Annotated in this window: 51 protein-coding genes, 1 tRNA gene, 2 rRNA genes and 1 pseudogene (2 of these 55 only partly in view); 32 read left to right on the top strand and 23 right to left on the bottom strand. The window is 63.2% G+C overall.

The window, feature by feature from the left end:
* From FJ970_RS08460 to phnE (FJ970_RS08440), 5 genes are all read left to right on the top strand, one after another.
* Positions 1–75, top strand: partial view of a DUF1868 domain-containing protein gene (locus FJ970_RS08460; protein ID WP_140756392.1) — the 3' portion only. It extends 636 nt beyond the left edge of the window; only the last 75 of its 711 coding nucleotides appear in the window; its start codon lies beyond the left edge, outside the window; the stop codon is at positions 73–75.
* A gap of 130 nt (positions 76–205) precedes the next feature.
* A complete protein-coding gene (gene phnC / locus FJ970_RS08455; RefSeq protein ID WP_140756394.1) occupies positions 206–1,063 on the top strand; it encodes a phosphonate ABC transporter ATP-binding protein in 858 nt (285 codons plus the stop codon).
* A 109-nt stretch (positions 1,064–1,172) separates the two neighbouring features.
* Positions 1,173–2,081, top strand: a complete 909-nt coding sequence (gene phnD, locus FJ970_RS08450; protein ID WP_140756396.1) for a phosphonate ABC transporter substrate-binding protein — start codon at positions 1,173–1,175, stop codon at positions 2,079–2,081.
* Positions 2,082–2,139: 58 nt separating this feature from the next.
* Positions 2,140–3,096, top strand: a complete 957-nt coding sequence (phnE, locus tag FJ970_RS08445; protein ID WP_140756398.1) for a phosphonate ABC transporter, permease protein PhnE — start codon at positions 2,140–2,142, stop codon at positions 3,094–3,096.
* Positions 3,097–3,099: 3 nt separating this feature from the next.
* A complete protein-coding gene (gene phnE / locus FJ970_RS08440; protein ID WP_140756400.1) occupies positions 3,100–4,467 on the top strand; it encodes a phosphonate ABC transporter, permease protein PhnE in 1,368 nt (455 codons plus the stop codon).
* 227 nt (positions 4,468–4,694) lie between these two features.
* On the opposite strand, the gene FJ970_RS08435 is transcribed toward phnE (FJ970_RS08440), so the two are convergent.
* The 3 genes from FJ970_RS08435 to FJ970_RS08425 are packed head-to-tail and all read right to left on the bottom strand — an operon-like array spanning position 4,695 to position 7,877.
* A complete protein-coding gene (locus FJ970_RS08435) occupies positions 4,695–5,546 on the bottom strand; it encodes a sugar phosphate isomerase/epimerase family protein (RefSeq protein WP_140756418.1) in 852 nt (283 codons plus the stop codon).
* Positions 5,547–5,580: 34 nt separating this feature from the next.
* Positions 5,581–6,768 (bottom strand): Gfo/Idh/MocA family protein, encoded by a 1,188-nt coding sequence (locus FJ970_RS08430; RefSeq protein WP_140756420.1) that lies wholly within the window; start codon positions 6,766–6,768, stop codon positions 5,581–5,583.
* A gap of 53 nt (positions 6,769–6,821) precedes the next feature.
* Entirely contained in the window at positions 6,822–7,877 is a 1,056-nt protein-coding gene (locus tag FJ970_RS08425) for a sugar phosphate isomerase/epimerase family protein (protein ID WP_140756422.1), read from the bottom strand.
* 400 nt (positions 7,878–8,277) lie between these two features.
* Here FJ970_RS08425 and FJ970_RS08420 point away from each other — a divergent pair, with 400 nt between their 5' ends.
* The 5 genes from FJ970_RS08420 to FJ970_RS08400 all read left to right on the top strand — a co-directional run bounded on the left by FJ970_RS08420 (position 8,278) and on the right by FJ970_RS08400 (position 12,540).
* Entirely contained in the window at positions 8,278–9,165 is an 888-nt protein-coding gene (locus FJ970_RS08420; RefSeq protein ID WP_140756423.1) for a sugar phosphate isomerase/epimerase family protein, read from the top strand.
* A 59-nt stretch (positions 9,166–9,224) separates the two neighbouring features.
* On the top strand, positions 9,225–10,394 hold the full coding sequence (locus tag FJ970_RS08415) for a mandelate racemase/muconate lactonizing enzyme family protein (protein WP_140756425.1): 1,170 nt from the start codon (positions 9,225–9,227) through the stop codon (positions 10,392–10,394).
* 2 nt (positions 10,395–10,396) lie between these two features.
* On the top strand, positions 10,397–11,116 hold the full coding sequence (locus FJ970_RS08410) for a FadR/GntR family transcriptional regulator (protein ID WP_140756427.1): 720 nt from the start codon (positions 10,397–10,399) through the stop codon (positions 11,114–11,116).
* Between the two features lie 14 nt (positions 11,117–11,130).
* Positions 11,131–12,111 (top strand): hydroxyacid dehydrogenase, encoded by a 981-nt coding sequence (locus FJ970_RS08405; protein ID WP_140756498.1) that lies wholly within the window; start codon positions 11,131–11,133, stop codon positions 12,109–12,111.
* A gap of 144 nt (positions 12,112–12,255) precedes the next feature.
* Positions 12,256–12,540: a hypothetical protein gene (locus FJ970_RS08400; RefSeq protein ID WP_227792053.1), complete on the top strand. Its 285-nt coding sequence runs from the start codon at positions 12,256–12,258 to the stop codon at positions 12,538–12,540.
* Between the two features lie 23 nt (positions 12,541–12,563).
* Here FJ970_RS08400 and FJ970_RS08395 read toward each other — a convergent pair whose 3' ends face one another.
* The gene (locus FJ970_RS08395) at positions 12,564–13,859 is read right to left on the bottom strand and encodes an amidase (protein ID WP_140756430.1); all 1,296 of its coding nucleotides are present in this window, start codon (positions 13,857–13,859) and stop codon (positions 12,564–12,566) included.
* Between the two features lie 115 nt (positions 13,860–13,974).
* Between FJ970_RS08395 and FJ970_RS08390 the strand changes: the two genes are divergently transcribed.
* Positions 13,975–14,322: a GFA family protein gene (locus FJ970_RS08390; RefSeq protein ID WP_140756432.1), complete on the top strand. Its 348-nt coding sequence runs from the start codon at positions 13,975–13,977 to the stop codon at positions 14,320–14,322.
* A 106-nt stretch (positions 14,323–14,428) separates the two neighbouring features.
* Here FJ970_RS08390 and FJ970_RS08385 read toward each other — a convergent pair whose 3' ends face one another.
* Positions 14,429–15,643, bottom strand: coding sequence for an MFS transporter (locus tag FJ970_RS08385; protein WP_140756434.1), 1,215 nt, complete (start codon positions 15,641–15,643; stop codon positions 14,429–14,431).
* Between the two features lie 181 nt (positions 15,644–15,824).
* On the opposite strand from FJ970_RS08385, the gene FJ970_RS08380 reads away from it, so the two are divergent.
* Both FJ970_RS08380 and FJ970_RS08375 read left to right on the top strand, forming a co-directional pair.
* Positions 15,825–16,796, top strand: coding sequence for an AraC family transcriptional regulator (locus tag FJ970_RS08380; protein WP_140756435.1), 972 nt, complete (start codon positions 15,825–15,827; stop codon positions 16,794–16,796).
* Positions 16,797–16,912: 116 nt separating this feature from the next.
* The gene (locus FJ970_RS08375; RefSeq protein ID WP_140756437.1) at positions 16,913–17,344 is read left to right on the top strand and encodes a DUF4437 domain-containing protein; all 432 of its coding nucleotides are present in this window, start codon (positions 16,913–16,915) and stop codon (positions 17,342–17,344) included.
* A gap of 7 nt (positions 17,345–17,351) precedes the next feature.
* Here FJ970_RS08375 and FJ970_RS08370 read toward each other — a convergent pair whose 3' ends face one another.
* From FJ970_RS08370 to FJ970_RS08340, 7 genes are all read right to left on the bottom strand, one after another.
* Positions 17,352–18,455, bottom strand: a complete 1,104-nt coding sequence (locus tag FJ970_RS08370) for an ABC transporter ATP-binding protein (RefSeq protein WP_140756439.1) — start codon at positions 18,453–18,455, stop codon at positions 17,352–17,354.
* On the bottom strand, positions 18,455–19,558 hold the full coding sequence (locus FJ970_RS08365) for an ABC transporter ATP-binding protein (RefSeq protein ID WP_140756441.1): 1,104 nt from the start codon (positions 19,556–19,558) through the stop codon (positions 18,455–18,457). The genes FJ970_RS08370 and FJ970_RS08365 overlap by 1 nt, the downstream gene beginning before the upstream one ends.
* The gene (locus FJ970_RS08360; RefSeq protein ID WP_140756443.1) at positions 19,555–19,776 is read right to left on the bottom strand and encodes a hypothetical protein; all 222 of its coding nucleotides are present in this window, start codon (positions 19,774–19,776) and stop codon (positions 19,555–19,557) included. Before FJ970_RS08360 ends, FJ970_RS08365 begins: the two co-directional genes overlap by 4 nt.
* Positions 19,773–20,729 (bottom strand): carbohydrate ABC transporter permease, encoded by a 957-nt coding sequence (locus FJ970_RS08355; protein ID WP_140756445.1) that lies wholly within the window; start codon positions 20,727–20,729, stop codon positions 19,773–19,775. The genes FJ970_RS08360 and FJ970_RS08355 overlap by 4 nt, the downstream gene beginning before the upstream one ends.
* A gap of 1 nt (position 20,730) precedes the next feature.
* The gene (locus tag FJ970_RS08350) at positions 20,731–21,636 is read right to left on the bottom strand and encodes a carbohydrate ABC transporter permease (RefSeq protein ID WP_140756447.1); all 906 of its coding nucleotides are present in this window, start codon (positions 21,634–21,636) and stop codon (positions 20,731–20,733) included.
* 65 nt (positions 21,637–21,701) lie between these two features.
* The gene (locus FJ970_RS08345; protein WP_140756449.1) at positions 21,702–23,018 is read right to left on the bottom strand and encodes an ABC transporter substrate-binding protein; all 1,317 of its coding nucleotides are present in this window, start codon (positions 23,016–23,018) and stop codon (positions 21,702–21,704) included.
* A gap of 365 nt (positions 23,019–23,383) precedes the next feature.
* Entirely contained in the window at positions 23,384–24,061 is a 678-nt protein-coding gene (locus FJ970_RS08340) for a TetR/AcrR family transcriptional regulator (RefSeq protein ID WP_140756451.1), read from the bottom strand.
* Between the two features lie 98 nt (positions 24,062–24,159).
* Between FJ970_RS08340 and FJ970_RS08335 the strand changes: the two genes are divergently transcribed.
* Genes FJ970_RS08335 through FJ970_RS08325 form a run of 3 tightly spaced genes read left to right on the top strand, consistent with a single transcriptional unit; the run spans position 24,160 to position 26,649 of the window.
* Entirely contained in the window at positions 24,160–25,356 is a 1,197-nt protein-coding gene (locus FJ970_RS08335) for a Tm-1-like ATP-binding domain-containing protein (protein ID WP_140756453.1), read from the top strand.
* A 9-nt stretch (positions 25,357–25,365) separates the two neighbouring features.
* Positions 25,366–26,229, top strand: coding sequence for a phosphoenolpyruvate hydrolase family protein (locus FJ970_RS08330; RefSeq protein ID WP_140756455.1), 864 nt, complete (start codon positions 25,366–25,368; stop codon positions 26,227–26,229).
* Between the two features lie 3 nt (positions 26,230–26,232).
* Positions 26,233–26,649 (top strand): cupin domain-containing protein, encoded by a 417-nt coding sequence (locus tag FJ970_RS08325; protein ID WP_140756457.1) that lies wholly within the window; start codon positions 26,233–26,235, stop codon positions 26,647–26,649.
* Positions 26,650–26,859: 210 nt separating this feature from the next.
* On the opposite strand, the gene FJ970_RS08320 is transcribed toward FJ970_RS08325, so the two are convergent.
* Complete coding sequence (locus FJ970_RS08320) at positions 26,860–28,050, bottom strand: M24 family metallopeptidase (RefSeq protein WP_227792052.1); 1,191 nt, start codon at positions 28,048–28,050, stop codon at positions 26,860–26,862.
* 363 nt (positions 28,051–28,413) lie between these two features.
* Between FJ970_RS08320 and FJ970_RS08315 the strand changes: the two genes are divergently transcribed.
* From FJ970_RS08315 to FJ970_RS08295, 5 genes are all read left to right on the top strand, one after another.
* Entirely contained in the window at positions 28,414–30,024 is a 1,611-nt protein-coding gene (locus tag FJ970_RS08315) for an ABC transporter substrate-binding protein (protein WP_140765344.1), read from the top strand.
* 273 nt (positions 30,025–30,297) lie between these two features.
* Positions 30,298–31,284, top strand: a complete 987-nt coding sequence (locus tag FJ970_RS08310) for an ABC transporter permease (RefSeq protein WP_140765346.1) — start codon at positions 30,298–30,300, stop codon at positions 31,282–31,284.
* The gene (locus FJ970_RS08305) at positions 31,281–32,111 is read left to right on the top strand and encodes an ABC transporter permease (RefSeq protein WP_140765348.1); all 831 of its coding nucleotides are present in this window, start codon (positions 31,281–31,283) and stop codon (positions 32,109–32,111) included. Before FJ970_RS08310 ends, FJ970_RS08305 begins: the two co-directional genes overlap by 4 nt.
* Positions 32,108–32,983 (top strand): ABC transporter ATP-binding protein, encoded by an 876-nt coding sequence (locus tag FJ970_RS08300; protein ID WP_140765350.1) that lies wholly within the window; start codon positions 32,108–32,110, stop codon positions 32,981–32,983. The genes FJ970_RS08305 and FJ970_RS08300 overlap by 4 nt, the downstream gene beginning before the upstream one ends.
* Positions 32,980–33,753 carry an ABC transporter ATP-binding protein gene (locus tag FJ970_RS08295; RefSeq protein WP_140765352.1) on the top strand — a complete coding sequence of 258 codons (774 nt, stop codon included), beginning with the start codon at positions 32,980–32,982 and terminating at the stop codon, positions 33,751–33,753. The genes FJ970_RS08300 and FJ970_RS08295 overlap by 4 nt, the downstream gene beginning before the upstream one ends.
* Before the next feature lie 37 nt (positions 33,754–33,790).
* On the opposite strand, the gene FJ970_RS08290 is transcribed toward FJ970_RS08295, so the two are convergent.
* From FJ970_RS08290 to FJ970_RS08275, 4 genes are all read right to left on the bottom strand, one after another.
* Positions 33,791–34,546 carry an ATP-binding cassette domain-containing protein gene (locus FJ970_RS08290; protein WP_140765354.1) on the bottom strand — a complete coding sequence of 252 codons (756 nt, stop codon included), beginning with the start codon at positions 34,544–34,546 and terminating at the stop codon, positions 33,791–33,793.
* Entirely contained in the window at positions 34,539–35,600 is a 1,062-nt protein-coding gene (locus FJ970_RS08285) for an ABC transporter permease subunit (protein ID WP_140765356.1), read from the bottom strand. Before FJ970_RS08285 ends, FJ970_RS08290 begins: the two co-directional genes overlap by 8 nt.
* A gap of 101 nt (positions 35,601–35,701) precedes the next feature.
* Positions 35,702–36,679 carry an ABC transporter substrate-binding protein gene (locus FJ970_RS08280; protein ID WP_140765358.1) on the bottom strand — a complete coding sequence of 326 codons (978 nt, stop codon included), beginning with the start codon at positions 36,677–36,679 and terminating at the stop codon, positions 35,702–35,704.
* Positions 36,680–37,115: 436 nt separating this feature from the next.
* Positions 37,116–38,021 carry a sugar-binding transcriptional regulator gene (locus tag FJ970_RS08275; protein WP_140765360.1) on the bottom strand — a complete coding sequence of 302 codons (906 nt, stop codon included), beginning with the start codon at positions 38,019–38,021 and terminating at the stop codon, positions 37,116–37,118.
* Positions 38,022–38,287: 266 nt separating this feature from the next.
* On the opposite strand from FJ970_RS08275, the gene FJ970_RS08270 reads away from it, so the two are divergent.
* Positions 38,288–39,196 (top strand): tagatose-bisphosphate aldolase, encoded by a 909-nt coding sequence (locus tag FJ970_RS08270; protein WP_140765362.1) that lies wholly within the window; start codon positions 38,288–38,290, stop codon positions 39,194–39,196.
* A 34-nt stretch (positions 39,197–39,230) separates the two neighbouring features.
* Positions 39,231–40,670, top strand: coding sequence for an ROK family protein (locus FJ970_RS08265; RefSeq protein ID WP_140765364.1), 1,440 nt, complete (start codon positions 39,231–39,233; stop codon positions 40,668–40,670).
* A gap of 11 nt (positions 40,671–40,681) precedes the next feature.
* Here FJ970_RS08265 and FJ970_RS08260 read toward each other — a convergent pair whose 3' ends face one another.
* The gene (locus tag FJ970_RS08260; protein WP_140765366.1) at positions 40,682–41,359 is read right to left on the bottom strand and encodes a GntR family transcriptional regulator; all 678 of its coding nucleotides are present in this window, start codon (positions 41,357–41,359) and stop codon (positions 40,682–40,684) included.
* Between the two features lie 113 nt (positions 41,360–41,472).
* Between FJ970_RS08260 and FJ970_RS08255 the strand changes: the two genes are divergently transcribed.
* The 8 genes from FJ970_RS08255 to FJ970_RS08220 are packed head-to-tail and all read left to right on the top strand — an operon-like array spanning position 41,473 to position 50,226.
* Positions 41,473–42,060, top strand: a complete 588-nt coding sequence (locus tag FJ970_RS08255) for an amino acid synthesis family protein (protein WP_140765368.1) — start codon at positions 41,473–41,475, stop codon at positions 42,058–42,060.
* Positions 42,053–43,849 carry an alpha/beta fold hydrolase gene (locus FJ970_RS08250; protein ID WP_140765370.1) on the top strand — a complete coding sequence of 599 codons (1,797 nt, stop codon included), beginning with the start codon at positions 42,053–42,055 and terminating at the stop codon, positions 43,847–43,849. Before FJ970_RS08255 ends, FJ970_RS08250 begins: the two co-directional genes overlap by 8 nt.
* A complete protein-coding gene (locus FJ970_RS08245; RefSeq protein ID WP_140765372.1) occupies positions 43,846–44,883 on the top strand; it encodes an LLM class flavin-dependent oxidoreductase in 1,038 nt (345 codons plus the stop codon). The genes FJ970_RS08250 and FJ970_RS08245 overlap by 4 nt, the downstream gene beginning before the upstream one ends.
* A 10-nt stretch (positions 44,884–44,893) precedes the next feature.
* On the top strand, positions 44,894–46,363 hold the full coding sequence (locus FJ970_RS08240; protein WP_140765374.1) for an aldehyde dehydrogenase: 1,470 nt from the start codon (positions 44,894–44,896) through the stop codon (positions 46,361–46,363).
* Positions 46,364–46,422: 59 nt separating this feature from the next.
* A complete protein-coding gene (locus FJ970_RS08235) occupies positions 46,423–47,427 on the top strand; it encodes an ABC transporter substrate-binding protein (RefSeq protein WP_140765376.1) in 1,005 nt (334 codons plus the stop codon).
* A gap of 60 nt (positions 47,428–47,487) precedes the next feature.
* Positions 47,488–48,348 carry an ABC transporter permease gene (locus FJ970_RS08230; protein WP_140765378.1) on the top strand — a complete coding sequence of 287 codons (861 nt, stop codon included), beginning with the start codon at positions 47,488–47,490 and terminating at the stop codon, positions 48,346–48,348.
* A gap of 1 nt (position 48,349) precedes the next feature.
* Positions 48,350–49,150, top strand: coding sequence for an ABC transporter permease (locus FJ970_RS08225; RefSeq protein WP_140765380.1), 801 nt, complete (start codon positions 48,350–48,352; stop codon positions 49,148–49,150).
* Complete coding sequence (locus FJ970_RS08220) at positions 49,147–50,226, top strand: ABC transporter ATP-binding protein (protein ID WP_140765382.1); 1,080 nt, start codon at positions 49,147–49,149, stop codon at positions 50,224–50,226. The genes FJ970_RS08225 and FJ970_RS08220 overlap by 4 nt, the downstream gene beginning before the upstream one ends.
* Before the next feature lie 110 nt (positions 50,227–50,336).
* On the opposite strand, the pseudogene FJ970_RS33785 reads toward FJ970_RS08220, so the two are convergent.
* Positions 50,337–50,420 (bottom strand): annotated as a pseudogene (locus tag FJ970_RS33785) (NAD(P)-dependent oxidoreductase); the annotation flags it as partial.
* A gap of 436 nt (positions 50,421–50,856) precedes the next feature.
* On the bottom strand, positions 50,857–51,222 hold the full coding sequence (locus FJ970_RS08210) for a winged helix-turn-helix transcriptional regulator (RefSeq protein ID WP_140765386.1): 366 nt from the start codon (positions 51,220–51,222) through the stop codon (positions 50,857–50,859).
* 113 nt (positions 51,223–51,335) lie between these two features.
* Between FJ970_RS08210 and FJ970_RS08205 the strand changes: the two genes are divergently transcribed.
* Positions 51,336–52,082 (top strand): SDR family NAD(P)-dependent oxidoreductase, encoded by a 747-nt coding sequence (locus tag FJ970_RS08205; protein ID WP_140765388.1) that lies wholly within the window; start codon positions 51,336–51,338, stop codon positions 52,080–52,082.
* Between the two features lie 460 nt (positions 52,083–52,542).
* Here the strand turns inward: FJ970_RS08205 and FJ970_RS08200 are convergent.
* From FJ970_RS08200 to FJ970_RS08190, 3 genes are all read right to left on the bottom strand, one after another.
* Positions 52,543–52,619: transfer RNA gene (locus tag FJ970_RS08200), tRNA-Met, on the bottom strand.
* 156 nt (positions 52,620–52,775) lie between these two features.
* A 5S ribosomal RNA gene (gene rrf, locus FJ970_RS08195) occupies positions 52,776–52,890 on the bottom strand.
* 223 nt (positions 52,891–53,113) lie between these two features.
* Positions 53,114–55,953, bottom strand: a 23S ribosomal RNA gene (locus FJ970_RS08190) (it continues 23 nt past the right edge of the window).

The raw sequence follows: 55,953 nt of genomic DNA, 5'->3' as shown, positions 1-55,953 counted from the left end.
ATCGAGATCAAGGCCCCCGCCTTCTGCGCATTCCGCGACATGAAACATTTCGAGGAATTGCTGGTGCTTGGCTGATCGCCAGCAGGACGCCGACCGTCGTATCTGTGGAGCGTAACAAAACTGACATGCCGGCGACACGGCAGGTTCATGTGGCTGCGTTAGGCGAGAGCCTGACGATCAATATGGACCGGACTGGAACCAGCCCATGTCAGCAAGCTCTGCCACGCTCGAAATCCGCGGCGTCAGCCGACGATTTGGCAAGAACACCGCCGTCAGTGACGTCAACATCTCGATCCCGCAGGGGCAGATGGTTGGCGTCATTGGCCGTTCGGGCGCCGGCAAGTCGACTCTTCTTCGCATGATCAACCGTCTTGTCGATCCCAGCCAGGGGTCGATTTTTTTTGACGGCGCGGAGGTTTCCCAGTTGCGCGGCTCGCCCTTGCGGCGCTGGCAGCGCGATTGCGCCATGATCTTCCAGCAGTTCAACCTGGTGCCGCGCCTCGACGTGCTGACCAACGTGCTGCTCGGCAAACTGAACCACCGCTCGACCCTGTCCAACCTTCTCGGCATGTTCTCGCGCGCCGAGTGCGCAGAGGCGGTCGCCGCGCTCGAGCGGCTCGACATCGCCCGTACGGCACTTCAGCCGGCCGGCACCTTGTCTGGCGGCCAGCAGCAGCGCGTCGCCATCGCCCGCGCCATGATGCAGCAGCCCAGGGTGATCCTCGCCGACGAGCCGATCGCCTCGCTCGACCCGCTCAACGCCAAGGTGGTGATGGATTCGCTGCAGGACATCAATCTGCGCGAAGGCATCACCGTCGTCACCAACCTGCATACGCTCGATACCGCTCGTACCTATTGCAACCGCGTCATCGGCATGGCCGCCGGCAAGGTCGTCTTCGACGGGCCGCCCGAAGAGCTCGACCGCGACGCCGTGCGTCTTGTCTACGGCGCCGACAGCAATGGCGGCGAGATATCGGAGGTCATCACCTCCACCAGCGTAGCCTTCAAGCAGAAGATCGCCGCATCCGCCGGACCGCTCGAACCCGCATTTCCGGGATACTGAGCCCATTACGGGCATAGCGAGCAGCCTGGATCGTCCGCCCGCGTCAAGGGCACTTGTCAAGATCAAGAACGCTGCCGGCGCGGGGCCGGAACTTACAGGAGAGATATCAATGTTCAGGAAGATGGTTTTCGGTGCCGTTTCGGTGCTCGCCATGGCCACCAGCATGGCCCACGCCGCCGACATGAAGGAATTTCGCGTCGGCATTCTCGGTGGCGAAAACGAAACCGACCGGCTGCGCAACTACCAGTGCCTGGCCGATCACCTGAAGACGGAATTCGGCTTCGAGAAGGTTTCGCTGTTCCCCGCCGCCGACTATGACGGCGTCATCCAGGGCCTGCTCGGCGGCACGCTCGACTTCGCCGAACTCGGCGCTTCCGGCTATGCCAGCGTCTATCTCAAGGATCCGAAGGCGGTTACCCCGATCCTCACCACCAAGCAGACCGACGGCGCCACCGGCTATTATTCTATCGGCCTGGCGCTGAAGACCTCCGGGATCACCGACATCAAGTCGGCCAAGGGCAAGAAGCTCGGCTATGCCGATCCGGATTCGACCTCCGGTTACCTGATCCCGCTGACCCAGATTCCGAAGACCACCGGCGCCTCGAACGAAGCCTTCTTCGCTTCGACCCAGTTCAACGGCGGCCACGAAAACAACGTTCTGGCCGTGCGTGATGGCAAGGTCGACGTCGCGGTCGACGATTCCTCGGGCATCGGCGACTTCAAGAACGGCTACACCTCCGGCACCTTCCACAAGGAAGTCGCCAAGGGCGCCGTCGACCCCAACGACTTCGTCGAAGTCTGGCGCTCGGGCCTGATCCCGAACGGCCCGCTCGTCGTGCGCACCGCGATAGGCGACGACATGACCGCCAAGCTGGCCGCCTTCTTCACCGATCTGCCCAAGAAGGACAAGGCTTGCTTCGAAGGCGTCGAAGGCGGCGACTTCACCGGCTACGTTCCGGTGAAGCCGGACTTCTACAAGGTCATCGTCGAAGCCCGTAAGGCAGCCATCGGCGGCTAACGGCGAAATTGCAAAGGGGCGGTACTTCGAAGTACCGCCCCTTTTTGCATCTCCGATCATGACCCTTTCCGTGACAACCCCCTCCGGCGCCACCCACCAGACGGCCGATGCATGGCGACGCCAGACGTCGCTGCGCCGGTTCTATACCGTGCTCGGCGTCGGACTGCTGCTTGCCGCGATGCTCTCCAGCATGTGGTTCGCCGACGAAGCCAATGCCGGGCATTTCTTCGACCGGCTGCCGCACATACTGGATTTCCTGAGTTGGCTGGTCCCGAGGGACTGGAACGACGTCTGGCGGGCGCTGTTCGACATCGCCTCGCCGCATGATACCGGCACCCAGGAATTCAACTTCCCGCTTGGCCGTGTCTATGTGTGGGGCGGTTTCTACGTCCCCGAATATTTCGAGCTGATGCTGACCACGGTGAACGTGGCGCTGGTCTCGACCTTCATCGGCTTCATCCTCGCGGTACCTTTTTCCTTCATCGCGGCGCGCAACCTGACGCCCCATCCGGCTCTGCGGCTGGTGGTCAAGCGTTTCATGGAATTGCTGCGCGCCTTTCCCGAGATCGTCATCGCCGGCCTCTTCGCGGCCATCGTCTCGACAGGTCCGATCGCTGCCATCATCGCCATCGGCCTGCATTCGATCGGCGCGCTCGGCAAGCTGTTCTACGAGATCAACGAGAACATCGACATGCGTGCCGAGGAAGGCCTGACGGCGGTCGGCGCCAACTGGTTCGAGCGGGTGCGCTTCGCCGACCTGCCGCAGGTGTTGCCCAATTTCGTGTCCTATACGCTTCTGCGGGTGGAGATCAACGTGCGGGCCTCGACCATCATTGGCGCCGTCGGCGGCGGCGGCATCGGCGAAGAACTCAAGCTCTCCATCTCCCGCGGCTTCGGCGCCAAGACGCTGGCGCTGGTGCTGCTGCTGTTCACCACCATCTTCATCATCGACCAGTTTTCCGCCTGGCTTCGCCGCAAGCTGGTCGGCGAACAAGCCTTTATGATGGGGGTGTAAATCATGACGACCATGACCGCCGAGGAGATTCTGTCGATCGAGGCACGCCATCCGCAGGTGTTCCAGCGCCCGGCGTACAAGCGCTTCGGTCCGCTGCTCCTGTTCGTTGGCACTCTCCTCTACCTGGTCTATGCCTTGTGGTTCTTCAGCCTGCCGCAGGTGTTGCGGGAATCGCACTGGGAGCGCCTCCCGCTCTTCCTGACGCAGTGGATCAGCTACGATCTGCAGCCGGAATTCCGTCTCGACCAGCCGGAGATCACGCCCAAATATCCGCGTTTCTCGGCGTTGGGCGACAATCCAAATCCGGATTGGGTGATCAGGAATGCCGACGGTTCCTTCACCGTGCAGATCGACGGCCAGGCCAAATCCATCACCTTCGACAAGACCTATGCGACGATTGTCGCTCATGGACAGACAGTGCCGGTGGCCCTGACAAGCGGCAAGCCTGTAATCTCGGGCCTGGTGCCCGACTGGATGACGGTTCATGACGATGAGATCGTCGCCAAGATGGGCTTCGTCGGCGAGGTGCGCGTCACCGTCGACCGGGTCAAGGTGCGCAAGCGCTTCCTCGGCTGGGCGAACTTCGTCTTCGACACACGCTCGCCCTTCTTCGGCAAATCAGCGGGGGAAGTGATCTCGCTGGTCATGTCGGGACCAGAACTGAAGCCCGGCACGTCGAACCTCGCGCTGGCCGGCGACAACATCTGGAACAACGCCCAATGGCAGCACGGCGACGTCTGGACGAAGCTCTTGCAGACCATCGTCATGGCGTTCCTCGGCACGCTGCTCGGCGGCATCGTCGCCTTCCCGCTGGCCTTCTTCGCGGCGCGCAACATCACGCCGAGCGGCGTGCTCAGCCAGGTGCTCAAGCGCTTCTTCGATTTCATGCGCTCGGTCGACATGCTGATCTGGGCGCTGTTCTTCACCCGCGCCTTCGGCCCCGGACCGCTGGCCGGCTGTGCCGCGATCTTCTTCACCGAGATCGGCACCCTCGGCAAAGTCTATTCGGAAGGTCTGGAGAACATCGATGACAAGCCACGTGAGGGAGTGCTTTCGACCGGCGCCAACGGCCTCCTCGTGCAGCGCTACGGCGTGATGCCCGAAGTGATCCCGATTTTCATCAGCCAGACGCTCTACCAGTGGGAATCCAACACCCGCGGCGCCACCATCATCGGCGCCGTCGGCGCCGGCGGCATCGGCCTGAAACTGTGGGAAGCCATGCGCACCAACTCCAACTGGGCCAATGTCTTCTACATGGTGCTGCTGATCCTGCTCGTCGTCTTCATCTTCGACAACATATCCAACTTCCTGCGCCGCAGGCTGAGCCGGACGATCCACGACTACAACAGGCTGCAGGCCAAGCAGGGATAGCTTTGTAATATAGAAACGGACGAGAGGCCGGCGGGACAGCGCCCCCCTCCGCCCTACCGGGCATCTCCCCCACGAGGGGGGAGATCGGATGTCATCCGTGCTTTCGCCAATCACCAGCGTTGCAAGAAAGCGACGGCCGCGAAGCTGCCAATCTCCCCCTCGTGGGGGAGATGTCCGGCAGGACAGAGGGGGGCGCGAAGGATCGCCGCCGCAACGTGATCGGCTTCCTACGCGGCCTTCTTCCACCCGTTCTTGATATGCCTATACCCCTCCCGGTACACCGCTTCCGGCGTCTCGGAAAAATCGCGCCACACCTTGGTCGCCGCGGCCAAATCCTTGAGCGAGCGCCCGAACGCCTCGATGGTCAGCCAGTCGTCGTAGCCGCTCTCGCGGATCGCCGCGAAGGTTTCTTTCCACGGAATGTTGCCGCGTCCCGGCACGCCGCGATCGTTCTCCGATATGTGGATATGAACGACATTCCTGCGGTGCTTCGTATAGGCGCCGATCGGGTCGGCTTCCTCGATATTGGCATGAAACGTGTCGTACATCGCCTTGATGTGCGGCCGGTCGATTGCGTCGACATGCTCCGACAGGTCGGCCATGGTGTTGAGGAGATAGCATTCGAAGCGGTTCAGCGCCTCGAGCCCGATGGTGATGTTCCGCTTGCCGGCATGGTCGCCGATGGCGCGCTGCGAGGCGATCGAGCGCTTTTTCTCGGCGGCGGTCGGCCCGGACCCGGAAAAGGCGCCAAGCGTCGAATGCAGCGGTCCGCTCAGCGTGCTGGCGCCAAGCGCATCGGCGCAATCGATGGCCCATTTCATGTAATCGACGCCAGCCTTGCGCGTTGCCGCATCGGCCGCAATCAGGTTCATCGCCGGATCGCCCATCGCTGAAACAGCGGTCCGCTCCAGCCCGATACGGTCGAGCAACTCGCCCAGTTTCCTGTAGTCGTCCGGCGTGCCGGCGAAGATCGGGATCTCGACACCGTCGAAGCCGGTTGCCTTGATGTCGCGAAGCAACGGCTCGTGCTTCTTCGATACCGCCGTCGTCCACAAGAACATGCACATGCCGATTTTCATCGACCCCTCCCCATTCCCGCTGGCTAGGCGCCCCTTATAGCTTGGTCCACGCCCCATTCTTCTTCGAAGACTTCACACAGGCTTCGATGAAAGCCATGCCTTCGACGCCGTCCTGGATGGTCGGGAAGACGACATCCTTTGCCGGCTTGCCGCCCTTCTTGCGTGCCGCGCGGATGGCGCGTGCTGCTTCTTGATAGATGTTGGCGAAACCTTCGAGATAGCCCTCGGGATGGCCTGAGGGAACGCGGCTGACACGGCCTGCCACCGGCAGCGCACCGGCGCCGTTGCGGGTGATCAATTGTTTCGGCTGGCCGAACGGCGTGTACCAGAGATAGTTGGGATCGGCCTGCACCCATTCCAGCCCGCCCTTCGAACCGTAGATGCGCAGCTTCAGGCCGTTCTCATGACCGGGCGCCACCTGGCTTGCCCAGATCATGCCCTTGGCCGGATGCGTTTTTCCCGTCGGCTTGAAACGCAGCATGACATTGACGTTGTCGTCGAGCAGCCTGCCCGGCACGAAGGCATCGAGATCGGCCGACAGGGAGTCGAGTTCGAGCCCGCAGACGAAGCGGGCGAGGTTGTAAGCATGGGTGCCGATATCCCCGAGCGCACCGCCGGCACCCGCCTGCTTGGGGTCGCCCCGCCATGAAGCCTGCTTCTGGCCGGTGGCGGCGAGGTCCTCGGTCAGCCAGTCCTGCGGATACTCCGACTGCACGATGCGGATGTCGCCGAGGACGCCCTTGGCCACCATCTCGCGGGCCTGCCGCACCATCGGGTAGGCGGTGTAATTGTGGGTGAGTACGAACACCTTGCCGGTCTTCTCGACTATCGCCGCGAGCTTCTTGGCTTCGGCCAGCGTGGTCGCCAGCGGCTTGTCGCAGATGACGTGGATGCCTGCCTCCAGGAAAGCCTTGGCCGCCGGCACATGCACGTTGTTGGGGGTGACGATGGCCACCGCCTCGATGCCATCCGGGCGCTTCGCCTCGGCCTTGGCCATTTCGGCGTAGGACGCATAGCTGCGTGAGGGATCGAGCCCAAGTTCGGCGGCCGAGGCTTTCGCACGTGCCGGGTCGGACGACAGGGCGCCCGCGACCAGCACGAAATCATTGTCCATGCGTGCCGCGATCCGGTGCACCGCACCGATGAAGGCGCCTTGTCCGCCGCCAACCATGCCGTAGCGGATCGGGCCGCCTCCCGTTTCCGACTTCGATGCGCCAACCATGTTTTTCTCCCTCGTATGAGATGCCCCTCCCCCGAGGGGAAGCGAAAGCGGTGTCAAATTCCCATCATGGCGCGCAGCAGCTTCTTGTCCGTGGTGCCGGCGGCGAAATCGTCGAATGCCTTCTCCGTTACCCGGATGATGTGGTGCTGGATGAAGGGCGCCCCTTCGGCCGCACCGTCCTCCGGATGCTTCAGGCAGCATTCCCATTCCAGCACCGCCCAGGAATCGTAATTGTACTGCGTCAGCTTGGAGAAGATGCCGCCGAAATCCACTTGCCCATCACCGAGCGAACGGAAACGACCAGCGCGGTTCGTCCAGCTCTGGTACCCGGAGTACACGCCCTGCCGTCCGGTTGGATTGAACTCAGCGTCCTTGACGTGGAAGGCCTTGATACGCTCGTGATAGATGTCGATGAATTCGAGATAGTCGAGCTGCTGCAGCAGGAAGTGCGAAGGGTCGTAGTTGATGTTGCAGCGCTTGTGGCCGCCGACCGCGTCGAGGAACATCTCGAAGGTCGCCCCGTCGAACACGTCCTCCGAGGGATGGATTTCGTAGCCGACATCGACACCATTGTCCTCATAGGTGTCGAGGATCGGCTTCCAGCGTTTGCCGAGTTCGCCGAAGGCTTCCTCGATCAGACCGGCGGGCCGCTGCGGGAAGGGATAGAGGTAAGGGAAAGCCAGCGAGCCGGTGAACGACACCGAGGCATTCAGCCCGAGATTGCGCGACGCCTTGGCACCGAACTTCATCTGTTCGACGGCCCATTCCTGCCGCGCCTTTGGGTTGTTGTGTACCGATGGCGGCGCAAACCCATCCATCTGCGCGTCATAGGCCGGATGCACCGCCACCAGTTGCCCCTGCAGATGCGTCGACAATTCGGTGATCTCGACGCCCGCATCGGTGCAGATGCCCTTCACCTCATCGCAATAGGCCTTGGAAGACGCCGCCTTCTCGAGGTCGAACAGGCGCGCGTCCCAGGTCGGGATCTGCACGCCCTTGTAGCCGAGACCGGCGGCCCATTTGGTGATCGACGCCAGCGAATTGAACGGTGCTGCATCGCCCGCGAACTGCGCCAGAAACAGTCCAGGGCCCTTCATTGTCGTCGGCATCGGCATCCTCCTCGTTTTGTCACGACCAAGCATAGCGCCTGAGGGGAGCAGGGCCAGTCACTTTGGTCTTTTCGCGTCGGACACTCTGCCGACACTGCCATTCTGGTATGACCAAATAAGGCAATTTGGTCAAGTCTCGGAATGCGCCGAAAAGGCTCGCCGAACACGCAAAATAACGGCACATATCGCAATGTAATCAACAAACTAATCCACCATGGAAGTTGCGCCGCCACAGTTGTTGCCGTCTCGAAGAATTTGCTGTAGACCTCTTTTCAGGCCCAATTGGTCGAACCAGTTTGCAAGAAAAGGCTGGGGATGCCTTGGGGAGGAACCCTTGCGTCGTCTTTCGGCGATGCATGTCGCAGGCAAACCATACGGACGAATCTGGGAAGGACAGACCATGCATCTCTCGACGCACAACTGGATGCGCGCGGAACCCCTCGAGACGACGCTCAAGCGCATCAAGAAATTCGGCTATGAGTCGATCGAGATTTCCGGCGAGCCCGCGCAGTACAAGACCAAGGAGACGCGGGCGCTGCTGAAGGAGCATGGCATCCGCTGCTGGGGCGCGGTGACCTTGATGCTGGGTGAACGCAACCTCGCCGCCAGGAACCAGGGCCAGCGCGAGCGCTCCGTGCAATACGTCAAGGATGTGCTGACGATGGTCAGCGAACTCGACGGCGAGATCATCACGCTGGTTCCGGCAACCGTCGGCAAGGTGGTGCCGGACGGCACCGAGGAAGAGGAGTGGAAGTGGGTGGTCGACGCGACCCGGGAATGTTTCACCCACGCCAAGAAGGTCGGCGTCAAGATTGCCGTCGAACCGCTCAACCGCTTCGAAACCTATCTCTTCAACCGCGGCGCCCAGGCGCTGGCGCTGGCTGATGCGGTCAGCCCCGAATGCGGCGTCTGCCTTGACGCGTATCATATCCACATGGAGGAATTTAACGTCCATGACGCCATCCGGCAGGTCGGAAAGCGCCTGTTCGACTTCCATGTCGCCGACAACAACCGCTTTGCCGCCGGCCTCGGCCAGATCGACTGGCCAAGGATCGTCGGGACCCTGAAGGAAGTCGGCTATGACGGCGCGCTGACCAATGAGTTCGTCGCCCCGGTCGATCGCACACCGGCAGCACCCTATCCCGAAATGGTCGAGCGCCACCCGGTCGATATCTCGCCCGAGCAGCTGAAGTTCATCCAGGATCATGGCTCCAGCGTGCTCACCGAAAAATTCTACACCGACCAGATGCGCATCACCGCCGAAACGCTGCTGCCGCTGATCAAGTAGTCGATTGCCTCTGGGAATTTGCCCTTCCGCCCTGGCCGGCGGCAGGGCTGGGGAAGAATATGCGCATCAAGACAGTCCAGGCCTGGTGGGTCCGCGTCCCGATCGAAGCCGCGAAGCAGCACCGCAGCGACTTCGGCCAGGTGACGACCTTCGACGCCGCCATCCTGCGCATCGAAACCGATGACGGGCTGGTCGGCTGGGGCGAAGGCAAGAACGCAGCCGGCAGTGCCGGCAGCTACGGCGCCCTCGTCCACATGCTGAACCACGAGGTCGGGCCGCAGTTGATCGGCCGAGATCCGGCCGACATCGGCGTCATCTGGGAGATGCTCTACAACGGCGTACGCCATGAGACCGCCGCTCATGCCGGCCACGCCATGCCGCAATTGGCGAGGCGCGGCATGAGCGTCGCCGCCATCAGTGCCGTCGACATCGCGCTCTGGGACATCCTGGGCAAGTCGCTGGGACAGCCGGTCTGGCGGTTGCTCGGCGGCCGCAAGGCCGATCGCATGCAGGCCTATGCCTCCGGCGGCTGGGCGTCGGCCGATGCCATCGGCGAGCAATTGAAATCCTACGCCGCCAAGGGCGGCTTCAAGGCGCTGAAGATGCGGGTCGGCGCCATGGATGGAGCGGCACACATCTCCGCCGCCCGCGTGCGCGCCGCGCGCCAGGCGCTCGGCCCCGACGTCGAGTTGATGGTCGATGCCCACGGCACCTATACGGTGGCCGAGGCCAAGCGCTTCATCCATCTGGTCGGCGATCTCGATCTCGCCTGGTTCGAGGAGCCTGTGATCGCCGACGACAAGCCGGGCATGGCAGAGGTGCGAGCCACCGGCGCGGTTCCGATCGCCACCGGCGAAAGCGAGGCGACGCGCTATGCCTTCCGCGATCTCGCCGTGCTCAAGGCCGCCGACATCTTCCAGCCGGACCCGGCCTTCTGCGGCGGCATCAGCGAGGCGATGAAGATCGGCACCATTGCCAGCGCCTTCAACCTGCGTTTTGCACCGCATCTATGGGCCGGCGCGCCATGCTTCTTCGCCGGGCTGCATGTCTGCGCGGCGTCGCCTTCGAGTTTCACGGTCGAATATTCGCTCGGCGCCAACCCGATGATCCACGATCTGGTCGAAGAGACTGTCGAAGCCAAGGACGGTATGATAGCGATCCCGGAAAAGCCCGGATTGGGATTCACCATTTCTGAGCGATTCCTGGAGGCGCACGCGCAACGCAATTGATTATGAAAGAAAAGAACCTTCTAGCGGAACTCGCCGCCTATCTGTTCTCCCACTCGGACAAGGAGAGCGGCCGCACGCCTTCCGAACGCGAATTGGCTGAGCATTTCGGCGTCAGCCGCGGCCAGATCCGCGAAGCGCTCGCCATCCTCGAAGCCATGCGCATCGTCGAGCGCCGCGCCAAATCGGGCATCTACATCGACACCAAACAGGCGAGCGTCGAGGCGCTGGCGCTGTTTGCACGCGCCGGCCTGCCGCTCGATCCCCTGCAGATCTATGAGACGGTCGAGTTGCGCAAGATCCATGAGATCAAGGCCGCCGAGCTTGCCTGTTCGCGCGCCACCGAAGAGAATTTCGAGCGCCTGCGCGAGATCCTCAAGGCCTCCGAGGAACGCATCGCCGCAGGCGAAGGCCTTGCCAAGGAGGACCGCGAATTCCACCTCGAAATCGTGCGCGCCACCAAGAACGGCGTTTTCCACAACATCTGCAGCGTCTACTACCTGATGGGCGAGCAGCGCCTGCCGATCTATTTCAACGATCCCGAACGCAGCGTGCGTTCGCATGCCGAGCATGTGCAGATCTACGAGGCGCTGCTGCGCCGCGACGGCAATCTCGCCCAGGCGCTGATGAGCGCCCATCTGCAAGGCGCGGAAAGCTACTGGAAAGGCCTGATCGAAGGTGGCATGGCGGCTTTGCCCGCGGGCGCGGCGCTCGAAAAGGCCTGACCGTGACCCAGACCATGCCAAAGATCCTGTCGACGCATCCGCTGCACCCGCGCGCCTCGGCCAGGCTGGCGGGCGCTGGTCAGCTCGTCATCGCCTCCGCGCTCGATGCCGCCACCTTGACCAGGGAGGCCAAGGACGCCGATATCGTCATCGTGCGCGCGCCACTGCCGCCGGCATTGTTCGAGGGCGCCTGGAAGCTTAGGGCCGCGATCCGCCATGGCGCCGGGCTCGACATGATCCCGATGGAAGCGGCCGCGGCAGCCGGCGTGCTCGTGGCCAACGTGCCGGCGGTCAATGCCCGCTCGGTCGCCGAGCATGTCATGTTCACCGCGCTTGCACTGCTGCGGCAGTTCCGCAGGGTCGACCGCGACCTGCGCGCCAAGGGTTGGCTTGCCGGACGCGAGCATGCCAACTCCAACATCGAACTCGCCGGCAAGACCATCGGCATCGTTGGTCTCGGCGCCGTCGGGCAAGCCGTCGGCCATATCGCCGCGCACGGCTTCGACCTGAGAGTGGTGGCAACGACGCGCAGCATGCAGCCGGCGCCGGAAAAAGTCGGCTTCCTGTCGATCGACGCGCTGGTCGAGCAGAGCGACATCGTCGTGCTCTGCTGTCCGCTGACCCCGGAGACGCGCGGCCTGATCAGCCGAGAGCGCATCGCCCGCATGAAACCCAACGCATTGCTGATCAACGTGTCGCGCGGGCCGGTCGTCGATGATGACGCGCTGATCGACGCCTTGCGGGAATGCCGCATCGGCGGGGCCGCGCTCGACGTTTTCTCGACGCAGCCGCTGCCACCAAATCATCCCTATTTCGGCTTCGACAATGTCATCATCACCCCGCATATGGCGGGGATCACCGAGGAATCGATGATGCGCATGGGCGTCGGCGCGGCGGGCGAAGCCTTGCTGGTGCTGGCGGGCAAACTGCCGGTCAATCTGCGCAATCCGGAAGTGGTCGATCATTACCGGCGGCGGTTTCCGGCGCAGATATAGCATCGCGGTTTCGCCCCAATTCTCCGCGACGTTTAGGCGATGTCCTGTCTTCGCCTTGCAGTTCTGATTGCCGCAACTTCCTCTGTCAGCATCTTGCCGGCATACGCGGCAGCCGAGAGCAGCTATGTCTATTGCGACAACGGAATGCGCTGCTTCAAGGCACCCTGTCCATCGGGCAGCGCGCGCGATCTTGTCACCGGCACGATCATCAAGGATGTGTCGATCGACACCAGCGGATTGCCGCAGGCCGACAAGGCGATAACCGATCAGTCTGACGTGCTTTATAGCGGAAAGATCGTGGTCAGGGGCTCGATCGAACAGCGCACGCAGACCATCACCGGCAAGAACTACAGCCTGCCCTGGCTGGTCGCGACCCGTATCGTGCGCACCGCCAAGGACGGCGAACGCAAGCACTGTTCATCGCACTGATCCGTCGCTGCGACTCACGCCGATCAACCAGCCAGCAGCCTCTCCACTTCAGCGGCGATCCTCAGCAAACGATTGTCATGGCCTTTGCGCGCCACCAGCATCAACCCCATTGACAGCGATGTTCCCGGCATCGGCAGCGAGATCGCGCAGAGGTCGAATTGGTTGGCGACCTGCGTGTTGCGCAAAAGCAGGCCTTCGATACGATCACGCAGTTCGGCATCCTCAGCCAGGGAAGCGATGGTCGGCGCCGTCACCGGCGTGGTCGGTAAAGCCAGCACATCGATCGACGCCAGCCGCTCATCCATGGCGGCGGCCAGCGCGGCACGGCGGCGGAGCGCCCTGATATAGACCGGCGTCGGCAGCAGCGCCGCCCGCGACAATGGCCCGCTGACATGCGGGTCGACCGACACCGACGCCCCTGCCGCCAGCCAGTCGGCATGCACTTCCGCGCCTTCCATCGCCGCGATGGAACCGCGCTTGGTGGCCACGCGCAAATCCGCGATCATGTCGTCAATCGACAGATCCGCAATGCGTGCGCCAGTCGACCCTATCTTGCCGAGACAATGCTCGAAGGCCGCGGCAATCTCGCCTTCCGTGTCGCCGAAGAGAACGCCGCGCGGAACGCCGATGCGAAGCCCGGCGAGTGGAATGGCCGCCAATTCGTTCCGCACCTCGCCGGCCATCACCGCGTCGGCGGCGGCGCATTGCGAGACGGTTCGGGCAAGCGGCCCGACCGAGTCCAACGTGCCCGAAAGCGGAAAGGCGCCAGAAAGCGGCACACGCCGCGCCGTCGGCTTGAAACCGACGACACCGTTCAAGGATGCTGGAATGCGGATCGAACCCCCGGTGTCCGAGCCGATCGAGATTTCGCTCGTCCCCTCGCCCACAGACACGCCGGCGCCGGACGACGACCCGCCTGGAATGCGGCTGGCATCGACGGCATTGCCGGGCGTGCCGTAGTGCATGTTGTCGCCGATCGCGGTGAAGGCGAATTCGGTCATGTTGGTCTTGCCGATGATAACCGCGCCGGCCTGGCGCAACCGGCCGACGATGGCGGCGTCGCGCTGAGCCGGCGCAGCGGTCCTGCGCATCAGCGAACCGGCCGTGGTCGCTTCGCCGGCGACATCGAACAGATCCTTGATCGAGACAATGGTGCCGTCGAGCGGGCCAAGCGTCACGCCGGCTCGGCTGCGGGCATCGCTGGCGTCAGCCGCGGCCCGTGCGGCTTCGGCATAAAGCTTCGTATAGACCTTCTCGTCGGCCGCACGGTTGGCAAGACGTGACAGGATGATTTCGAGATGGTCGCGGATTGATTGCATGTCGATGTCGGACTCCGCCAGGATAGAACGCCCTTGGGGCAAGCAGCCGCCAGGCCTGCCGAAGGGATAACCCGGCCAGCGTGCCTTTGCACCTGCCAGCGATAGGAAGATACTGATGCTGTACAAGGGCAGTTGCCACTGCGGCAAGGTTGCGTTCGAGGTGGAGGGCGAGCTTGAGGGCGTCGTGCGCTGCAATTGCTCGATCTGCGCCCGCAAGGGTGCGCTGCTATGGGCCGTGCCACATGACAAGCTTACCCTCGTCGCCTGGGGCGATGACCTGGGCCGCTACACATTCGGCGGGGCGAAAATAGCGCACCGCTTCTGCCGATCCTGCGGCATCCATCCCTTTGCCGAAGACACCAGCGAAGGCGGCGAACGAAGCGCCTACGTCAACGTCAATTGCGTCACCGGTCTCGACCCGTCCGCCTTGTCGATCTTCGAGTTCGACGGGCGGGCAGTCTAAGCTTCCCAGGACCCCGTCGACCACTATTCGTTCAACGCGGCCTCAAAATAACGACGGCCCGAAAACCGCAGTGGTTCTCGGGCCGTTGCGTGGCTGTTGGGAGAGGCTATTCGGCCTGCTTCGGGCCGCGCAGGAACACCACGATCGCTGCCAGCAACGTCGCCGCGCCGCAATAGGCAAAGGCGCTGGCGACGCCGGCATGGTCGACCAGCAGGCCGCCGAAGACGGCGCCCATGGCAATCGCGACCTGGAAGGTCGCCACCATCAGTCCGCCGGCGCTTTCAGCCTGGTCGGGCGCTGCCCGCACCAGCCAGCTCTGCAGCCCGACCGGCACCGCGCCGAAGGCAAAGCCCCAGGCCGCGACGGCGGCGGCGGCGATCATGGGCGAAGCGCCAAGGATCAGCATCGAGGCGGCCGCCAATGCAATCAGCAAGGGCGCCAGTGCCACCGCGGCCTTGAGGTTGCGCTCAGCCAGGATGCCGCCGGCGATGTTGCCGAAGAAACCGCCTATGCCGTAGGCCAGCAGCACCAGCGAGATCGTCTCGATGTCGAGCACCGGCACCTTCTCGAGGAAGGGACGGACATAGGTGAAGCCGGCAAAGTGCCCGGAGGCGACCAGCAGCACGACCAGCAAGGCAACCCTGATCGACGGTCGCTCCAGCACTTCGAGCAAGGTGCGGAAGCTCGCGACGCCCACCGGCGGCAGCTTCGGAATGGTGGCCAATTGCACCAGCAGCGCCAGCGCCCCGACGATGGTCGCGATCATGAATGCCGTGCGCCAGCCCCAGACGTCGCCGACATAGGCGCCGACAGGAGCCGCGGTGACGGTGGCCAGCGACACGCCGGTGAGGATGATCGACATGGCGCGGGGCATCAGCCGCATCGGAACCAGCCGCAGCGCCATGGCCGCCGACATCGCCCAGAAGCCGCCGAGGGCCACGCCGAGCACGACACGGGCAAGCAGAAGCATGGGCAGCGACGAGGCAAAGGTGGCAAGAAGGTTGGACAGGATGAGGAACACCGTCAGCATCCACATCACCAGCCTGCGGTCCATGCGCCTTGTGATGATGGCCATGGTGGGAGCGGCGATGGCGCCGACGATGGCGGTTGCCGTCACCGCCTGCCCGGCCACGCCTTCGCTTACGCCGAGATCGCGCGCCATCGGCGTCAAAAGGCTGGCGGGCAGGAATTCGGCGGTGACCAGACCGAATACGCCAAGGGCGAGCGAGACCACGGCGCCCCATGCCGGCTCCGTTCGCTCTTCCTGATCTGCGGGGTTCAATAGGGCAGCGTCGATGACGCCCGTCGCGGGTTCGGCCATGGTCAGTCTCCGATCTGTTTGCGGCGCCACATAGAAAATGACCGGCCCGGGCTCCACCCGTTACATGCCTTGCCGTCATGGCTTGGCTATGCGGCCAGTCGTCGGTTTGTTTGCAGCGCAGCATTGGCTGCAATGCAACATGGGAGTGACGAGCTGGAGTTTCCATGCTAGAAACACCAGAATGAATTACAATTCGTCCAAAATGACACAGCCGACTTCTGGCGATCCGCTGACCGACATGCTGCGCGGGTTACGGCTCGACGGCGTCGACTATGGCCGCTGCGTGCTGGGCGAGCCCTGGGCCGTTTCCTTTCCCGCACAGAAGGCGGCGCGGTTTCATTTCATCGGCCAGCAGGGTTGCTGGCTGTTCTCGCCGGCCAAGGAGTGGATCGAACTCTCCGTGGGTGACGCGCTTCTGATCCCGCGCGGCGACGAGCATGTCCTGGCCAGCGCGCCCGGCGTGCCCCCGGTGCCGATCGGCCGCTACACGATCGAACCGGTGTGCGAGAATATCTACGACGTCTCCAACGAGTGTGGCGGCCCCAAGACCTTGCTGTTTTGCGGCAGCATGCATTTCAATCTCGATGGTTCGCACCCGCTGCTCGACATGATGCCCAACCTGATGCAGGCGCATAAGCTGATGGCGAACGCGCCGGGTATCCAGCATCTGCTCGACGCGATGGCCGGCGAGGTGACGATGGACCGGGTCGGCTCCGGCGGGATTCTTGCCCGCCTTGCCGATGTGCTCGCCGCCACGATCATCCGCTCCTGGGTGGAGAACGGCTGTGGCGATGCGACCGGCTGGATCGCCGCCGTCCGCAATCCCGACGTCGGCAAGGTGCTGGCAACCATCCACCTGCAGCCGGATCGCGATTGGAGCGTCGAGGCGCTGGCGCGGACGATGGGAGCCTCGCGCTCCGCCTTTGCCCAGCGCTTCGCCACGGTGGTCGGAGAGACACCGGCCAAATATGTGCTGCGCGTGCGCATGCACCAGGCTAGGCAATGGTTGGCCCGGGATGGCATGAGGGTATCGGTGGCGGCGGCGAAACTGGGCTATGATTCGGAAGCATCCTTCAGCCGCGCCTTCAAGCGGGTGATGGGTGTGGCGCCGAGCCATCTGCGCCACATTGGTGCCGGCGACGAGCCGTCCTGACGTCAGGCAGCCAAATCGCTCCAATCCTTCGCGGCTGGAGGAATTGCCAAGTCTTTTGGACGCAGCGTCATTGCCGGCCGGCTTCCGGCGGATAGTCTGGCCGTGGAGGAAATCCCATGGCCAATCATTTCGCACCGCTCGCGCTTGCCGCCCTGTCGGTCGTTCCCGGACGCGCCTTTGCCCTCGAGGACAGCTATCTACCGGCAGGCAAGATCCCTTACGTCGCCGAGGCTCCTGACCAGCCGCAGCGCCTCGGACCGTTGTGGGGCGAAAGGTCCAAGGGCCCTGCCGGAACATTGCTGAAAGTTCCGGGCAACTGGCGCGCTCCTATTCACGCGCACACCGCCGACTATCGTGCCGCGGTCATCCAGGGTCTTTGGGCGCATTGGCAGATGGAAGGCGGTGAAGCAACCAAGGTCGAACTGCCACCTGGATCCTACTGGACCCAGAAGGCCAATGAGATGCATGACGACGCCTGCCTCTCGCAGACGGAATGCGTGATCCTGTTGATCAACGACACGCCATACGAGACCTATCTGCCGAAATAGCCGCGCCCTATGACGCGTGGCGCAAGCTGACACCACTGCCCTTGTCGAACAGCACCACCTTGTCGGGGTTCCAGGCAAAGCGCACCGGTTGCTCGATCGCGACATCGGTCCTGGCCGGCACCGTGGCGCGCAACAAGGTGTCGCCGACGCGGAGCGTCAGGATCTTCTCCACGCCATGGTTCTCGACATCATGGACGCGTGCCTCGACCGGTGCGCCGCTCTCCAGATAGACGTCCTCCGGACGGATGCCGAAGACCAGCGGGCGACCGTCAGTCGTCGCACGCGCCCCTGCCCCCGCAAAAGTCTTGGCCGCCCCCGCAAAGGGCAGTTCGAAATTCAATGGCGCCATCACCGCGCGGCCGTTCACCAGCCTGCCGTCGATGAGGTTCATCGGCGGCGAGCCGACGAAGCTCGCTACATAGGTGTCGCGCGGATTGTTGTAGATCTCGTGCGGCGTGCCGGTCTGGATGATGCGGCCGTGGTTGAGCACGCCGACCTTGTCGCCCATCGACATTGCCTCGATCTGGTCGTGAGTGACGAACAGGAAGGTGGCGCCGAGCTGTATCTGCAGGTTCTTCAACTCGGTACGCAGCGCCTCGCGCAATTTGGCGTCGAGCGCCGACAGCGGCTCGTCCATCAGGAACACGCGCGGCTTGCGCACGATGGCGCGGCCGATGGAGACGCGCTGCATCTCGCCGCCGGACAGCCGGTCGGTCTTGCGGTCGAGCAGGTGGTCGATCCGCAGCGTGCGGGCGGCGCGGTCGACGCGGTCCTTGATCTCGGCGTCCGGCAGCCTGCGGATCTTCGGCTTCAGCGGAAATTCGAGATTCTCGCGCACCGTGTAGCGCGGGTAGAGCGAGTATTGCTGCAGCACCAGCGCCACGTCGCGCTCGGCCGCGCCCCAGTCGGCGACATCGGTGCCGTTGATGAACACTTGGCCTTCCGTCGGCTTTTCGAGACCGGCGATCAGCCTCAGTGTCGTCGTCTTGCCGGCGCCAGTCTCGCCGAGCAGCACGAAGAACTCGCCATCGGCGATGTCGAGGTCGAGGTCGATCAGCGCGGTGTGGCTGCCAAACTTCTTGGTGATGTTCTTCAGTTCGATATGGGCCATTACAGCCTCACCCCCAGCGACTTGCCGCTTGCCGTGTCGAAGAAATGCGCCTGCTCCGGATCGATGCGGACATGGACCTTCTCGCCGGGACCCGAAACGTAGCCGGCCTTGGTGCGCGCGCGCAGCATCTCGGAGCCGACCTTGAGGTCGACGACGTCGAACGATCCCAGCGGCTCGATGATGTTCGCCTCGACCGGCATGTAGCCTGGCGCTGCATCGCGCCGGACGAGCACGCCCTCCGGGCGGATGCCGAGCGTCAAGCCACCGTTGGAATGCCCGTTGAGCTTGGACAGGAGCTGGCGCGGGAACTCAAAGCCCGCCGGCGCGCCGCCGACCGTGACGGCGGCGGCACTGGCATGTTCGGTGACGCTGGCCTCGGCGATGTTCATCACCGGGCTGCCGACGAATTGCGCCACGAACAGGTTCGCCGGGTGCGAATAGACATCGTCCGGCGTACCGACTTGCTGGATGAAACCCTCATGCATGATGACGATCCGGTCGGCCAGGCTCATTGCCTCGATCTGGTCGTGGGTGACGTAGATCGTGGTCGACCCCTGTTTGACGTGCAGGCGCTTGATCTCGGCGCGCATCTCTTCGCGCAGCTTGGCGTCCAGCGCGCCGATCGGCTCGTCCATCAGCATTGCCTTCGGGCGCCGCACCAGCGCTCGGCCGATCGCCACGCGCTGCATGTCGCCGCCGGAGAGCGCAGAAGGCCTCTTGTCGAGCAGGTCGGTGATGCGCAGGACCCGGGCGACCTCGCGCACAGACTTGTCGACCTCGCCGCTGCTCATGCGCGTGGCGCGCAGCGGAAAGGCGATGTTCTCGAACACTGTCATGTGCGGGTAGAGCGAGAAGGACTGGAACACCATGGCGATGTCGCGGTCGGCGGCCTTGAGGTGCTGCACCGCCTTGCCGTCGATCAGGATGTCGCCCTGATCGATCGTCTCCAGCCCCGCTATCGCGCGCAGCGTCGTGGTCTTGCCGCAGCCAGACTGGCCGAGCAGCACGATAAACTCGTTGTCGGCGATGGCGAGGTTCAAGTTGTGGATGACCTGGACGGCACCGAAGAATTTCTCGATGCCACGAAGTTCGATCTGCGTCACTGCCGGGCTCCCTCATACGTCGCGGCGCCGGTTTCCTCGCCGCGCTCCGGCGCAATCTTCGATGTGATGTTGAAGCCGATCAGTCCGGCCAGAATGATCGTCACGCCGTAGGAATGCAGGTTGAGGCTCCATGGCTGGCAGAGCGCAACGATGCCCAGAACCATGAGGATCTGCGATGCCGGCAACAGGTACTTCTCGTTGATGGCGCGAAAACTCATTTGCGGATCGCTCCGAACGTCACGCCGCGAAGCAGATGGTTGCGCAGCAGGAAGGTGAAGATCGCGACCGGCAGCAGGAACAGGAAAGTGCCCGCCGCGATCGTGGTCCAGTCCGGCAGCCCGGAGCCGATCTGCGATGGGATGAAGGGCGGGGCCGTCTGTGCGCGGCGATTGGTCATGATCAGCGCGAAAGCGTATTCGTTCCAAGCGGTGATGAAGCAGAACACGGCGGTGGCGGCGATGCCGGTTGCCGCTTCCGGCAGCACGATCTTGAAGAAGGCCTGCATGCGGGTGTAGCCGTCTACCAGCGCCGCCTCCTCATACTCCTTCGGGATCTCGTCCATGAAGCCCTTCATCAGCCAGACCGAGAAGGACAGGTTGAAGGCGACGTAGAGGATGATCAGGCCGATATGCGAGTCGTTGAGGCCGACCACCCGGTACATCAGGAACATAGGGATGGCGACCACCACCGGCGGCAGCATGCGTGTCGACAGAATAAAGAAGAGCAGGTCCGCCTCGCCGGCGATCTTGAAGCGCGAGAAGCCGTAGGCGGTGAAGGTTCCCATGCCCACCGCAAGCACGGTGCTGATGACCGCCACGATCAGGCTGTTCATGAACCGGTCGGGATATTGCGAAAGCTGTACGTCCTTGCCGACCTTCAGCACCCTCTCGCCGCCATCATAGATGCGCTTTTCCCACCAGGGCGCGGCCTCGTAGACTTGCGGGTCAACGGCTTTCTGCATCTGCACGCGCTTGGTGAAGAGCCTGATGAACGGCGTCACCTCAGGCTCGAACAGCACGGTAGGCGGCACGCTGACGGCCAACTCCTTCGGCTTGAACGCCGTCGAGGCGATCCAGTAGATCGGCGCCAGGAACATCAGCGTGGCGATCAGCACCGCGGCGATGGCGATGCGGTTGAACGCGATCTCGGAAGAAGTGCGGACGGCGGCCATGTCAGCGCTCCTTCACCTTGTTGAGGTACTTCACGTAGAGGTTGGTGATGGCCAGCACCATGATCAGCACGATGTAGGCCAGCGCGCAGGACTTGCCTGTGTCCCATTGCTGGAAGGCCTGCTTGTAGAGCCGGATTGCAATTAGCTCAGCTGTCGGCTGGGTCGTCATCGTGTAGGCGATGTCGAAGGTCTTGAAGGCTTCCATGGTGCGGAAGATCAGCGCGATCAAAAGGATCGGCGAGACCAGCGGCAAGGTGATGCGGGTGAAAGTGTACCACCAACTGGCGCGGTCGATCGCGGCGGCCTCGTAGAGGTGCTGCGGCACGGCCGAAAGGCCGGCGAGCGACAGCAGCATGACGAAGGGGGACCACATCCAGATGTCGGTGATCGCGACCGCGTAGAGCGCGCTGTCGGGATTGGAGAGCCAGGCGAAGTCGCCCAGACCGAAGACATAGTTGATCGGACCCCAGGACGGGCTATAGAGCAGCTGCCAGAACAGCCCGACGACCGCCGCCGACATCATCATCGGCAACAGCAAGAGCGTGGTGATCAGGCCCTTCATCGGAAAGCTGCGGTTGAGCAGAAGCGCAAGGCCGAACCCGACGATCATCTGTCCGGCCACCGAAACGATCACGTATTTCGCCGTGATGACGAAGTTCGACCAGATATGGTCGTCGCTGAGCAGCTCGCGATAATTCTGCAAGCCGACGAACTGCCAGGGCTCGCTGCGGTTCGCGGCGAAGTTGGTGAATGAATAGCCGAGCGAATAGATCAGCGGAAAGATGTTGAAGACGATCAGAAAGACCAGTGTCGGGATGATGAACAGGTTGCGGATGGTCAGATCGGACCAGCCGCGGGCAGCGGCCCTGGACGCAGGGTCAAGATTGGTGAGGGCTACTGAAGCCAACGGTTGTCTCCTGAAAACAGGAATGCCGGAGGGGAAACCCTCCTCCGGCATTCTGACTGTGATGCTTACTTGTAGCGGTTGTACTTGGTGAACGTCGCCTTCCAGTCGGCGGTGGTCTTGTCGAGCGCCTCCTGGGCGGTGCCCTTGCCGCCAACCACGAACGGATAGATGTTCTGATTCAGCTGATCGAGCACTTCGGCGTATTCAGGCGTCGCCCAGAAGTCCTTGACCATGAACATTGTGTCGTAGAACGCCTTGTTGTAGGGGGTGGCATTCTGGAAGGCTTCCGACTTCAGCACGGCCTGGCTGCAGGTGTAGCCGCCGAGCTCGGCCCACTTCTTCTGGGTCTCGTCCTTGATGAACCATTCAAGGAACTTCATCGCCTCGTCCTTGTTCTTCGAATACGAGATAACCGAAACACCCTGGCCGCCGAGAGCGGCGAAGCGCTTGCCGTCCGGGCCGGCAGGGTTGGCGAAGAAGCCGGTGACGTCGGCATAGGGGTTGGTGGCCTTGTTCACCAGCGGCGGGAAGAAGGCAAAGAAGTTCATGCTCATCGCGGCGAGGCCGCCGGTGATCGCCTGGTTGTCTTCCACGAAGAAAGTCTTGCCCCAGCCGGGAGGCGTGAACTTGTAGAGTTCCTTGTACATGTCGAGGCCGGCGGCAGCCTCTTTGGAATTGGTGATGCCGTCGACCTTGTAGGTTGCGTAGTCGCCGAGATCGCCGCCATAGCTGAAGATGGCGCTTTCGACGCCCATCGCCATCGCGTCATAGGAATTGTCGGTATAGATGGCGACGCCGTAGCGCTTCTGGTCGGGACGATAGAAGAACTCGGCGATGTCGCGCAGTTGCGCATAGGTCTTCGGAATATCGAGGTCGTAACCGTATTTCGCCTTGAAGGCTTCCTTCTCCTTCGGGTCCTCGAACCAGTCCTTGCGATAGGACCAGCCGATCGCATCGCCTTCCAGCGGAATCGCCCAGTACTTGCCGGACCCGCCAGGGTATTCGGCATAGTATTTGATGGTCGCGGGCGCCATCACGTCCTTGAGCTTGTGCTTGTTGAAGAAGTCGGTGAGGTCGACATAGTGGCCCTGCGTCGAACCGGCGCCGAGCCATTGCGAGTCGCCGACCACCAGGTCGTAGGCATCGCCATGCGCGTTGAATTCGGTAAAGGCCTTGGTCTGGAAGTCAGGCCACGGCGTGGTCTGTACCGTGACCTTTACGCCGGTCTCGGCCGTATAGTCGTTGACGAGTTCCTGCAGATAGTTAGCCGGATCCCATTCCGCCCAGAAGATGGTGAGTTCCTTGTCCTGCGCGTGGACGGACGTTCCGTAGGCAAGCGTCAGGCCGATACCAGCGAGCACGCTGGTCACTAACTTGCGCATAATGATTTCCTCCCTTGTGCGCGTTCTACCCTGTCATGCGAGGCGGCGACGGAGCCGGCCCTGGTAGTTCCTCCCGTAATCGAACCTTTTCCGGTTCCGAGCCTCCTCGCCCTGCCGGAAAACGTATCTCAGCCCTCCATTTCCGATCCGCTTTTCTTCCCATCTGGTATTACCAATTATGAATGCCCGTCAAGCCCTTTCTTGAGCCATGATGCCGGCCAAAGCCATCGAGTTCCAGATTTATCCAACTGTTTTCTCTATATTTTCCTACTCATTGATACGTCTTGACCTCATGCGGACTTTTGCACCATGGGCATTGTCAGTCGTCGGCATGCAAATCTGGTAGAACCAGATAAGCGCTATTTCTATCTCGTCGCCAGCTTCATCCCAGCCGTATCGACGGTCGACTCCGTGATCGCCGCGCGCACCAACGCACTCGCTGCCCATTGCGCGACCGACATCATCCGGCGGCTGTCCAGCCCCCATATATCCTTGAGCACGATCAGCACCTCCACACCGAAGATCAGCGACAGCGCCTGCGCCAGCCGCTTGAAGTCGCGCGGCGGCAAGCGGCCCTTGAGCGGCGCGAGCGCCTCCTTCAGCAATTCGACGCGATGGCCGCGCGTGAAGGCAGGCTCGCCGCCCAGCGTACCCGCCTGGCGTCGCGCCCATTGATCGAGCGACAGCTTCAACGCTGCCTTGAATGTCGCCTCGAAGGCCTCGATGCGCGGCATGGCCGTATCAAACAGTTCGGCCACGCGGCGCTCGGCATCGGCGGCGGTCGATTTCCAGGTGAGGATCGGTCCGAGCCCCTCGTCGACGACCGCCTGCACCAGGGCTGCCTGGCTCGGAAAATAGCGATAGGCGGTGGCGCGGGACACTTGCGCCGCCTCCGCGACCTCGCTGACCGACGGCGTGACACCCGCCTGCATCAGCCTTGTCGCCGTCTCCAGCATCAGCCGTCTCGTACGCGCGCGAGGTCCGCGCTCGGCTCTCTCACCGGTGTCTTCGATCGCCGCAACTTGTTGACGTGAGACATCCATACCAATACGATACGCGCGTCTCAAAAAATTGCAATGGGCCTCCGCTAGGCCTGGCGATGAGACACTCGCATCGCAGCCGCCAGTATTGGGGACCCTTGATGAAGCGCGTCTATGTGGTGGGCACGGCTGACACGAAGGGCGAGGAACTCGGCTTCCTGGCCGATGCCATCGCCGCGACAGGCGCCGTCGTTTGCCGTGTCGATGTCGGAACGCGCGAGGCGACAATATCTCTCGACATTGCTGCCAAGGATGTCGCCGCGCATCATCCCGGCGGCAGCACCGCCGTACTCGGCGGCAATGACCGTGGCGCGGCGGTCGCCGCCATGGGCGTCGCCTTTACCCGTTTCATCCAATCGCGAAATGATATTGCCGGCGTGGTCGGCATTGGCGGCGGGGGCGGCACCTCGATCATCACCGCGGGCATGCGCGTACTGCCGCTCGGCCTGCCCAAGATCATGGTCTCGACGCTGGCCTCCGGCGACACCGCTCCCTATGTCGATGTATCCGACATCATCATGATGCCATCGGTGACCGACATGGCCGGCCTCAACCGGCTGTCTCGTGTCGTGCTGCACAACGCTGCCCAGGCGATAGCGGGCATGGCAGGCAATCCGGCGCCGGCAGCGGACGGCAAGGCGTCGATCGGCCTCACCATGTTCGGCGTCACCACGCCTTGCGTGACCGCAATTGCCGATCAATTGCGCGACATCTACGACTGCATGGTCTTCCATGCCACCGGCACCGGCGGCCGCAGCATGGAGAAATTGGCCGACAGCGGCCTGCTCTCTGGCATCCTCGACATCACCACGACTGAGGTCTGCGACCTCCTGTGCGGCGGCGTGTTGCCGGCGACGCAGGATCGTTTCGGTGCCATCGCCCGCACCAAGCTGCCCTACGTCGGCTCGGTCGGCGCACTTGACATGGTCAACTTCTGGGCACCATCGACCATTCCGGAGCGCTATCGCGGCAGGCTGTTCTATGAGCACAACCCGAACGTCACGCTGATGCGCACGAGCGCGCAGGAATGCCGCGCGATCGGCGAATGGATCGGCACCAGGCTCGCCAATTGCGAAGGTCCGGTGCATTTCCTGATCCCGGAAAAAGGCGTTTCCGCACTCGACATCGAAGGCGGCGCCTTCTTCGATCCGGAAGCCGACGCCGTCCTGTTCGATGCCATCGAGCACACCATCAAGCCGAATGGCAAACGCCGCATCACCCGCCTGCCACTGCACATCAACGATCCGGAATTCGCCATGGCCGCGGTCGCGGCCTTCCTCGATATCGCCAGTCAGTGAGACCCAGACATGCCAGCCATTCCGCGCAAGGACATATTGAAGAAATTCCGGGGAATGATCGACAAGGGCGTGCCGATCGTCGGCGGCGGCGCCGGCACCGGCCTGTCGGCCAAGGCCGAGGAAGCCGGTGGCATCGACCTCATCATCATCTACAATTCCGGCCGCTACCGCATGGCCGGGCGCGGCTCGGCAGCCGGCCTGCTCGCCTATGGCAATGCCAACGAGATCGTCAAGGAGATGGCCTATGAGGTCTTGCCGGTGGTCAGACACACCCCCGTGCTGGCCGGCGTCAACGGCACCGATCCCTTCGTCATCATGCGGCTGCTGCTGGCGGAACTTAAGACGATGGGCTTTTCCGGCGTGCAGAATTTTCCGACCATCGGCCTGTTCGACGGCCAGATGCGGCAGAGCTTCGAGGAGACCGGCATGGGCTTCGGCCTCGAGGTCGACATGATCGCCGAGGCGCACAAGCTCGACCTCTTGACCACGCCCTATGTCTTCAACCCCGAAGAAGCGCGCGCCATGACCAAAGCCGGAGCCGATATCGTCGTCGCCCATATGGGCGTGACGACCGGCGGCTCGATCGGCGCCACGTCGGCCAAGTCGCTCGACGACTGCGTCGTTGCCATCGACGCCATCGCCGAGGCGGCGCGCTCGGTGCGCAAGGACGTCATCCTGCTTTGCCATGGCGGCCCGATCTCGATGCCCGACGATGCGCGCTACATCCTCTCCCATGCCAAGGGCCTGCACGGCTTCTATGGCGCGAGCTCGATGGAACGGCTGCCCGCGGAAGCCGCGATCGCCAGGCAGACGGCGGATTTCAAGGCGGTGACGCTCGGCGGTGAGAAGACCGCCAAGAAAACGAAGGGATGAGAGATGGCCGACAAGAGCAAGGTGTTTGTCTACCCGAAGGACGTCAGCGCCTTCGGTTTCGACTGGGGAAAACTATCTTTGACGGTGGCACCTGAAGTGAATGGCGCGATCCGCTTTTCCGGCGGCGTCGTCGACCTGCCCTCGGGCAAGGGCCATACCCGCCACAACCATCCGGGCGCCGAGGAAATCATCTTCGTCATCTCCGGCCATGGCGAACAGATGGTCGAGGACGAGAAGGGCAATCCGGTGGTCGAGAAAGTCGGTCCCGGCTGCACCATCTATGTGCCGGAAAGCCGGTTCCACTCGACACTCAACACTGGTGATCAGCCGATGCAGCTGTTCGTCGTTTATTCGCCGGCCGGGCCGGAGCTTGGGCTCCGGGAGCTGCCGGATTTCAGGCTGATCCCGGCGGGGCAGTGATGAGCTTGGTCGAGGCAGCGCCGCCCCTCATTTGTCCTGCCGGACATTTCTCCCCGTATAGAGACGGGGGAGAAAGACGCTACCACCGATGCTTTCGTCAATTTTCAACGGTGCAGGACGAGCGCCGAGGTTGCGACAGCTCCCTTCTCCCCGTCCCCATACGGGGAGAAGGTGGCGGCAGCCGGATGAGGGGCAGCGCTGACCTCCGGATTAGGCCGTCCCACCCCTATTCCAGCCCCTGCCCCTATCCCCGAACATCACATAGCCGCTCTCGGTCACCGCAAGCGTATCTTCCAGCTTGATGAAGCCGCGCGTCGGGTGAAGCATGGTGGTCTCCACCGACAGCACCATGTTTTTCTCCAGCGGTTTGGCCGCGTAGGTGCCTTCATAAGTCACCGGATGGTTGGTCATCAGGAACGGCGCCTCATGCGTGATCAGGCCCATGCCGTGGGCGAAGAAATCCGTGTAGGGCGCGACCTTGGATTTCTTCAGCACGCCCTCGGCGTGGGAAATCATGTCGCCGCCTAGCGTGCCTGCCCTGACCTTCGAGAAGGCCGCCTGCTGCACTGTCTCGACCTCGGCCAGCAGATCTTCCAGCTCGGCGTCCGGTTCGCCTAGAATGCCCATCCTGCAGAGGTCGCCGATATAGCCGTGATAATTGCCGCCGGAATCGATCGACAGCACCTCGCCATTCTTCCACGCCTGGCTTGATGAAGCGCGGTTGTGGCTCGAGCCCAGCGTCAGCAGGCAATATTCGAAATGCGCGCCGCGATTGGTCTCCTCGCGCCGGAGCTGTTCGATCATCTCGGCTTTGGTCGTGCCCTCGTGCGCCCAGGCGATGGTCGCCAGCATGGAATCGGTGATCAGTTCGGAGGCCGTGCGCAGCTTTTCGAGCTCGGCTTCGGTCTTGATGGCACGCATGCGCTCCAGCATGTCGGTCGCGTCGATCAGCTTGGCGTCGGGCAGCGCCTTGCGGATCAGCGCATAGGCGTCCGACGGCAGGAAACCGGGCTCGATACCGATGCGGGCATCGCCCTTGCCTATCTTTCTGACATGCTCGACGGCAAGATTGGCGGCGTCGAGCGTGCCCCAGCAGGCGGCATGCAGCGTCGGCGTCCAGAACGGATGGTTCTGGTGCTCGCCCCCCTCCATGCGGTTGCCGATATAGGCCGCATGATCCGGCCCGCCCTTCTCGTAGACGACGATTGGCAAGTAGCGGCTGTGGCCGATCGCATCCATGGCCGCGAAGAAGATGAACTTGTAACCGCCCAGCAGATATTGCGTGTTGTGCTTGGAGGTCGCGAGCAGCACGTCGATGCCGGCCTCCTCCATCAGCCGATCGACCCTCGCCTGATCGAACGGGATGTTGCTGGCGGCATTCTTGCCCGGCGCAACGTTCATCACTCTCTCCCTGAATTGCCCGGGATCGGCGCTGTTTCGCACCCGATCCGCTGGCCCGCGATCAAATCTGCACCATTTTTCTCATTCTGGTCTAGCCAGAAACGTGACGACGGCCGCATTCAGGCGGTACCAAGCCATTATTCGTCCACATATCCGCAAATCTGGTCCTACCAGAAACCTGAATTGAATGAACCTATGCCAAACTGGTCCAGCGGACGGAAATTTCAAAGCCAAGCAATGATGCGCCAATTCCGTCTCTGGCGAAACCCTCGGCAAGGCTCATAATCCCCGCCGCAGGATGCCGATGCACGCGCCGGCGTTCGAGGTCGCGCCCGGTCGGGTCGCGCGGAGAGGACGGAGTTCATGTCAGGTTTCACCATTTCCAGACGCACCATGCTTACCGGCTCGGCAATGCTGCTGGCCTCCACGTCCATGCCGGCACTGGCCTGGGCACAGACGCCGAAGAAGGGCGGCCGGCTCGTGCTTGCCGCCGATTCCGAGCCGCGCAACCTCAACCCAGCGATCGTCGCCTCCAACGGCGTCTTCTTCATCTCCAGCAAGATCGTCGAGACGCTGGCCGAAGCCTCCTTCGACGGCAAGGATGGGCTTGCGCCACGGCTGGCGGTGAGCTGGGAAGGGGCCGCCGACGGGCTCTCGGCGACGTTCAAGCTGCGCGAAGGCGTCAAATGGCATGACGGCAAGCCATTCACTTCGGCCGACGTCGCCTTCTCGGCGCTGCAGATCTGGAAGCCGCTGCAGAATCTCGGCCGCACCGTGTTCGAGGACCTCAGCGCGGTCGACACACCGGACGATCTGACCGCAGTGTTCAAGTTCGCCAAGCCAACGCCGTTCCAGCTGATCCGAAACGCCTTGCCGGCGTTGTCCAGCGTCGTGCCGAAGCACGTCTACGAAGTCGGCAAGATCGAGGACAACCCCGCCAACAACGCGCCGATCGGTACCGGTCCGTTCAAGTTCGGCGAGTACAAGGCCGGCCAGTATTACCGGCTGACGAAGAACACCGACTACTGGGGCAAGGACGAGCCCTATCTCGATGAGATCATCTATCAGGTCCTGCCCGACCGTACCTCGGCCGCTGCCGCGCTGGAGGCCGAGGAAATCCAGCTCGCGGCTTTCTCCGCCGTGCCGCTGGCCGACCTCGACCGCATTTCCAAGGTTCCCGGCCTGAAGGTCATCACCAAGGGCTATGAGGGGCTGACCTACCAGCTCGTGGTCGAGATCAACCATCGCCGCAAGGAACTGGCCAACCTCAAGGTGCGCCAAGCCATCGCGCATGCCATCGACAAGGACTTCGTCGTCAAGACGGTGTTCCTCGGCTATGCCGCCACCGCCACCGGCCCGGTGCCGAAGAACAATCCGCAATTCTACACCGCGGACGTGCCGACCTATGCTTTCGATGTCGCCAAGGCCAACGCCCTGCTCGACGAAGCCGGCTATAAGAAAGGCGCCGATGGCAACCGCTTCTCGCTCAAGCTCTTGCCCGCCCCCTATTTCAACGAAACAAAACAGTTCGGCGACTATCTGCGCCAGGCGCTCGCGGCAATAGGCATCGATGCGCAACTGGTCAACAACGACTCTGCCGCGCACATTAAGGCGGTCTACACCGACCACGCCTTCGACCTCGCGGTCGGCCCGCCGGTCTTCCGCGGCGACCCGGCGATCTCGACCACCATCCTGGTGCAGAGCGGCATCCCCGATGGCGTGCCGTTCTCCAACCAGGGCGGCTACAAAAACCCTGCGCTCGACGCGCTGATCACCAAGGCCTCGGAAACGCTGGACACAGCGGCGCGCACCGACCTCTATAAGGAGTTCCAGAAGCAAGTCGCCGCGGACCTGCCCCTGATCAACGTCGCTGAATGGAGTTTTATCAGTGTGGCCAGTGACAAGCTCGGCAACATCGCCAACAACCCGCGCTGGGCGGTTTCGAACTGGGCGGACACGTATTTGGAGTCGTGACACACTCACGCGGATGAGAGTTCGCGAGAGAATGGGAGCTTGGGCAAAAGCCGAGTTCCTTCACACCCCCCTCTGTCCTGCCGGACATCTCCCCCGCAAGGGGGGAGATCAGCAGCTTGTCCGCCTCGCCAATTCCGCAACGTCGGCGATTGGCGAAACCGTTGATTATAGCCAATCTCCCCCCTTGCGGGGGAGATGTCCGGCAGGACAGAGGGGGGTGCCTGGGCTCGGCATTTCTTATAGCCAGCCGCGCGCCAAACCTCCAAGGCGCGCATGACCCGCGCCCTCATCCTCCTCCGCCGCCGCCTCGTCGGCAGCATCTTTGTACTGCTGATCGTCGTCGTCGGCACCTTCCTTTTGCTCGAAGCTGCCCAGGGCGACGCAGTCGACGCCTACATCGTCTCGACCGGCGGGGACGCCGGCATGATCGAGCTGTTGCGCCACCGCTGGGGCCTTGACCAGTCGGAGCTGACGCGGCTCGCCAACTACCTCTGGGCATTGCTGCATCTCGATCTCGGCCAGTCCGTCACCTTCTCCAGGCCGATCCGCGACGTCATCCTCGAACGCCTCCCGACCACGCTCATCCTGATGGTCAGCGCCACCGCGCTCTCCTTCGGCCTCGGCTCGGCGCTCGGCATCTATGCCGGCGCAAGGCCCGGCGGTTTGCGCGACCGTTTTCTCTCCGTCGCCTCGCTGGCGCTCTACGCGGTGCCCGGCTTCTGGCTCGGGCTGGTGCTGATCCTAGTCTTCGCCGTCGAGCTGCGCTGGTTGCCGATCGGCGGTGTCGAGACCCTGGCCTCGGACAAGACCGGTCTCGACCGCTCCGCCGACATCGCCATCCATCTGGCGTTGCCGGTTTGCGCACTCGGCTTCATCTATCTGGCGCTCTATCTGCGCATGATGCGCGCCGGCATGGCCGAGGTCTGGCGCCAGGATTTCGTGCTGGCCGCGCGCGCCAGGGGGCTATCGCGCCGCCGCATCGTGCTCGCCCATGTCGCCCGCAACGCACTGCTGCCGCTGATCACCATGCTCGGTCTGCAATCGGCGCAGATGCTGGGCGGCAGCGTCGTCATCGAGAGTGTCTTTGCCATGCCCGGCCTCGGCCGGCTGGCGCAGGAAGCGGTGGCCGCGCGCGACACCCCCTTGCTGCTTGGCATCATCCTCACAAGCGCCATCCTCGTCATCCTCATCAACCTGCTCGTCGACATTGCCTATGCCTTTCTCGATCCACGCGTCGGCGCCAGCGAGGCGGGCGCATGAACCGCCTGCGCCGTTTCCTGCGCACGCCCGAAGCGGTTGCCGGCACCATCCTTCTGACGGTGCTGTTCGCCATGGCGCTGTCGGCCTCGCTACTGTTTCCCGCGGACCCACAGGCCATTGCCGGCCCCGCGCTGCTGCCGCCATTCCAGGATTGGTCGCTGCCGCTCGGCACCGACCGGCTCGGCCGCGACGTACTGGCCGAATTGTTCCACGGCGCCCGCACCTCGCTGGCTGTCGGCCTCGCCGCGGCCGCCGCGGCCCTTGTCATCGGCGCGGTCGTCGGGACGCTGGCCGGCTTTGCCGGCGGCCTCGTCGACGAGGTGCTGATGCGCATCACCGACGCGTTCCAGACCGTGCCTGGTTTCCTGCTGGCGCTGGCCTTCGTCAGCGTGGTTGGCCCGTCGCTCGGCGTCGTCGTCGTGGCGATAGCACTCGGCACCTGGACGGGGCCGGCGCGCATTGCGCGCGCGGAAGTGTTGTCGATCCGCGAGCGCGACTATGTCGCCGGTGCCCGCGTCATCGGCATGCATCCACTGGAGATCGCCTTTCGCGAAGTGCTGCCCAACGCCTTGCCGCCGGTGCTGGCGATGTCATCGGTGATCGTCGCCGCCGCGATCCTCACCGAAGCGGCATTGTCCTTTCTAGGCCTCGGCGATCCCAACCGCGTCACCTGGGGCGGCATGATCGCGGAAGGCCGCACTGTCTTGCGCACCGCGCCCTTCCTGTCGATCGTCCCCGGCATCGCGCTGGTGCTGACGGTACTGGGCGTCTATCTCGCCGGCGAAGGCATCGTCGAGACGACGGCCGTGCGCAGGGGCCTGTCATGACGGTGCTGGCGTCGATCCGCGATCTGGCGGTGACCTACCGCCGCGAAGGTAGCGAGGTGGCGGCGCTGAAGAACGTCAGCCTCGATGTCCAGGTAGGCGAACGGCTGGCGATTATCGGCGAAAGCGGATCGGGCAAGAGCACGCTGGCGCTGGCGGTCGCGGGGTTGTTACCGAAGTCTGCCAGGATTGGCGGCGGCATCGAATGGTTCTCCCTTTCATCGTTAGGTGCCAAGGCGCCTCCCTCTGAGAGAGGCCTCGTAGGGCGCGGGGGGCAAAAGTCTGCCGTCAAGCCAAACCATACCCCCCTCGGCGGCCGAGACATCGGCTTCATTTTCCAGGACCCATCCGCCAGCCTCGACCCGGTGATGACCGTCGGCAAACAGATCGCGGAGGTAGTGCGCACCCATCTTGGCCTCGGCTGGCCAGCATCTTACGCCAGGGCAAAGACACTGCTCGAACGCGTCCGCCTGCCCGATCCGGACTCCGCACTGCGCGCCTTCCCGCACCAGCTTTCCGGCGGTCAGAAGCAGCGTGTGGCGATTGCAGCCGCGATTGCAGCCGGGCCGAAACTGCTGATCGCCGACGAGGCGACCAGCGCGCTCGACACCATCGTGCAGGCCGAGATCGTCGCGCTGATCCGACAACTGGTGGCCGAGGACGGCATGACGCTGCTCTTCATCAGCCACGACATAGCGCTCGCCGCCGAGCTTGCCGAACGCATCGCCGTATTTCGTCATGGCGACCTGGTCGAACTCGGCGGCACCGGGCAAATCGTCAATGCGCCGACGCAAGCCTATACACGCGCGCTGCTCGACGCCCATATCGGCCTCGACGCCGAGCCCTTGCTGAACCGAAGCAGGCTGAATGCATGAGCCTGCTGACGGTGTCCAATCTCACCAAACGCTATAGTCGCGGCGGCAAGGCACTCGCCGCGGTCGACGATGTCTCCTTTCATATCGAGCCCGGCGAAACACTGGCGCTGGCAGGCCCTTCCGGCAGCGGCAAGTCGACCATCGCGCGGCTGGTGCTGCGACTGATCGAGCCCGATGGCGGACGCCTCGAATTCGAAGGCGATGATTTCCTTGCCTTGCGCGGCGCGGCCTTGCGTGCGCGCCGCGCCCGCCTGCAGATGGTGTTTCAGGATCCGCTCGCCGCCTTCAACCCGCGCGCCACGGTGGCGCGCGTCCTCGACGACCCCTTGCGCATTCATGGCGTCGCCCCACGCTCCGAGCGCCCGCGCCGCATCGCTGCCTTGCTGGAGCGGGTCGGCCTGGCGGCCGATCTCGCGCCGCGCGCCATCCATGAAATCTCCGGCGGTCAGCGGCAGCGCGTGGCGATTGCCCGCGCCATCGCCACGAAACCGTCGCTGATCGTACTCGACGAAGCGGTGTCGGCGCTCGATGTCTCGGTGCGCGGCCAGATCCTCGCCCTCCTGCTCGACCTGCAGCGCGAGGAACGGATCGCCTATCTCTTCATTTCACATGACCTCGGCGTCGTCCGGGCGGTCGCCCACCGTGTCATCCTACTCGATGCCGGACGGATTGCGGAGAGCGGTGCCCAAACCGTCATCGACGCACCGCAATCGGTCGTCGGCAAGGCATTGGTGGCGGCTGCGCCTAGATTGAACAGAAACAGACCATGATCCGGTCTTCGAACAAGATCACACCGAGAGAACCCCCCTATCCCCCGACCATCAGCCGGACGACCTCATCATGGTTGGTCTCGGAGATCTTGCGCTCGCCGGCCTGGACGCCGCGCCGCAGCACGACGATGCGGTCGGAGACAGCAAAGATATCCTGCAGATTATGCGAGATGAAGATCACGCCGCGTCCTTGCGCCTTGAGCTGGTGGATCAGCGAAATCACCTTGCGCTGCTCCGGCACGCCCAATGCCGCCGTCGGTTCGTCCATGATGAGGATCTGCGCGTCCCAGTAGACGGCGCGGCCGATGGCGACGGCCTGGCGCTGGCCGCCGGAGAAATTGCTGACCGGGGCGTTCATCCGGCTGACGTGGAAATCCAGCCGCTTCATCGTTTCCCTGGCGGCGTCTGCCATGGCCTTGCGGTCGAGTACCGGCAGGAAGCCGAACGCCTTGCGCATCGGTTCGCGGCCAAGGAAGATGTTGGCGCCGATCGACAGATTGTCGGCCAGAGCCAGATCCTGGTAGATCGTCTCGATACCCTTTTCGCGCGCCTCCTGCGGCGTCGCGAAAGCCACCGGTTGGCCACCGAGCAGTATTTCGCCGCCTGTCGGTTGGAACACGCCCGAGATCGCCTTGATCAGCGTCGTCTTGCCGGCGCCGTTATCGCCGGCAAGCGCCACCACTTCGCCCGGCCGCACGGCCATGGAGAAATCGCTGAGCGCACGCACGGCGCCGAAATGCTTGGACAGGTTGCGGACTTCGAGCAAGGGAGTGTTCTGGTCGGTGCTATTCATCCTGGCGGCCTCCACTGAACCGGCGCTGCGCCTGGTCTATGAGCACGGAAATGATGATGACGACGCCGACGGCGATGAACTGCCAGAACGGCTCGACATTGACGAAGACCAGCCCGTACTGGATCACCGCGATCACCAGAGCGCCGGCGACCGTGCCCAGGATCGTGCCGGAGCCGCCGAACAGGCTGGCGCCGCCGATCACCACAGCAGCGACGCTGTCGAGCAGCAGAGGCTCGCCGGCTTGCGCCGCACCGGCGGTGAAGCGCGCCGCGTAGAGCGCCCCGCCAAGGCCGGCGCACATCGCCGACAGCACATAGAGCCGCAATATGTGGCCCCTGATATCGATACCGGCGCGCCGCGCCGCCTGCACATTGGCGCCGATGGCATAATTGTGCTGGCCGAACCGCGTCTGGCTGAGCAGATAGTGCATCACGATGACGAAGACGGCAGCGATCATGACCAGATAAGGCACGCCGTAAAACTTGCCGTTGCCGAGCAGAGCGAACCAGGAATTCTGCACCGGCACCGTCGTGCCGCCGGCAAGCAGGAAGGCGACACCGCGCGCGACGCCGAACATGCCGAGCGTACCGATGAACGGCGGCACCCTGAGACGCGAGATCAGCAGACCATTGATGACCCCGGGCAAGCCAGCGACGATCACGGCGGCGAGAATGCCCGCCAGCATGGCCAGCGGCAAGGGAATGGCGGCGCCCGCCAGATTGGTGGCATGCGCGGCAACGACGGCGGCAAGCCCCATGATGAAGCCGAGCGACAGGTCGATGCCGCCCGAAATGATGACGAAGGTCTGTCCGGTCGCCAGCAGCAGCGGCGCTATCGCGAAGATCGCGATGGATTGCAGATTGAACGGGTTGAGCACGAACGTCGCGCCGAAGGCGAACCTCGACCATATCTCGAAACAGATGATCAGGCCGGCGAGGAACAGCCAGGCGCGCCCTTCGGCGATGCGTCCGATCAGGGTCCTGGCCGGATCGCCATGATCGGCCTGGGGGGCGACATGCTTCTCGGCCGATTGGGCTGGTGATGTCGAGGTCATGAGTACTCCGCGGCGCGGCTGCCTTCAAACAGGCCCCGCCTTTTGCGGGACCCGGCACGAACTCCCCCCGGCGAACCGGGGGGAGCCAAGCTCGTCTGGACCTACTCGGAGTAGAGATACTTCGAGATCTTCGGGTCCGCGATGTTGGACTTGTCCATGATCGTGAAGCCGGTGCCGATCGTGACCGGGATCGACTGGCCGGTCAGATGGGCATAGGCCGAAACGACCCCGAAATAACCGATCTCGGCGGGATGCTGGGCGATTGCCACATCCACGAGGCCGGTGTTGATGTTGTCGACGATGCTGGTCGGCGCGTCGAAGGCAACGACCTTGACGGTTCCCGTCTGGCCCGCCTGCTTGACGCCGTTGGCGGCACCCAGTGCCGAGAACAGGTTGGCGCCGAACACGCCGACGAGATCGGGATTGCGCGCGAAGACGGCCTGCAGCTGCGAGGCCGCCTTGTTGGCGTCGTCGTCATTGAATTGGGTCTCCAGCACGGTGATGCCCGTATGCTTGGCCATCTCCTTCTTGAAACCCTCTTCGCGCTGGTCGGTGGTCGAAATGCCCGGCTTGACGTTCGACACGTAGACCTTGCCCTTGTCGCCGATGGCGGCGGCTAGCGCGCGCGCGGCGATCTCGCCACCCAGCACATTGTCCGAGGCAATGTAGGCCAGCGGGAAATCGGCATCGCCGGCACCCGTCTGGTAGACGCCGCTACCGATGAACGTATCGACTGTTATGACCGGGATGCCGGCGTCATTGGCCTTGCGCAGCGGCTCGACCAGCTGAACCTTGTCGGTCGGCGCGATCAGGATCGCGTCCGGCTTCTTGGCGATGACCGCGTCGAGCACCGGCACCTGGGTGACCGGGTTGAAGTCCGGAGCACCTTGGAAGACCAGATTCACGCCGAGCGCGTCGGCGGCTGCCTGGGCACCCTTGCGCATGGTGATGTAAAAACCGTCGGTGGTGAGGCCCGGAATGAGCGCAATGGTGTATTTCTTGTCCTGCGCCTGCGCGGGCGCCATCAGCACCGTCGCGCTGACGGCAAGCGCCGCGAGCGCGGCAACGATCTTCTTCATGACATCCTCCTCATTGTTGGCAGTTCTGCCGTTTTCGGTGACATTGGAATGGCCGTCATCCGCGCGGAGGCAGGATGCCGACGGCCGGGAACGCCTGTTGCCTTTCGCGGGCAGCTCCTCCCAAGCGCCCTCCAGTCTAAATGTCAGCCGGTCCAGCCGACCGGCACAATCGCCGTACTCGCTTTCCTCGCCTCCGCAAGGTCAGGGAACCACCGCGCCCGGCATGCCTGCACGTCGGGTCCGCATTTTGTAACACTTTGCAGAAATAAATTGCAACTCGGTTTTTCCGAGGCCGCAACGCCGGCTTTTTCCAGACACCATATGACTGTTCCTCGGAGCCCCGGCGAACTATCGTCCCGACTCTCCGGCGACACAATCGATTTCGCAACGACTTCTCTCCGTGCGACAGCGCGGCATCAGTCCGGCATATCCGCCGCTATCGCGTTGCAAGAACCGCGAGGATAGCCTGCGCCGTCTTGGTATCCGTTACCAGCGCGTTGATCAGCCGGGCGCGAGCGGCGCCAATAATGGCCGTCGCTTTTTCCGGCGAGGCGGCGACGCCGATAACCAACGGCACGGCGCGAAGCTGCGCCGGCGACATGGCGATCATCCGGCTCTCCCCTTCCCAGGCGATCAGCGCGCCTTCCGGATCGAAGTAATGACGCAGCACGTCGCCAGCCGCATGGACCAGCGCCTGCTCGGTCGGCGTCGCGGCACTCGCCTCGGGGGGGTTGATGGCGTGCGGCAGGCCAATGCCGACGATCGCCACATCGGTCCTCTCCCACAGCGCGACGGCATCGCGGATGGTGGCGTCTCCGAGGAAGACCTCACGCAGCTCGCTCGACGGCAGATAGGGAGCGTGGATGAAGTGCGGTGTGCCGCCGAACTCCTCCGCGGCAAGCCGCACGAATTCGTTGACCTGGAAATGCGCCGCGTGCTGCTGCATGCCGCCGGTTGCGGCCACCGTCAGCACGCCCGGCATACGCGGCAGGCCGGCTCGAATGACCTCGCGCACGGCGCGCCCCCAGCCGATGGCGACGACGGAACCGGCCACCATCTGCGCCTGCCTGAGCAAAGCGCCGAGCGGCGCGGAAAGCGCCGTCAGCGCGCCCGCCGCCGGCGTCTCGACAACGGCGGCGTCCCGCAATTTCAACCCGTCGACCAGTTGCCTGGTGATATCCTCCGGCGTCGCCAGGTCGATGACCTCGATGCGCACGATGCCCTCCGCTCGCGCCCGCTGCAGCAGGCGCGAAATCGTCGCGGTGGAGACACCGAGCTGCCGCGCTATATCGACCTGCGACATCTCCTCCACGTAGTGCAGCTTGGCAACCGTGTGCAGCATCGTGCGCGATGCGGTCGCGTCCTGGACGGAGGGAACAGACAGCTTGCAATTCCTTTCAGCAACGTGTTACACACGTATACGCCGATGGGAGTTATCGCGCAAATCCGGCGAACTCGCAACTTTGAGGGCCACGCCGGCAAGGCTGCTTATCCCAGCGGCCGGCGATGCATCAGGCGGCAAAATCTTCCTGCCGGCAGGCGGGCAAACTGACCATTGTTCCACGGGATCAGCGCCGTCGGCGCGCCAACATCGGACAGAAGAAAACCATGACGAAGATGACCACCGCGGAACTGCGCGGCTACCAGCAGATATGCGGCAAGGATGGAGCCATGGTGGCCATCGCCTGCGACCAGCGCGGCGGCATGCGCACCTTGCTGGCGTCGGACCCCGAGGACCAGGCCAGGATCACCAACGACATGCTCGGCGACACCAAGGCCGACATCACGCGCTACCTCGCAAGTGCGGCCTCCTGTGTACTGCTCGACCCGCTCTGCGCGGTGCCGCGGGTTGTGGACGAGGGCGTGCTGAACCGGGATACCGCACTCCTCATCGGCCTCGACGCGTCCGGTTTCGACGTCTCGCCGGAAGGCTACCGCCTGTCGCGGCTGGTTCCCGGCATCGATGCGCGGCGCGTGCGCGAACTCGGCGGCACGGGTGGCAAGATCATGGTCTATCTGCGGGCCGACAAGCCGCAAGCCAACGAACACAACATCGCCATCCTGCGCCAATGCATCGCCGATTTCGGCAAGGAGGACTTGCTGCTCGTCGTCGAATTCCTGACCTACCAGCTCGAAGGGGAAAGCCCCGAGGACTATGCGGCCAAGACGCCCTGGCTGGTAGAGGAAGGTACGAGGATTTCGCTGGAATGCGGCGCGAAGGTGTTGAAGCTTCCCTACCCCGGAACGCCGGAAGCCTGCGCCACCATCACGGAAATGGCCGGCGAAGTGCCGTGGGCCGTACTTTCGGCTGGCGTCAATCACGCCACCTTCCTCGGCCAGGTCGAGATCGCCATGCAGAATGGCGCCTCCGGTGTGATCGCCGGCCGTTCGCTGTGGAAGGACTGCATCTCGCTCGATCGTGACATTCAGCGCGAAAGGCTTGAGACTATCGCGGTGCCGCGACTACGCGAGATCCAAGCTGTGATCGGGCACTATCGGCGGAAGGTCGCGGCCTGATATCCTGTTGGATCACCGGCACGTGCAGGATGTCATGCCACAAAAGTCGATGGCCATAGGGATCGATATCGGCGGCACCAATTTGCGTGCCGCCCGCATCTCGGGCAAAGGTGAAATCCTCAAACGTCTTTCCGAGAAGAGCACGCCCGACCCGGAGCTGGTGCTTGGCCGCATCGCTGACATGGTGCGCCTTCTCGATACGCCTGATGTGGCGGCCATCGGCGTCGGCGTTCCCGGCCGCGTCGACGCGCGCCGCGGCGCGGTCCTGTCGGGAGGCTATGTCAATCTCGCCTCGGTCGCGCTCGCGCAGCGGCTGGAAAGCATGACCGGCAAGCCTGTCATTCTCGACAATGACTGCAACATGGCGCTGGCCGCCGAGATGGCCCTTGGCGCCGGTAGGGGCCATGACAACATCGTCATGTTCACCATCGGCACCGGCATTGGTGGCGCCGTCATCCAGAACCGACGGATCATGCGCGGCCGGGCAACGGCGGGGCAACTTGGCCACATCACCGTCGACGTTAACGGCGAAGTCTGCGCCTGCGAGCGGCGCGGCTGTGTCGAAACCACCAGTTCCGGCACGGCACTTGGCCGCCACATCGCGCGCGCCGGCTTGGGTCCCGACGTTTCGGTCGACCAGCTCTTTGCCCGTGACGCGGCCGGCGATATCAAGGCGCGCGGCATACTGGAAGCCTGGGCAAGACCGCTGCGCGCGGCGATCGATACCACCGTCGCCATGTTCGACCCCGATCTCGTCCTGCTTGGCGGTGGGCTTGGCCTGGCGGCACACAGAGCGCTCGACCACGCGCCGGCGTTGGCGCCGTGGTACCAATGCCCGGTAGCGCCGGCGCAGCTCGGCGACGATGCCGGTGTGATCGGCGCCGCGCTCCAGGCGCTTTCGGCGCCGACATCGCTTGCCGTTCAGCCTGGCCGCGCCAGACGCGCCGTGCTCGTCAACGGCATCCCGGCCAGCGGCAAGAGCACGGTGTCGCGCGGCATCGCCGATCGCATGGGATGGCCGCTGCTTGCACTCGACACGATCAAGAACCCATTCCTCGAAGTGCTCGGCGGCGCCGACCGCGAATTCAATCGCACGCTCGGCCGCGCCAGCTACCAGGCAATCTGGTCAGTGGTCGGCGACGCTCCGGCCGACAGCACCTTCATCGTCGATGCCTGGTTCGGCTTCCAGCCGCGGCAAGTGCTCGAAGATCATCTGCGCAAGGCCGGCGTCGAACACACCGTCGAAATCTGGTGCCACGCGCCCGGCGAGCTTCTGGCCGAACGTTATGGCGCCCGGCTCGGTCAGCGTCTCCCCGGCCATCCCGGCGCTGCCTACATCCCTGAACTGATAGAACTGGCCAAGCGCGCCGAACCGCTACGGCGCGGACCGCTGTTCGACGTCGATACGACGCAGCCGATCGACTTCGACGCCATCGCCGCATGGCTGCGCGCGGCCTTGGCCAGTGGCGCCTGAGCCGGTGCCAGTTACGCCGGTGGCAGCCGAAGCGTCGTGCGAGCGATCTGCCAAGCGGATTCGACATGCCGCCGCGCCGCCGCTTCGGCCTCGTCGGGCTTGCGCGATCTGATGGCATCCATGATCTCGGTCATCTCGGCAATCGCCGGTACGCGGCGATTTTCCGAGAGAATGGTCATGGAACGCAGCTGGTTGATACGCACATTGAGCCCGGTCACGATCTCCCAGGCGACGCGCTTGTCGGCCGCGTCGAAAAGCACTTCGTAAAACTTTGTCGTCGCCCGCATCACCTCGGCCGGCTTGCCGGATGCCCAGGCTTCGAAAAGATCGGCGAGCGCACTGTCGAGCAGGGTCAGTTGCGCATTCGTCGCGGACATGGCGCAGGCACGCGCGGCTATGCCTTCGAGCAGGGCCCTGAGCTCATAGATCTCGTCGGTGCGGCCAAGGTCCGGCTTGGCCACCGCCGGCCCGTGCCCCGGTATCATCTGCACCAGGCCTTCGGCCTCCAGCTGCCGCAAGACCTCGCGCACGACCGAACGGCTGACGCCGAGCTGGTCGCAAAGCGGCCGCTCGACCAGCCTTTCGCCGGGCTGGAAATGGAAATCCATGATCGCCTCGCGCATGCGCTCCAGCGCCAGCGTTCTCAAGGTCTTGGCGCTGCGATCGATGCGTAGCGTGTCGTCTGACATGGGCGGTCTCCTGCCTCGCCACGAAAACAGATTCCATAGCCGGTTGACAAGTTACTTGGCGCTCCATAGCATGGTATACCATAAGATGATATGGCATCACGACCGAGGATTTCATGCAGCCCGTCATTCGCAAGATCGTCACCTACACCGAGAACACGCTGATCGAAGGGGGCAAGGCAGCGCCTCGGCCGCTACGCCTCATCGGCGTCGCGGCGGTGCTTACCAATCCGTGGGCCGGACGCAGCTTCGCCGAGGATCTGTCGCCCGAAATCCGCGCCTGTGCGCCCGTGCTGGGAGAGACACTGACCCGTGAGATCATCGCCATCGCCGGTTCGGGCGACGCCATCGAGGGCTACGGCAAGGCCGCCATCTGCGGTACGTCGGGCGAGATCGAACACGCCTCGGCACTGATCCACACACTGCATTTCGGCAATCACTACCGCCGCGCGGTCGCCGCCAAGACCTATCTTGCCTTCACCAATCTGCGCGGTGGCCCGAACACGCCCATCATGATCCCGCTGATGGACAAGAACGACGAGGGTCGGCGCTCGCACTACCTGACGGTGCATTTCCAGATCGGCGACGCGCCGGCGCCGGACGAGTTGGTGGTGGCGCTCGGCGCCTCGATCGGCGGCCGGCCGCACCATCGTATCGGCGACCGCTACCAGGACCTCAAGGAAGTGGGCGACCTGCATGGCTGACGCACCCGCATCGGCATGGGCTCGACAGGATACGGCGCCTGATGGCACCGGCTTCATCCGAGCCGGCTCGGGCGCGCCGGTGCTGTTCATCCATGGTGTCGGCATGAACGCCGCGATCTGGCAGCCGCAGATCGAACGGATGGCCGGCAAATGGGATGTGATCGCCATCGACATGCTCGGCCATGGCCGGTCGCCGCTGCCGCCACCGAGCCCGGAACTGGCCGACTATGCCGATCAGGCCATTCGCCTGCTCGACCATCTCGGCCTCGACAAGGTGTCGGTCGTCGGCCACTCGATGGGCGCGCTCGTCGCCCAGGAGCTTGCGTTGCGGGCACCCCAGCGCGTGCTCGGCATCGTATCGCTGAATGCCGTGTTCCGGCGGCCACCAGAATTGGCCGAGGCTGTCCGCCAGCGCGCGGCCGCCCTCACTGGCCGTGGCGACGCGGCCGGCACGGCACAGACCATCACCCGCTGGTTCGGAGATCCAGTGCCGGCCGAGCTCGAGGCGGCGGCAAGCAAGACCGCATCCGCGCTTGGCGCGGTCGACCCGGAAGGCTACGCCCGCACCTATCGCCTGTTCGCCCGCGCCGACGGCGACCACGCCGAGCGCCTGCAGACGCTAGCCGTGCCGGTCCTGTTCATGACCGGGTCCGAGGACAGGAACTCCTCGCCGGCAATGTCGGCCGCCATGGCACGGCTGGCGCCGCATGGCCGCTGCATCGTGCTTGCTGGCGAACGGCACATGATGGCGGTGGCCGCGCCGGACGTCACCACACACCGCATCGGCGACTTCCTCGAAGCGGCGGGGCAAGGGGATGGGATGGTAACTTCTGGTTTCGACAGCGGCGAGTTCCGCCGCGCGCTCGGCTCCTTCCTCACCGGCGTCACCATCGTCACCACGATCGGGCCCGAAGGCGAGCCTCGCGGCTTCACAGCCAACTCTTTCACCTCGGTGTCGCTCGATCCGCCGCTGGTACTCGTCTGCGTCGCGCATAAGGCCTCGGGCCATCCCGTCTTCGCCACCTCGAAGAGCTTCGCCATCAACATCCTCAACGAGGATCAGAAGGCGGCATCCGGCATCTTCGCCTCGAAAGCGGCCGACAAGTTCGCCTCCGTGGCCTGGCGCCCGGGACAGACCGGCAGTCCGTTGCTGGACGGCTCGGTCGCGTCCTTCGACTGCGACATGGAGCGGCTGGTCGACGCGGGCGACCATTCGATCCTTATCGGCCGCGTACGCGATTTCGAGCACAACTCCTCGCAGCCTCTCGGCTACTGCCGCGGCGCCTATATCGCACCCGGCCTCAGCCAGGACGCGCTTGCCGCCGCCCAGCCCGGCACCGATGTCGGCGCCATCCTCGAAAATGGCGGCAGGGTCCTGTTCCTGGAAACGGCTGACGGCTTCGAACTGCCGAGCGGCCGGGGACTGGGCTCGGCCGGCGATGCCAAAAGTCTCCGGGGCCTGCTTGCCGCCAAGGCTATCGAGGCCCAGCTCGGCTTCCTCTTCGCCGTCTGGGACGACGCTGGCAATTCGGCGCGCACGCATGTCTATTATCGCGGCACGTTCGACGTGCCCGCCTCCAGCGATCGTGGCATCCGGCTGGTCGACATCGACGCGATCGGCGACTTGAAGATCGTCGATCCGGCGGTCCGCTCGATGCTTGCCCGCTATGTCAGGGAATGCACGCAGGACGCCTTTGGCGTCTATGTCGGCAATGAGATGGAAGGCGAAGTCAGGCCGCTAGGCAAAGCGCCTGTGTCCGCTGCCTCCTATACAGGTGACCACAGATGAAGTTCTCGCTCTTCGTGCATATGGAACGGTCGGATCTCGCCAAGCCGCATTCGGAGCTGGTGAGTGAGCTTGAGGAATTGGTCCTGCAAGCGGAGCAGGCCGGCTTCGAGACGGCCTGGATCGGCGAGCATCACGGCATGGAATTCACCATCTCGCCGAACCCGTTTATCAACATCGCTTATCTGGCGGCCAAAACGAGCCGCATCCGTCTCGGCACGGGCACGATCGTTGCGCCGTTCTGGCATCCGATCAAGCTTGCCGGCGAAGCGGCCATGGCCGACGTCATCAGCAGCGGCCGGCTCGACATCGGTATCGCGCGCGGCGCCTATAGCTACGAATATCAACGTCTGTTCCCCGGGCTCGACGCCTGGGGCGCCGGCCAGCGCATGCGCGAAATGGTGCCGGCGATCCGTGGCCTATGGGACGGCGACTTCGAACTCTCCGGCGAGTTCTGGTCGTTCCCGCCGACCACCTCCTCGCCCAAGCCCTTGCAGAAACCCTATCCGCCGATCTGGGTGGCGGCGCGCGACCCGAACTCGCACGATTTTGCCGTCGCCAACGGATGCAAGATCCAGGTGACGCCGCTAGCTTCAGGCGACGACGAGGTGTCGAGCCTGATGCAGCGCTTCAACGCCGCTTGCGACGCACATCCGGACATCGCGCGGCCGGAAATCATGCTCTTGATGCACACATTCGTCGCCGAGGACGCGGCCGATGCCGACCGGCTAGCCCGGGACCTGTCGAGTTTCTACTGCCAGTTCGGCGCCTGGTTCCAGAACAAGAAGCCGGTGCATCAAGGCGTATTGGAGCCGCTCACAGAGGATGAGATCGCCGCGATGCCGCAATATGCGCCAGACAAGATCCGACAGAACCTGGTGATCGGCGAAGCGGACGAAGTCATTGCCCGGCTGAAGGCCTATGAGGCGCTCGGCTACGACCAGTACTCGATCTGGATCGACAGCGGGCTCTCGCACGAACGCAAGAAGAAATCGCTGCAACTGTTCATCGACCGGGTGATGCCGGCCTTCCTCTGATAGCGAGCCCATGACCGACGCACTTTTCAGGAACTACATCGACGGCCGCTTCGACGAGCCGTCCGCGACCTTCGACAGCGTAGATCCGTCGACGGGTACGCCGTGGGCCAGGATGCCGGCGGCGAGCGAAGCCGATGTCGACCGCGCCGTCGAAGCGGCGCACCGGGCGCTGCGGTCCGACGCGTGGCGAAAGACGACCGCCACCGCGCGCGGCAAACTGCTGGTCAAGCTCGGTGACCTCGTCGCCGCCAATGCCGGACGTCTCGCCGAACTCGAGACGCGCGACACCGGCAAGATCATTCGCGAGACCCGCGCCCAGATCGCCTATGTCGGGGACTACTACCGCTATTATGGCGGGCTCGCCGACAAGCATGAAGGCGCGCATGTGCCGATCGACAAGGCGGACCTCGACGTCACCATCCGCCGCGAGCCGATCGGCGTCGTTGCCGCGGTCGTGCCATGGAATTCGCAGCTCTTCCTCTCCGCCGTCAAGCTCGGCCCGGCGCTGGCCGCCGGCTGCACGGTCGTGCTCAAGGCCTCCGAGGACGGCCCGGCGCCGTTGCTCGCCTTCGCCGAGCTCGTCCAGCAGGCCGGCTTTCCCGAAGGCACCGTCAACATTCTCACCGGCTTCGGCCAGGATTGCGGCCGCCGCCTGACCAGCCACCCGCTGGTCTCGCGCGTCGCCTTCACCGGCGGCCCGTCCACGGCGCGTGCGATCGTCAGGAACACGGCGGAAAATCTCGCCTATACGACGCTCGAACTCGGCGGCAAGAGCCCGGTCGTGGTCTTCGCCGACGCCGATCTCGACAGCGCCGCCAATGCGGTGGTCGCCGGCATTTTCGCCGCGACCGGCCAGAGCTGCGTCGCCGGCTCGCGCCTGCTGGTCGAAGGTTCGGTGAAGGACGAGTTCCTCGCCCGGCTGAAGCGCAAGGCCGAGGCGATCAGGATCGGCGATCCGCGGGACCCGGCCACCGAAATGGGTCCGCTCGCCACGCAACGGCAGCGCGACTGGATCGAGAAGATCGTCGTGGAAAGCCTCGACAAGGGCGGCAAGCTTATCACCGGTGGGACACGTCCCGGCGGCCCCGGTTTCTACTACGCGCCGACCATCGTCGATGCCGGCAGCACCGATCTGCCCTGCGTGCGCGAGGAATTGTTCGGGCCTGTGCTCAGCGTGCTTGCCTTCGACACCGAGGCTGAAGCGCTGGCGCTCGCCAACGACACGCCCTTCGGGCTGGCTTCCGGCGTGTTCACCAGCAATCTCGGCAAGGCGCACCGCATGGCGCGCGACATCCATGCCGGCGTGGTCTGGGTCAACACCTATCGCGCCGTGTCGCCGCTGGTTCCCTTCGGCGGCTACGGCCATTCCGGGCTTGGCCGCGAGGGTGGCCTCGATGCCATCAGAGATTACACGCGCTCGAAATCCGTCTGGATCAAGACGTCGGACGAGCCGATTCCCGATCCCTTCGTCATGCGCTGAGGAGTGCAGGACCAAGGTGCACTGAGAAAAACAAGAACAGACCAACAGAGGAGAACGACATGAAACTGATTTTGACCGGCATTCTGGCCGGACTGCTCGCGGCGACCGCCGCCAAGGCCGATGAGATGGCGTTCACCAGCTGGGGTGGCACAACGCAGGAAGCACAGACCAAGTCCTGGGCAGTGCCCTTCGAGGCGAGCTCCGGCATCAAGGTGCTGCAGGACGGGCCAACGGACTACGGCAAGTTGAAGGCCATGGTCGACGCCAAGAACGTCACCTGGGACGTCGTCGACGTCGAGATGGACTTCGCCATCAAGGCCGCCAAGGATGGCCTGCTGGAGCCTATCGACTATGCGGTCGTGCCCAAGGCCGATCTCGACCCCCGCTTCAGCAACGAGCATGCCGTTGGCAGCTTCTACTATTCCTTCGTGCTGGCCTGGAACAAGGGCACGGTCTCCGGTGAACCGGCGAGTTGGGCCGACATGTTCGACACCAAGAAGTTCCCCGGCAAACGGACCTTCTACAAATGGTCGGCGCCGGGCGTCATCGAGATCGCGCTGCTCGCCGACGGCGTGCCGGCGGACAAGCTCTATCCGCTCGACCTCGACCGTGCCTTCAAGAAGCTCGACACCATCAAGTCTGATATTGTCTGGTGGGGCGGTGGCGCGGAGTCGCAGCAGCTGATCGCCTCCGGCGAGGCTGCCTTCGGCCAGCTCTGGAACGGCCGCGTCTTCGCGCTGCAGCAGGACGGAACCGATGTCGGTGTCTCCTGGAACCAGAACCTCACCGCCGCCGACGTTCTGGTCGTACCGAAAGGGGCGAAGAACAAGGATAGCGCCATGAAGTTCCTGGCCGCTGCCACCAGCCCGGCCGGCCAGGCGAAATTCGCCGAGGCCAGCGGCTATGCGCCGATCAATACCAAGGCCAAGGCCGAGATGCCGGCCGATGCGGTCAAGGCCTTGCCCGACGCTCATGTCGACGGCCAGATCAACCTCGACATGAACTACTGGGCCGAGCATCGCGACGAGATCGCCACGCGCTGGTACGCCTGGCAGACCAAGTAGCGCCACAGGAACCGGCGGGGCGCGGGAACCGCGCCCCGTTCGGGCAACGGGAACCGGCCGATGCAACGAAATTCTCTCAAACGCGGCGCCATTGCCGGCCTGCCGGCCGGCAGCGGTGGTGCCTTGCCGGCCCTGGTTCTGGTCGGCCTGTTCTTCATCGTGCCGGTCGTCGCCCTTTTGCTGCGCAGCGTCACCGATCCCGAGCCCGGTCTGCAGAACTACGCCGCGCTGCTTGGCAGCGGCACCTATGCCCGGGTGTTCCTGAACACCTTCCTGGTCGCCGCCGTCGTCACCGCCGTCACGATCGTGGTGGCGTTTCCGGTCGCCTGGATGCTGGCGATCATGCCGCCGGCCTTCGGCTCGCTGGTCTTCGGCGTCATCATCCTGTCGATGTGGACCAACCTGCTCACCCGCACCTATGCGTGGATGGTGCTGCTGCAACGCACGGGGGTGATCAACAGGACGCTGATGGGCCTGGGCATCATCCAGGAGCCCCTGCCGCTGATCAACAATCTCACCGGCGTCACCATCGGCATGGTCTACATCATGCTGCCCTTCATGATCCTGCCGCTGGTCGGCACGCTGCGCGCCATCGACCCGATGACGCTGCGCGCCGCCGCTCTTTGCGGGGCAACCCCGTACCAGGCCTTCCGCCGCATCCTGTTGCCGCTGTCGCTTCCCGGCATCGCCGCCGGCGGGCTGATGGTCTTCGTCATGTCGCTTGGCTATTTCGTCACGCCTGCCCTGCTCGGCGGCACATCCAACATGATGCTGGCCGAGATGATCGCCCAGACGGTGCAGTCGCTGCTCAACTGGGGGCTCGGCAGTGCCGCCGCCTTCGTGCTCCTGGTCGCCACTATGGCGCTCTACGCGCTCCAGCTTCGCCTCGTTGGCGCCAAGCGCCCCGCCGGAGGACTCTGACATGCTGCTCGACTATGACAGGCTCGGATGGCTGCGCGTGGCGCTTGCCGGCTTCACCGCGCTTGTCGCGGCTTTCCTGCTGCTGCCGGTGGTCTTCATCGTGCTCTTGTCGTTCGGCTCCTCGCGCTGGCTGGCCTTTCCACCGCCCGGCTGGACTCTGAAATGGTACGAGCAGTTGTTGGCCGACCCGACCTGGATCGATGCCGCGCTGACCAGCGCAAAAATCGCCGCCATGGCCGCCATCCTCGCCGTCGTCATCGGGCTGTTCGCGTCCTTCGCTTTGGTCCGGGGCGAATTTCGCGGGCGGCAAATCCTGCGCGGGCTGCTGCTGACGCCCATGGTGCTGCCGGTGGTCGTGTTCGCCATCGCCGTGTACGCTTTCTTCCTGCGCATCGGGCTGGCCGGCACCACGATCGGCTTCGTCATCGCGCACACCGTCCTGGCACTGCCCTTCGCCATCATTCCGATCACCGCCGCGCTCGAGGGTTTCGACAAGTCCATCGAGGACGCGGCCATCGTCTGCGGCGCCAGCCCGCTGCAGGCACGTCTGCGGATCACCCTGCCCTCGATCCGGATCGGCATCTTTTCGGCGGCGATCTTCTCCTTCCTCGCCTCATGGGACGAGGTCGTGGTGGCGATCTTCATGGCGAGCCCGACCTTGCAGACCTTGCCGGTGAAGATCTGGGGCAGTTTGCGCGCCGACCTCAGCCCGGTCGTCGCCGCCGCCTCCAGCCTGCTCGTCGGCCTGACCTTGTGCCTGATGATCGTGACCGCACTCCTTCGCAGAAAATTATCGAGATGACCCGGCCATTCCTGTCCATACGCGCGGTGAGAAAGACGTTCGGCGCCTTCGTCGCCGTCCACGATGTCACCATCGATGTGCCCAAGGGCGAATTCCTGACCTTCCTCGGGCCGTCCGGCTCCGGCAAATCGACGACGCTCTACGCGATCGCCGGTTTCCAGGACCCGTCCTCCGGCGACGTCCTGCTGGAGGACAAGTCGCTGCTTTCAGTGCCGTCGCACAAGCGCAACATCGGCATGGTCTTCCAGCGCTACACGCTGTTTCCGCATCTGAGCGTTGCCGAGAACGTTGCCTTCCCGCTGCGTGTGCGCGGCCGCCCCGACGCCGAAGTGAAAAAGAAGGTCGCCGACATGCTGGCGCTGGTGCGGCTGGAGAATTTCGCCGGCCGCTATCCCGGCGCGCTGTCGGGCGGCCAGCAACAGCGCGTGGCGCTTGCCCGCGCGCTCGCCTACGATCCGCCGATTCTGCTGATGGACGAGCCGCTGTCGGCGCTCGACAAGAAACTGCGCCAGGAGATCCAGGCCGAGATCCGCCGCATCCACCGCGAGACCGGCGTCACCATCCTCTATGTCACCCACGATCAGGAAGAGGCGCTCCACCTGTCGGACCGCATCGCCCTGTTCAAGGAGGGGCGCATCGAACAGATTGGTACCGGCGAGGACCTTTATCTCAGACCGGCCAGCGAGTTCGTCGCCGGCTTCATCGGCAACTCGAATTTCCTGCCCGCCGAGCATCTGGAAACCGCCAATGGCGCATCGACCGTGCGCCTGGCCGACGGTTCGGTCGTGAGCGGCGTTAAGACCACACAGGCCTTCGATCGCGGCCAGAAGGCCCGCCTGATGGTGCGCCCCGAAGCGTTCCGGCTCACGCCTGGACCGGCGAGCGCCGCGCTCACCGTCGAGATCGTCGATACCGCCTTCTTCGGCGACCGCAAGCGCGTCGTGGTGCGGACCGCCGTCGGCGATGAGATCGATGTCAGGCCGACTTCGGATGCGGTGGAACCGGATAGCGCGGATTGCGCCACGGGCAGGCGGATTTTTTTCGATCCTGCTTCCGCGTTCCTGTTTCCAGCCTGAAGCCTGCAAGCCGAGGCGGAACTTGCCGGTGCGCTCGCACGACAAGGCCTGTCGCCCGTAACGCCGGGCCATGAGCACGAAATCACCGCCAGCCTCGCAGCCGGCATCAATCAGTAGCCGACGGTGAAGCGCTGCCTGACATGCGTCGGCTTCTCGATCTCGTCGACCATGGCAATCGCATAGTCCTCGAAGGAAAACCCGGCGAAATCCTTGATCGCCCGAATATGGGCTTGCCGGACTTTGTCGCCCATTCCGCGGATGCGCATGTCTTCGATCATCCGCTCGCGCAGCGGGGCCGTCTTCTCCTCCGTCATGGGAACCTCCTGTCTGATGATTGAGAAGACCCCAATCCTCAGCCAAGACGACAAACCCACAAAATGCACGGCGTTCAGATCATTGCCGCACTGTCACCACGGGCGCCGGTGTCGCGCGAGCGGCTTCGTCCTCGGAGCTGGAAGGGGACCGTCCGCTTCTGGAGAGCGATGGCAGGAAAGCGAACTTACGTCTGATTTGGAGAAATGCCGCTACGGTTCAAATCGTCCAGCCGTCCGGGAAGATGCAGATGGGCACAATTTTCACGCTATAGCCACCTGCGAGACCCTATAGCTTGCCTGCGGGATATTCTGAAATTCAGGCGACTTTCTCCACCTCGGAAGCGCCGCGGCGTGACATGAGTTTCTCGACTTCGATCATATGTTCCGTTCCCCAGGCGCAGAGTGGCTTCAAGGCTCCGGCAAGTGTCTGGCCAAACGCAGTGAGGGAATACTCGACTTTCGGCGGAATTTCCTTGAAGTCGAGCCGGTCGACGATCCCATCAGCCTCCAGTTCCTTGAGTTGCTGGATGAGCATCTTGTCACTGACATTGCCGATGGCGCGCCTCAGGTCACCATAGCGTCGGGCTTCGTGAGCAAGGTGGAACAGGATCAAAGGCTTCCACTTGCCACCGATGACAGCCAACGCAGCGTCCAGCCCGCAGATAAAGCTAGGTGTCGCCATTTCGTATGCTCCAATTAGTTCTTGCTAAAATGTCACTTACCAAAATGTGCATACTGGAAGAAAGAAAAGCAAGCCTCTAGATCGAAGCGGTCATCATTTTCCAGGAGATCGAGATGGGCAGGCTTGAAGGTAAAATCGTCGTCATAACTGGCGGCAACAGTGGCATCGGTCTGGCTACCGCCAAACGGTTTGTGGCGGAAGGCGCAGAAATTTTTATTACCGGCCGTCGTCAGGAGGAACTGGACAGGGCGGTCGAAGAGATCGGCTCCGCAGTGACAGCGGTGCACGGCGACGTTTCGCGTCTGGATGATCTTGATCGGCTGTTCGCGGCAGTGCGTGCAAAGAGCGGACGAATAGACGTTCTGTTCGCCAATGCGGGGCTTGGAAAGCTGGCTCCGCTTGGCGCCATCGATGAAGCGTCATTCGATTTGACGTTCGACGTCAACGTCAAAGGCACGCTCTTCACGGTGCAGAAGGCGCTGCCGCTTATGCGGGCCGGTGGATCCATCATCCTCACCGGCTCGACCACCGGCTCGACGGGAACGCCTGCATTCAGCGTCTACAGCGCGACCAAGGCTGCAATCCGCAATTTCGCCCGAAGCTGGGCGCTGGACCTGAAGGGGGCAGGCATCCGTGTGAACGTGCTCTCTCCCGGCGCCACTGAGACACCCGGCCTCAAGGGTCTAGCAGAGGCTGGAGAGGAGGATGCCTTGCTGAAGGGCCTTGCCATGCAGATACCGCTCGGCCGTGTCGGGCACCCCGAGGAGACTGCTGCTGTGGCGCTCTTCCTTGCCTCGGACGAAAGCAGCTTCATGACCGGTAGTGAGGTCTTCGTTGACGGCGGAGCCGCACAAGTTTGACGGCCCATCGAACCTCGGCCCCGAGCTTCCTTGCTTGGGGCCTTTTCTGCGAGCGCACGGGAAACACCGATTCTGCGATCCAGCAATCTGCGGCACGCTCTGTTTCACTGCAGCGTGATGCCGGACCGGGCGGGACTCGAACGCGTCTGCGCGTCCGAGAAGCCCGCGACATCGACGCCGAATTGCGCGACGCCGGAAACCCGTTTCAATTCTGCCCGGGCAACGCCGCTTTCCTTTTCGGCGATGTCGACGCAGATTTGCTCGAAGTCCTGATCGTCAACTGCTTCACTGCTTCGAGCGGCAGCTGTACTGTATTGGGGGGCGGAGGGACCGTGCGGACGCCTTCATTTGGCTCCGCCTTGGTGCTGCCGCGACGCGGCTGCCGAGAAGAAGAACCGCGTTCCTCAAACGCAAAAACCGCCCCGATTAGATCGGGACGGTTATTGATTTATGACAGAATTGGTTGCGGGGACAGGATTTGAACCTGTGACCTTCAGGTTATGAGCCTGACGAGCTACCGGGCTGCTCCACCCCGCGTCAACCGTTGGACGTAAGCCGAGGCCTACAGATAGTAAGGATGTCCACCAAATGAAAGGGCCGCTTAGAGCGGCCCGAGGTTTCCCGTTGGCGGGCCATGTGCAGAGAAGATTTCACTCCATCCGCTTGGATGTGAGTTCAACGTGCGTTTAGCAGACCTGGCAGCGACCTACTCTCCCGCGTCTTGAGACGAAGTACCATCAGCGCTGGAGCGTTTCACGGCCGAGTTCGGAATGGGATCGGGTGCAGCCGCTCCGCCATAACCACCAGGTCGGCAAAACGCACGTTGTTCGAGAAGCTGTTTTCTGTGCCAAGGCGACGTTTGCAGTTTGCCTTCGGGCGAAGCCCGCAAGCACGACTGCGCGTCGCCGGTTTACCGGCGCCCTCGCGGAGCATAGGCCCCGAAGGGGCCGCTCATGCGTGAGCGCTGGCTAAACATCTGACTTCAGGCGACAATCCTTTGGATTGCGCCGAAATGGACATTAGGAATGAGAACGATCAAGCCGATCGAACTATTAGTACCGGTAAGCTTCAAGCGTTGCCGCTCTTCCACACCCGGCCTATCAACGTGGTCGTCTTCCACGGTTCTCAGGGAATACTCGTTTTAAGGTGGGTTTCCCGCTTAGATGCCTTCAGCGGTTATCCCGTCCGGATATAGCTACCCTGCTATGCGGCTGGCGCCACAACAGGTCCACCAGAGATCCGTCCATCCCGGTCCTCTCGTACTAGGGACAGATCCTTTCAATATTCCTACACCCACGGCAGATAGGGACCGAACTGTCTCACGACGTTCTGAACCCAACTCACGTACCGCTTTAAATGGCGAACAGCCATACCCTTGGGACCTGCTCCAGCCCCAGGATGCGATGAGTCGACATCGAGGTGCCAAACAACCCCGTCGATATGGACTCTTGGGGGTCATCAGCCTGTTATCCCCGGCGTACCTTTTATCCGTTGAGCGATGGCCCTTCCACGCGGGACCACCGGATCACTATGACCGACTTTCGTCTCTGCTCGACTTGTCAGTCTCGCAGTCAGGCAGGCTTATGCCATTGCACTCAGCGAACGATTTCCGACCGTTCTGAGCCCACCATCGCGCGCCTCCGTTACTCTTTAGGAGGCGACCGCCCCAGTCAAACTACCCACCATACATTGTCCCGGACCCGGATAACGGGCCGCGGTTAGACATCCATAGTAATAAGGGTGGTATTTCAAGGGTGGCTCCACCTGAGCTGGCGCCCAGGTTTCAAAGCCTACCACCTATCCTACACATGCCACTACGAATGCCAATGTAAAGCTATAGTAAAGGTGCACGGGGTCTTTCCGTCTAACCGCAGGAACCCCGCATCTTCACGGGGAATTCAATTTCACTGAGTCTATGCTGGAGACAGCGGGGAAGTCGTTACGCCATTCGTGCAGGTCGGAACTTACCCGACAAGGAATTTCGCTACCTTAGGACCGTTATAGTTACGGCCGCCGTTTACTGGGGCTTCGATTCAGAGCTTGCACCCCTCCTCTTAACCTTCCAGCACCGGGCAGGCGTCAGACCCTATACGTCGTCTTGCGACTTCGCAGAGCCCTGTGTTTTTGATAAACAGTCGCTACCCCCCTGGTCTGTGCCACCCTCCTCTACTTGCGTAGAAAAGGGTCACGCTTCTTCCGAAGTTACGCGTGCAATTTGCCGAGTTCCTTCAGCATAGTTCTCTCAAGCGCCTTGGTATACTCTACCAGACCACCAGTGTCGGTTTCGGGTACGGTTTATAAGGAGGAGCTATTTCCTGGAACCACGCAGCAGCCCGTTCAATCCGATAAGATTGGACTACCTCAATGATCCGTCACTACCTCCAAGCCCACGAATATTAACGTGGTTCCCATCGACTACGCGTTTCCGCCTCGTCTTAGGGGCCGGCTAACCCTGCTCAGATTAGCTTTAAGCAGGAACCCTTGGTCTTTCGGCGGGGGAGTCTCTCACTCCCCTTACGTTACTCATGTCAGCATTCGCACTTCTGATACCTCCACCACCCCTCACGGGTATGGCTTCATCAGCTTACAGAACGCTCCGCTACCGCTTGGCCCTTGCGGACCAAACCCTAAGCTTCGGTGTATGGCTTTAGCCCCGTTACATTTTCGGCGCAAAGACCCTTATTTAGACCAGTGAGCTGTTACGCTTTCTTTAAATGATGGCTGCTTCTAAGCCAACATCCTGGTTGTTTTGGGATCCTCACATCCTTTCCCACTTAGCCATAACTTGGGGACCTTAGCTGTAGGTCAGGGTTGTTTCCCTTTTCACGACGGACGTTAGCACCCGCCGTGTGTCTGCCGACTAGTACTCCCAGGTATTCGGAGTTTGGTTAGGTTTGGTAATCCGGTGAGGACCCCTAGCCCATCCAGTGCTCTACCCCCTGGGGTATTCGGTCGACGCTCTACCTAAATAGATTTCGCGGAGAACCAGCTATTTCCGAGTTTGATTGGCCTTTCACCCCTAGCCACAAGTCATCCCGAACTATTGCAACAGTTATGGGTTCGGTCCTCCAGTAAGTGTTACCTTACCTTCAACCTGCTCATGGCTAGATCACTCGGTTTCGGGTCTAATGCGACGAACTGAACGCCCTGTTCAGACTCGCTTTCGCTGCGCCTACACCTACCGGTTTAAGCTTGCTCGTCACACTAAGTCGCTGACCCATTATACAAAAGGTACGTGGTCACCCTTGCGGGCTCCCACTGTTTGTAGGCAATCGGTTTCAGGTACTCTTTCACTCCCCTTGTCGGGGTGCTTTTCACCTTTCCCTCACGGTACTAGTTCGCTATCGGTCATGCACGAGTACTTAGGCTTGGAGGGTGGTCCCCCCAATTTCAGACAGGATTTCACGTGTCCCGCCTTACTCGAGGACGATTGATTGCATTACGCGTACGGGGCTGTCACCCACTATGGCCCTACTTTCCAGAAGGTTCCGCTTGTCTCTCAATCGCCACTGGCCTGGTCCGGGTTCGCTCGCCACTACTTCCGGAGTCTCGGTTGATGTCCTTTCCTACGGGTACTTAGATGTTTCAGTTCCCCGCGTTCGCCACTTTATCCCTATGTATTCAGGATAAGTTACCTATAACAGATACTTGGAAACCACAGCAGCAAGCCTGCGCGACCTCGAAGAGATCGTCGCCTCACGCGCAATCCTTGCGGATTTTTGCGTCAGTCACCCTGCTGCTCTGATTTTCCAAGTACCTTAGGTGGGTTTCCCCATTCGGAAATCTACGGATCAAAGGGTATTCGCACCTCCCCGTAGCTTATCGCAGCGTATCACGTCCTTCATCGCCTGTGCATGCCAAGGCATCCACC

The sequence above is a fragment of the Mesorhizobium sp. B2-1-8 genome (genome assembly GCF_006442545.2).
Classification (GTDB): Bacteria; Pseudomonadota; Alphaproteobacteria; order Rhizobiales; family Rhizobiaceae; genus Mesorhizobium.
The sequence above is the reverse complement of the archived record's forward strand: the minus strand, read 5'-3'. Positions and strand labels throughout refer to the sequence as shown.

Excerpts from the sequence above, each read along its gene's own strand:
- phnC (WP_140756394.1), top strand. The coding sequence starts at position 206 with ATGTCAGCAAGCTCTGCCACGCTCGAAATCCGCGGCGTCAGCCGACGA.
- phnD (WP_140756396.1), top strand. The coding sequence starts at position 1,173 with ATGTTCAGGAAGATGGTTTTCGGTGCCGTTTCGGTGCTCGCCATGGCC.
- phnE (WP_140756398.1), top strand. The coding sequence starts at position 2,140 with ATGACCCTTTCCGTGACAACCCCCTCCGGCGCCACCCACCAGACGGCC.
- phnE (WP_140756400.1), top strand. The coding sequence starts at position 3,100 with ATGACGACCATGACCGCCGAGGAGATTCTGTCGATCGAGGCACGCCAT.
- FJ970_RS08435 (WP_140756418.1), bottom strand. The coding sequence starts at position 5,546 with ATGAAAATCGGCATGTGCATGTTCTTGTGGACGACGGCGGTATCGAAG.
- FJ970_RS08430 (WP_140756420.1), bottom strand. The coding sequence starts at position 6,768 with ATGGTTGGCGCATCGAAGTCGGAAACGGGAGGCGGCCCGATCCGCTAC.
- FJ970_RS08425 (WP_140756422.1), bottom strand. The coding sequence starts at position 7,877 with ATGCCGACGACAATGAAGGGCCCTGGACTGTTTCTGGCGCAGTTCGCG.
- FJ970_RS08420 (WP_140756423.1), top strand. The coding sequence starts at position 8,278 with ATGCATCTCTCGACGCACAACTGGATGCGCGCGGAACCCCTCGAGACG.
- FJ970_RS08415 (WP_140756425.1), top strand. The coding sequence starts at position 9,225 with ATGCGCATCAAGACAGTCCAGGCCTGGTGGGTCCGCGTCCCGATCGAA.
- FJ970_RS08410 (WP_140756427.1), top strand. The coding sequence starts at position 10,397 with ATGAAAGAAAAGAACCTTCTAGCGGAACTCGCCGCCTATCTGTTCTCC.
- FJ970_RS08405 (WP_140756498.1), top strand. The coding sequence starts at position 11,131 with ATGCCAAAGATCCTGTCGACGCATCCGCTGCACCCGCGCGCCTCGGCC.
- FJ970_RS08400 (WP_227792053.1), top strand. The coding sequence starts at position 12,256 with ATGCGCTGCTTCAAGGCACCCTGTCCATCGGGCAGCGCGCGCGATCTT.
- FJ970_RS08395 (WP_140756430.1), bottom strand. The coding sequence starts at position 13,859 with ATGCAATCAATCCGCGACCATCTCGAAATCATCCTGTCACGTCTTGCC.
- FJ970_RS08390 (WP_140756432.1), top strand. The coding sequence starts at position 13,975 with ATGCTGTACAAGGGCAGTTGCCACTGCGGCAAGGTTGCGTTCGAGGTG.
- FJ970_RS08385 (WP_140756434.1), bottom strand. The coding sequence starts at position 15,643 with ATGGCCGAACCCGCGACGGGCGTCATCGACGCTGCCCTATTGAACCCC.
- FJ970_RS08380 (WP_140756435.1), top strand. The coding sequence starts at position 15,825 with ATGAATTACAATTCGTCCAAAATGACACAGCCGACTTCTGGCGATCCG.
- FJ970_RS08375 (WP_140756437.1), top strand. The coding sequence starts at position 16,913 with ATGGCCAATCATTTCGCACCGCTCGCGCTTGCCGCCCTGTCGGTCGTT.
- FJ970_RS08370 (WP_140756439.1), bottom strand. The coding sequence starts at position 18,455 with ATGGCCCATATCGAACTGAAGAACATCACCAAGAAGTTTGGCAGCCAC.
- FJ970_RS08360 (WP_140756443.1), bottom strand. The coding sequence starts at position 19,776 with ATGAGTTTTCGCGCCATCAACGAGAAGTACCTGTTGCCGGCATCGCAG.
- FJ970_RS08355 (WP_140756445.1), bottom strand. The coding sequence starts at position 20,729 with ATGGCCGCCGTCCGCACTTCTTCCGAGATCGCGTTCAACCGCATCGCC.
- FJ970_RS08345 (WP_140756449.1), bottom strand. The coding sequence starts at position 23,018 with ATGCGCAAGTTAGTGACCAGCGTGCTCGCTGGTATCGGCCTGACGCTT.
- FJ970_RS08340 (WP_140756451.1), bottom strand. The coding sequence starts at position 24,061 with ATGGATGTCTCACGTCAACAAGTTGCGGCGATCGAAGACACCGGTGAG.
- FJ970_RS08335 (WP_140756453.1), top strand. The coding sequence starts at position 24,160 with ATGAAGCGCGTCTATGTGGTGGGCACGGCTGACACGAAGGGCGAGGAA.
- FJ970_RS08330 (WP_140756455.1), top strand. The coding sequence starts at position 25,366 with ATGCCAGCCATTCCGCGCAAGGACATATTGAAGAAATTCCGGGGAATG.
- FJ970_RS08325 (WP_140756457.1), top strand. The coding sequence starts at position 26,233 with ATGGCCGACAAGAGCAAGGTGTTTGTCTACCCGAAGGACGTCAGCGCC.
- FJ970_RS08320 (WP_227792052.1), bottom strand. The coding sequence starts at position 28,050 with ATGAACGTTGCGCCGGGCAAGAATGCCGCCAGCAACATCCCGTTCGAT.
- FJ970_RS08315 (WP_140765344.1), top strand. The coding sequence starts at position 28,414 with ATGTCAGGTTTCACCATTTCCAGACGCACCATGCTTACCGGCTCGGCA.
- FJ970_RS08310 (WP_140765346.1), top strand. The coding sequence starts at position 30,298 with ATGACCCGCGCCCTCATCCTCCTCCGCCGCCGCCTCGTCGGCAGCATC.
- FJ970_RS08305 (WP_140765348.1), top strand. The coding sequence starts at position 31,281 with ATGAACCGCCTGCGCCGTTTCCTGCGCACGCCCGAAGCGGTTGCCGGC.
- FJ970_RS08300 (WP_140765350.1), top strand. The coding sequence starts at position 32,108 with ATGACGGTGCTGGCGTCGATCCGCGATCTGGCGGTGACCTACCGCCGC.
- FJ970_RS08295 (WP_140765352.1), top strand. The coding sequence starts at position 32,980 with ATGAGCCTGCTGACGGTGTCCAATCTCACCAAACGCTATAGTCGCGGC.
- FJ970_RS08290 (WP_140765354.1), bottom strand. The coding sequence starts at position 34,546 with ATGAATAGCACCGACCAGAACACTCCCTTGCTCGAAGTCCGCAACCTG.
- FJ970_RS08285 (WP_140765356.1), bottom strand. The coding sequence starts at position 35,600 with ATGACCTCGACATCACCAGCCCAATCGGCCGAGAAGCATGTCGCCCCC.
- FJ970_RS08280 (WP_140765358.1), bottom strand. The coding sequence starts at position 36,679 with ATGAAGAAGATCGTTGCCGCGCTCGCGGCGCTTGCCGTCAGCGCGACG.
- FJ970_RS08275 (WP_140765360.1), bottom strand. The coding sequence starts at position 38,021 with ATGCTGCACACGGTTGCCAAGCTGCACTACGTGGAGGAGATGTCGCAG.
- FJ970_RS08270 (WP_140765362.1), top strand. The coding sequence starts at position 38,288 with ATGACGAAGATGACCACCGCGGAACTGCGCGGCTACCAGCAGATATGC.
- FJ970_RS08265 (WP_140765364.1), top strand. The coding sequence starts at position 39,231 with ATGCCACAAAAGTCGATGGCCATAGGGATCGATATCGGCGGCACCAAT.
- FJ970_RS08260 (WP_140765366.1), bottom strand. The coding sequence starts at position 41,359 with ATGTCAGACGACACGCTACGCATCGATCGCAGCGCCAAGACCTTGAGA.
- FJ970_RS08255 (WP_140765368.1), top strand. The coding sequence starts at position 41,473 with ATGCAGCCCGTCATTCGCAAGATCGTCACCTACACCGAGAACACGCTG.
- FJ970_RS08250 (WP_140765370.1), top strand. The coding sequence starts at position 42,053 with ATGGCTGACGCACCCGCATCGGCATGGGCTCGACAGGATACGGCGCCT.
- FJ970_RS08245 (WP_140765372.1), top strand. The coding sequence starts at position 43,846 with ATGAAGTTCTCGCTCTTCGTGCATATGGAACGGTCGGATCTCGCCAAG.
- FJ970_RS08240 (WP_140765374.1), top strand. The coding sequence starts at position 44,894 with ATGACCGACGCACTTTTCAGGAACTACATCGACGGCCGCTTCGACGAG.
- FJ970_RS08235 (WP_140765376.1), top strand. The coding sequence starts at position 46,423 with ATGAAACTGATTTTGACCGGCATTCTGGCCGGACTGCTCGCGGCGACC.
- FJ970_RS08230 (WP_140765378.1), top strand. The coding sequence starts at position 47,488 with ATGCAACGAAATTCTCTCAAACGCGGCGCCATTGCCGGCCTGCCGGCC.
- FJ970_RS08225 (WP_140765380.1), top strand. The coding sequence starts at position 48,350 with ATGCTGCTCGACTATGACAGGCTCGGATGGCTGCGCGTGGCGCTTGCC.
- FJ970_RS08220 (WP_140765382.1), top strand. The coding sequence starts at position 49,147 with ATGACCCGGCCATTCCTGTCCATACGCGCGGTGAGAAAGACGTTCGGC.
- FJ970_RS08210 (WP_140765386.1), bottom strand. The coding sequence starts at position 51,222 with ATGGCGACACCTAGCTTTATCTGCGGGCTGGACGCTGCGTTGGCTGTC.
- FJ970_RS08205 (WP_140765388.1), top strand. The coding sequence starts at position 51,336 with ATGGGCAGGCTTGAAGGTAAAATCGTCGTCATAACTGGCGGCAACAGT.